This window comes from Terrabacter sp. Ter38 (assembly GCF_024519435.1).
GTDB lineage: Bacteria > Actinomycetota > Actinomycetes > Actinomycetales > Dermatophilaceae > Terrabacter.
The window spans coordinates 113,512-170,085 of sequence record NZ_JALJRZ010000009.1; the positions used below are offsets into that span (position 1 = coordinate 113,512).

The following is a 56,574-nucleotide window of genomic DNA, read 5'->3' on the forward strand; positions in this document are numbered from 1 at the left end:
TCGAGGTCGATGGCCTGCGGTGACGTCCCGCGCACCTGCTCACCGAGCGGGGTCGGCTCCGCGGAGGCGCCGGGTCCGACGGAGCCCGATCCGCCGAGCCCCGGGAACACGTCGGGGAAGCCGGACGGGCCGGAGACAAGGCCGTTGCCACCGCTCGTGCCTCGCTGCGCCCGCGCGTTGTCGGTGAGGCGCCGCGACATCGACTCGAGCGTCGAGCCGAGGGCCCACAGGGCTGCCGAGGTGGAGCGCCAGCTCTCCTGGGCCGAGTGGGCGTCGTCGCCACCCCACGAGCGGCCGATGACCGCGAGCGCCCGGGCCCCGGTCGACCGGATGCCGTCCACCTCGGTGGCACACGCGGTGAGCTCGCGAGCGGCGCGCTCCAGGGCTTCGGGGTCAGCACCCTTGCGGTAGAGCACGGTGGCCTCCTGTCGACGGTGGCCCCACGGTAGGTGGGAGCCGCCCGACGCGGCCATGGGGAGGACTCCCCAGCGTGTTGCGTCGCCGCGGACGTGACGACACCCGGTCAGGCCCCGAAGGGCCGACCGGGTGCTCGCGTCATCGGGCGCGGAGGCCGGTGAGCATCGACTCGAAGGGCGTGACCTGCTCGAACGGGTCGACCCGATCGGCCCGCGGGGAGCCGCTGACGAGGCTCGCGAAGGCCGCACCGGCTCGCTCGATCCGTTCGCCGAGCCGCCCCGCGTCGACGCTGCCCCAGTCCTCGCTGGCCGCGAAGACCGCCACCGGCGCGACGAGCGCGCCGAGATGGGCGAAGAGCGGGCGGAGGGCGTGGTCGATCGCGAGGGAGTGGCGGGCCGTGCCACCGGTCGCGCCGAGCAGCACCGGGGTGTCACGCAGGGCGTCCTTGGGGAGCACGTCGATGAGCATCTTGAACAGCCCGCTGTACGACGCCGCATACACCGGGGTGGCGACGACGACGGCGTCCGCCTCGGTGATCGCGTCGAGACGCACGTGCAGGTCGGGCGAGGCGAAGCCGGTCAGGACGTGGTTCGTCAGGTCGTGCGCGACGTCGCGCACGTCGACGACCTCGACGACGACCTCGCTGACGTCGTGCCCGGCGAGCGCCCGGACGGTGGCCTCGGTGAGGCGGTCGGCGAGCAGGCGCGTCGACGACGGCTGCGTGATGCCCGCCGTGATGACGGCGAGACGGAAGGCGGTCACGGGATGAGCTCCTTGTCAGGGGTTGTGGCGGCGAGCTGGCTCGCGTGGGTCGGCGCGTCCGGGACGTGGGCGGGCCTGAGGGCGGCGAACTCCTTGCGCAGGACCGGCACGACCTCCTCGCCGAGGATGTCGAGCTGCTCGAGGACGGTCTTGAGCGGCAGTCCGGCGTGGTCGAGCAGCCACAGCTGTCGCTGGTAGTCGCCGGCGTACTCACGGAAGCCGAGCGTCCTCTCGATGACCTCCTGCGGGCTGCCGACGGTGAGCGGGGTCTGGCTCGTGAACTCCTCGAGCGACGGACCGTGGCCGTAGACGGGTGCGTTGTCGAAGTAGGGACGGAACTCGCGCACCGCGTCCTGGCTGTTCTTCCGCATGAAGACCTGTCCGCCGAGCCCGACGATCGCCTGGTCGGCGCTGCCGTGGCCGTAGTGCTCGAAGCGGCGGCGGTAGAGCTGGACCATCTGCTTCGTGTGGCTGGCCGGCCAGAAGATGTGGTTGGAGAAGAAGCCGTCTCCGTAGTAGGCCGCCTGCTCGGCGATCTCGGGGCTGCGGATCGAGCCGTGCCAGACGAACGGCGGTATGCCGTCGAGCGGGCGCGGCGTCGACGTGAAGCCCTGGAGCGGGGTGCGGTACGTGCCCTGCCAGTCGACGACGTCCTCGCGCCACAGCCGGTGGAGCAGCGCGTAGTTCTCGATGGCGAGCGGGATGCCGTCGCGGATGTCCTTGCCGAACCACGGGTAGACCGGGCCGGTGTTGCCGCGGCCCATCATGAGGTCCATGCGCCCGTTGCTCAGGTGCTGCAGGGTGGCGTAGTCCTCCGCGATCCGCACGGGGTCGGTCGTCGTGATGAGGGTCGTCGACGTCGACAGGATGATCCGCTCCGTCTGCGCGGCGATGTAGGCGAGCGTCGTCGTCGGGGCCGACGGGATGAAGGGCGGGTTGTGGTGCTGTCCGGTCGCGAAGACGTCGAGGCCGACCTCCTCCGCCTTCCTGGCGATGGCGACGGTGGCCTCGATCCGCTCGTGCTCGGTCGGCGTACGGCCCGTCGTGGGGTCGGTGGTCACGTCGCCGACGGTGAAGATCCCGAACTGCATGTGTCCCAGCTCCTTTTGATTGATGATTCAATCATACCGAACGTCAGTGGGTGCTCCCCCATTCCCGTGCGGTCCGGTGCGGCGCCGGCGCTGTGGGATCCTGTCGCGGTGAGCGCTGAGATCTCCCCCAAGGACCGCTTCATCACGGTCTACGGCCGCAACCCGGTCCACGAGGTGCTCCTCGACGGTGACCTCCTCGTCGACAAGGTCGTCATCGCCGACGGCGCCCGTGGCAGCGGCCTGCGCGAGATCCAGCAGGCGGCTCGCCGTCGGGGTGTCGAGGTGCAGTACGCGAGCGCCGAGCGCGTCAAGAAGCTCGCGGGCAACGGACGGCAGGACCAGGGCGTCTTCGCCGACGTCGTCGCGCCGCGGATGCGGCCTCTCGAGGCGGCGCTCGCCGAGGATGCCGGCTCGCTGCGCGCCGTGCTCGTGCTCGACGGCGTGACGACGCCTGCCAACGTCGGCATGATCCTCCGCTCGGCCACGGCGGCCGGCGTCGACGGCATCGTCGTCCCGCGCAAGGGGGTCGCCTCGCTCGACCCGCTCGTCGTCAAGGCCTCGGCCGGCGTCGCCTTCCGGGCGCCCATCCTCAAGGCGTTCACCGCAGGGGACGCGGTGACCGACCTCAAGCGGGCCGGCTTCCACGTCGTCGGGCTCGATGCCGGCGGCGACGACGACCTCTTCGCGGCCCGCCTGCCCGAGCCCGTCGCCTTCGTGCTCGGCAGCGAGACGGCGGGGCTGACGCCCGAGGTGGCCGACCTCGTCGACACGTGGGTCGCGATCCCGATGGCCGCGGGCGTCGAGTCGCTCAACGTCTCGGCCGCCGCCGCCGTCGTCTGCTTCGAGCTCGTCCGCCGCGCCCGGCTCTGAAACGCGCGCGGTCGACCGACCGCCATGGCGTATGCCGCGAGCACGGGGGCGCGGCGTCGCTCCGGTTCGTGGCGGTCCGTCGGCGCGCTCAGCCGCCCCACTTCTCGGCGAGGGCCCGGACGACGGTGATGTTGCGAGCCGTGCCGACCGCTCCCGTCAGCTTCTCGATGCGGGCGTTGGACAGCTTGGCCGCCTGCACGCCGTCCGAGAGGAAGAGCACGATGTCGTGGCCGACGACGCGGGCGCCCTCGGTGGCGGCGTCCCACTCGTGCAGCGCGGCGACGCCCTCGGGGTCGAGGTCGCCCGTCATGAACGTCACGTAGCGTTTCGCGTCCGCGCCGATCGGTGACTCGAGGGCGTCGGCCTCGTCGGCCAGCGTCCGCAGCTGCGCCGGGGTGCGCACGACGACCGGCACGTCGAAACCGAACTCGGCGCTGATGGCCCGGCGCAGGTCGGCCTCGACCTTGGCCGCGCTGCGCGTGGCCGAGCGGACCTTGAGGTTGCCGCTCTGGATGTGCGTCTCGACGTCCTCGTAGCCCTCCGCCTCGAGCAGCGTGCGCAGCGACGCCATGCGCACCTGCCGCTTGCCGACGTTGACGGCGCGGAGGAACCCGATCCAGACCGGCACGTCAGGCCCGCACCGCGCCGAGTGAGCAGGTGCCGCGGCCGACCGTCTCGACGCGTCCTCCCACGTGGACGGCGCCCTCGGCGTCGATGTCGAGCAGCAGGCGCGAGGGGCGCCCGACGGCCGTGCCCTGGCTGACGACCACCGAGACGTCGCGGGCGCCCTGGGAGACGAGCCAGCCACCGAGGTTGGCGCACGCCGACCCCGTCGCCGGGTCCTCGAGGACCGCCTGACCCTGGGTGTAGAAGAGCCTGGCCTCGATGCTCTTGGGCCCGGTCCACGCCCACACGTACACGTGCGGTGCCCGCGGCGGGGACGTCATGTGGGCGTCCATGAGGTGCGCGTCGGGGTCGCAGGCCCGCACGGCGTCGACGGAGTCGAGGCGCACGAGCAGCTGCTCGACGCCGGCGTCGACCCAGGACGCGTCGGAGCGCACGACGAGCACGCGCTCGATGCCGAGCGCCTCGGCCAGCTCGGCGCCGCTCGACGTCACCTCGCGCACCGTCGCCGGCCGGGCCGCGAGGCGCCAGCCACCGTCGACGCGCCCGACCGGGATGCGTCCGGCCGGCATGCTGAGCTGCACGCTGTCGAGCCCCCCGCCGAGCGTCGCGACGACCTCCGCGGTGCCGAGCGTGGGGTGCCCGGCGAAGGGCATCTCGTGGCCGGGGGTGAAGATGCGCACGGCCGCCTCACCCGTCGTGGCGCCCTCGCCGAGCGACGTCACGAAGGTCGACTCACTGAGGTTGAACTGTCGTGCCCACGCGAGCATCTCGTCGTCGGAGAGTGCACCCGCCTCGGGGAAGACGCAGAGGGGGTTGCCCGAGAAGGGCTCTCCCTCGATGGAGAAGACGTTGAGCAGGTGGAAGGGCAGGTCCATGCACCCGAGTGTGCCCGAGCGCCGGCCCGGACGGCAGGGTCGAAGGGTCTGCCACGCCGCTACTGTGGCCGGATGGCCTCCCCCGACGGTGTCGTCCCCGGCAACATCTACCTCTTCCGGCACGGCGAGACCGAGTGGTCGCTGAGCGGACAGCACACCGGCACGACCGACCTCCCGCTCCTACCGGAGGGCGAGGCCGCGGCACGTGAGCTCGCCGACGTACTGCGCAAGCACCGGTTCGAGCGCGTCCTCGTCTCCCCCCTCCAGCGCGCCAAGCGCACGGCCGAGCTCGCGGGCCTCGGGGACTTCGAGGTCGAGCCATTGCTGCGCGAGTGGGACTACGGCGCGTACGAGGGCATCACGACGAAGCAGATCAGCGCCGAGATCGGCCACCCGTGGGAGGTGTTCGTCGACGGAGTGCAGCCCGGCGTGACCCCCGGGGAGACGGTCGAGCAGGTGTCGGCGCGAGCCCAGCAGGTCATCGACAAGGTGTGGCCGGACCTCGAGCACGGCGACGTCGCGCTCTTCGGCCACGGCCACGCGCTGCGCGTCCTCACCGCGACCTACCTCGGGCTCGACCCCCGGTTCGGCCAGCAGCTCATCCTCGACGCGGGCTCGATGAGCGTGTTGACGCACCACCGGTCCACGCGGTGCCTCGGGATGTACAACCTCTCCCCCTGGCGCCTGCTCTCCGACTGAGCCCCGCACGAAGGGGGCGTATGCCGTGTGCCCCGGGCACACGGCATACGCGGGCTGTGCCGTGGCGCAACGGGACCCGCCGCTGCGGTCAGTTCCGGGGGAGCTCCCAGGTGTGCACGGGCTCGTTGGCCATCATGCCCTCGATGTAGTGACGCAGCATCTCGCGCAGGGCCTTGTCACGGGTCAGGCCGCGCGCCTCGAGGCGGGCCACGCACTCGGTCTGCCACGACGCTCCGTTGACGCCGGTGAGGCAGCGCTGCTCGATGATCGTCAGGAAGCGGTCCCGCACGGCTCCCGAGACGCCCCACCGCTCGAGGCCCTCGTGGGCCATCGGGAGCAGGCGGCGCAGGGCGAGCTCCGTGGAGGGCACGTCGCCCAGGCCCGGCCAGTAGGTGCGGGCGTCGATGCCGAGGCGGGCGCCCTCCTCGAAGTTCGACTCGGCGGCCGAGAAGCTCATCCTGGTCCACACCGGACGGTCCTCCTCGGCGAGGACGCGCATCGTGCCGTAGTAGAACGCGGCGTTGGCCATGACGTCGGCGATGCTCGGGCCCGCCGGCAGGACGCGGTTCTCCACGCGCAGGTGCGGGCGGCCGCTGACGATGTCGTAGATCGGGCGGTTCCAGCGGTAGACCGTGCCGTTGTGCAGGCGCAGCTCCCTCAGCTCGGGCACCTCACCCCGCTCGAAGACCTCCTCGGGCTCCTCGTCGTAGAGCTCGGGCAGCAGTGCCGGGAAGTAGCGGACGTTCTCCTCGAAGAGGTCGAAGATCGAGGTGATCCACCGTTCGCCGAACCAGACCCGGGGCCGCACGCCCTGGTTCTTCAGCTCGACCGACCGGGTGTCGGTGGCCTGGGTGAAGAACGGGATGCGCGTCTCCGCCCAGAGCCGCTGGCCGAGGAAGAACGGCGAGTTGGCGCCGAGCGCGAGCTGCGGTCCGGCGAGGACCTGGGCGGCGTTCCAGTGGTCGGCGAAGCGCTCCGGCTGGACCTGCAGGTGCAGCTGGATCGACGTGCACGCCGACTCGGGTGCGAGGCTGTCGGAGTAGCGGGCGATCCGCTCGCCCGTCGGGCCCTCGAGCTCGAGCCAGACGTCCTCGCCGCGGGCGTCGAGGACGGCGTTGTTGAGGGCGGCGTAGCGGATGTTCTCGCTGATCCAGTCGCCCTCGAAGTGCTCGGGCATGACCGTCGGCAGGATGCCGATGGCGACGATGCCCGCGTGGGCCTCGGCGGCCTTGGCAGAGGCCCGGTTGAGGGACTCGCGCAGCAGCTGCTCGAGCTCGATGGCCGAGTCACCCGGCAGCGGGCGCGGGTGGACGTTGAGCTCGATGTTGTAGCGCGCGAGCTCGGTCTGGTAGTCCTCGTCGGCGATCTGCTCGAGCACCGTCTTGTTGTCGAGCTTGGGGCCGAGGTCCTCGTTGACGAGGTTGAGCTCGATCTCGAGACCCGTCATGGGCCGGTCGAACTCGAACTCGCTCTTGCCGAGCATGCGTTCGAACACGTCGAGGTCGCGGCGCACCTTCTCCCGGTACTGCTGCCGCTGCTCGCGTGTGTACCTGGCCTGCTCGACATCGGCTCCCACGTGCCGAGACAACCACACTCGGCGTCCCGGCGCGAGAGGCACGCACGGACTGGTCACCACCGGACCGGTCCTCGGCCCGGTGGTGACCGGTGTCGTGAAGGGCCGTCAGCCCTCGAAGGCCTCCGGCGGCGGACACGAGCAGACGAGGTTGCGGTCGCCGTATGCGCCGTCGATGCGGCTGACCGGCGGCCAGTACTTGTCGGCGGCGTTGATGCCGACGGGGAAGGCGGCCTCGGTCCGCTCGTAGGGGTGGTCCCACTCCCCCGCGACGTTGAGAGCCGTGTGCGGCGCGTGGCGCAGCATGCTGTCGCCGACGGCGACCTCACCGGCTCGGATCGCCTCGATCTCACCGCGGATCGCGATCATCGCGTCGCAGAAGCGGTCGAGCTCGTAGAGGTTCTCGGACTCGGTGGGCTCGACCATGAGCGTGCCTGCGACGGGGAAGCTCATCGTCGGCGCGTGGAAGCCGTAGTCGACGAGGCGCTTGGCGATGTCGTCGACCGTGACGCCCGTCTCGGACGTGATCTGGCGGACGTCGAGGATGCACTCGTGCGCGACGAGGTCGTCGTGACCGGAGTACAGCACCGGGTAGTGCTCGCGCAGCCGGGCGGCGATGTAGTTGGCGCCGAGGACCGCCATCTGGGTGGCGTGCCGCAGGCCCTCGCCGCCCATGAGCCGGACGTAGGCCCACGAGATCGGCAGGATGCTCGCCGAGCCGTAGGGGGCGGCGGAGACGGGACCGACCCCGGACTCGGGACCGGCCTCGGGCGCGAGGGGGTGGTTGGGCAGGTGCGGGGCGAGGTGCGCGCGCACCGCCACGGGGCCGACTCCGGGGCCGCCGCCACCGTGCGGGATGCAGAAGGTCTTGTGCAGGTTGAGGTGGCTGACGTCGGCGCCGAACGCGCCGGGCTGGGCGAGGCCCACGAGGGCGTTGAGGTTGGCGCCGTCGACGTAGACCTGGCCGCCGGCCTCGTGGACCAGCTCGCACAGCTCGGTGATGGTGTCCTCGTAGACACCGTGCGTCGACGGGTAGGTCACCATGATCGCGGCGAGGTCGTCGCGGTGCGCCTCGACCTTGGCGCGCAGGTCGTCCATGTCGACGGTGCCGCCTGCAGCGGTCTTGACGACGACGACCTTGAGGCCCGCCATGACGGCCGACGCCGCGTTGGTGCCGTGCGCGCTGGCCGGGATGAGGCAGACGCGGCGGTGTCCCTCCCCCCTGGCCTGGTGGTACGCGTGGATCGCGAGCAGCCCCGCGAACTCGCCCTGCGAGCCGGCGTTGGGCTGGAGCGACACCGCGTCGTAGCCGGTGATCTCGCACAGCCACGACGACAGGTCGTCGATGAGGGCGCGGATGCCGACCGTCTGCTCGGCCGGGGCGAAGGGGTGCAGGTTGGCGAACTCCGGCCAGGTCACCGCCTCCATCTCGGTGGTGGCGTTGAGCTTCATCGTGCACGACCCGAGCGGGATCATGCCTCGGTCGAGGGCGAAGTCGCGGTCGGACAGGCGGCGCAGGTAGCGCAGCATCGCCGTCTCGGAGTGGTGCGCGTGGAAGACCGGGTGAGTCAGGAACTCGGACGTGCGCCTCAGCGCCTCGGGTATGCCGTGCGCCCCGATCGCGCTCACGCCGGCGGTGACGTCGTCCGACGGCGTCACACCGAATGCCTCGAGGACCGCGAGCACCGTTGCGGGCGTGGACGTCTCGTCGAGGCTCAGCGACACGCGGTCGGCGTCGACACGCCAGACGTTGATGCCCCGGTCGGCGAAGGCCGTCGTGACCTCGGCGGCTCGACCAGGCAGCACGACCGTCAGCGTGTCGAAGAACGCCGCCGTCTCGACGTCGAGGCCGCCGTCGACGAGGGCGCCACGCAGCGCGGCCGTGAGACCGCCGACGCGCTGCGCGATGGCAAGGAGGCCCGCGGGACCGTGCCACACGGCATACATGCTCGCCATGACGGCGAGGAGCACCTGGGCGGTGCAGATGTTGGACGTCGCCTTCTCGCGACGGATGTGCTGCTCGCGCGTCTGGAGGGCGAGGCGGTAGGCCTGGTGCCCCTCGGCGTCGACGGAGACGCCGACGAGTCGGCCGGGGATCTGGCGCTCGAGACCGCGGTGGACGGCCATGTAGCCGGCGTGCGGGCCGCCGAAGCCCATCGGGACGCCGAAGCGCTGGGCACTGCCGACGGCGATGTCGGCGCCCCACTCCCCCGGCGCGCTGGCCAGGGTCAGGGCCAGCAGGTCGGCGCAGGCGGTGACGAGGCCCTTGGACGCGTGGACGGCGGAGGTCAGCGGTGCCCAGTCGACGAGCTCGCCGGTCGCGTCGGGGTACTGCACCATCGCCCCCACGACGGCGCGACCGCCCGCTGCTGCGGAGAGGGAGTCGCCGTCCGTGACGGCCCGGAGGTCGGCCACGGCGAGGGGCAGCCCGAGCGCCTCGGCGCGGGTGCGCATCACGGCGATGGTCTGCGGGAAGAGCCGCTCGTCGACGAGCACGACGGCGTCGGCGGGAGCCTTGCTCGCCCGACGCATGAGCGACATCGCCTCGGCGGCGGCGGTCGACTCGTCGAGGAGCGAGGACCCCGCCACGTCGAGGCCGGTCAGGTCGGTGACGACCGTCTGGAAGTTGAGCAAGGCCTCGAGCCGGCCCTGGGAGATCTCGGGCTGGTACGGCGTGTACGCGGTGTACCAGGCAGGGTTCTCGAGCACGTTGCGGCGCACGACCGGCGGGGTCACGGTGCCGTAGTAGCCCAGGCCGATGAGCGAGGTGAGGACGGTGTTGCGAGAGGCGAACCCGCGCAGCTCCTCGATGACGGCGCTCTCACTGGCGGCCGCTTGGATGCGCAGGGGCGACTCGGACCGGATGGCCCCGGGGATGGCTCGATCGCACATCGCGTCGAGGCTCGGCTGGCCGACGACCTCGAGCATGTGGCGCACGTCGTCGCCGGCTGGGCCGACGTGACGGCTGACGAAGTCGGCCATCACCGTCTCGGTGGACGTTCCGGTGGTGACGGGCACGAGCTGGTCGATCGACATGCGGGCTCCTGACGGGTTCGAGCGGACGACACACGCTCCCCGTCTGTCGAGCACCGTGGAGTGCCTCCAGAGTTGCCTCGCCCGCGTGGTCCTGGCGCCTGAGAGGTTCCGGGGATGTTGCCCCTTCGGCGCCTCGCAGGTGCTGCGCACCCCGAGGACTCTCCCACGCAGGGTCGATCGGCACCCCCGAATCTACCAGCAGGCGGCCGTGGTCCCGGCACGGACAGGACCCGGCCGGAGAGTCCGGTCGGGCCGTGTCGAAGGGTCGTGCTTGAGGGGTGTGGTGAGCTGGTCGGTCAGGCCAGTCGGCGGGCCTGACGGCGCGCGTTGAGCTCGTCGTCGGGGTGGTCGGCCGGCACGTCCTCGTCGGCACGCTCGCTCGGCAGCAGCGCGAGCTCGCCCTCGACCTCGCGCCACACCCGACCCACGGCGATCCCGAAGACGCCCTGACCACCCTGCACGAGGTCGATGACCTCGTCGGCGGACGTGCACTCGTAGACGGAGGCGCCGTCGCTCATCAAGGTGATCTGCGCGAGGTCCTCGACGCCACGCTCGCGCAGGTGGCTGATGGCGACGCGGATCTGCTGGAGGGAGACGCCGGTGTCGAGCAGGCGCTTGACCACCTTGAGCACGAGGATGTCGCGGAAGCCGTAGAGGCGCTGCGTGCCCGAACCGGTCGCGCTGCGGACGGACGGCTCGACGAGGCCCGTGCGCGCCCAGTAGTCGAGCTGTCGGTAGGTGATGCCGGCGGCCTTGCACGCGGTCGGACCGCGGTAGCCGGTGTCCTCGGACAGCTCGGGCAGGTCGTCGGTGAACAGCAGGCCCTGGGACCCGGCGGGCATGACCCGACCGGCGTCGTGCGCGTCCTCGATGGCGGCCATGCCGTCCTCCTCCTGCTCAGGCTGCGGGCCGCGGGGGTGCGTGCGCGCAGACGACATCCGGATAACTACAGTCACGTCGTTCTCCTGACGGTAGGCCGCGACCCCCGTTCGGTCAATGACCACGGGCCCGAGCCGACGGCGTGTCGAGATGCCGGACGAACCTTCAGGTAATACGTGAAGGTGAAGGTCTGGAGTGTTCGGTGAAGGCCGATCCGGTCGCGACGGTCGGTCAGGTCGGTCAGGTCGGTTGGGTCAGTCAGGTCAGTCAGGTCAGTCCGGACGGTCGGGCACGTCGGGACGGTCACCCGGTTCGGCCTCGGGCGCGGGGCCCTCGAAGTCCTCGGCGGAGACGTGGTCGAGGAACTCCTTGAAGCGTTCGACCTCGTCGTCCTCCTCGGAGGAGACGACGATGGCCGCCTCGTCGAGGATGCCCGGTTCGACGAGCACCTTGGCGCCGGTGCGCAGGGCGAGGGCGATGGCGTCGCTCGCTCGCGAGCTGACCTCGGCCTTGCCGTCGATGATGAGCGCCGCGTGGAAGACGGAGTCCTTGAGGGCCACGATCCGGACCTCGGTCAGCTCGTGACCGAGCACCGAGAGGACGTCGCGCATGAGGTCGTGGGTCAGCGGTCGCGGCGGCACGACGCCCTGCTGGGCGTAGGTGATCGCAGCGGCCTCGGCCGCACCGATCCAGATCGGCAGGTAGCGCCCACCGTCCCGCTCACGCAGCAGGACGATCGGCTGGTTCGTGGGCATCTCGACGCGAACGCCCAGGACATCGACCTCTCTCACTCCTCCACCGTACCCCCGCGCGTGGACGGTGGGGACGGGCCTCAGCGGGACAGGCCGGAGCGGACCAGCGCGACGTGCAACGCGATGCAGGCAGAGGCGATCTCGGCCGCCCGTTGCTCCCGCGTGCCGCTGCCGGAACGCGTCGCCAGAACCTGGTCGACGAGCCCGATCTCGCGGTCGGCGGCGGTGCGGAACGGACGCAGGTGACGCGCCTCGAGGCCGTGTCCGGCGAGGGTCCGGGCGGCGGCGGCGATCGCCAGCGCGTCGTGGCCGAAGTGGCCCTTCTCGTCAGGCTGGAGCAGACCGTACGTCTCGAGGGCGAGCATCGTGTCGCGGTCGATGCCGGTCGCCTCACGCAGCTCCGGGCCGGTGAGCGACACGTCACGTCGGGCTGCGAGGTCGTGCGGGGTCGGGACCTCGGGGTCGGCCGAGGGCGCCGGCGGCCGGGGCCGACCAGCCGACTCAACTCCGGGATCCGACAGACCACGGTCGAGCGCGTCGAGCGCTTCCCGGATGACCTTGAGCGGCCAGTAGCGGTCCCGCTGCGCGGTCAGGACGTAGTGCAGCCGACTCACGTCGTCGTCGGTGTAGGTGCGGTAGCCGGAGGCTGTGCGGTGCGGTGTCACCAGACCCTCGGCCTCGAGGAAGCGGATCTTCGACGCGCTGACGTCGGGAAAGTCCTCGGAGAGGGCCGACAGCACCTTGCCGATCGTCAGACGGTGGGGTGCCGGCACTCCCCCGTCACCGGCCACCGTGGCTGCGGTCATGCGGGTGGTTGCTGGGGCGCTCCGGACGAGTAGTAGACGAGGCGGAACTTGCCGATCTGGACCTCGTCACCTTGGTGCAGGGGCGCCTCGTCGATCCGCTCGCGGTTGACGTAGGTGCCGTTGAGCGAGCCCGCGTCGCGCACGACGTAGCCGCCACCCTGGGCGACGAACGCCGCGTGCTTGCGCGACACGGTGACGTCGTCGAGGAAGATGTCGGAGTCGGGGTGTCGGCCGGCGGCCACCTCCTGGTCGTCGAGCAGGAAGCGGGCCCCCGTGTTGGGACCGCGGAGCACGACGAGCAGGGCGGTCCCGGGTCGCAGCGCCTCGATGGTGGCCTGGTCCTCGGCCGTGAGGCCCCGGGCGTCGAGCGTGTCGACGTGGTCGCTGTCGAGCGACGGCACGCCTTGGAACCGCATGGTGCGGGGTTCGGCGTTCATGTCGTCGGGGTCGGGCAGGTCGCTCGACATGCGGTCCTCCTCTGTGTTGCGGGCGGATTCGGGTCCATCCACTCTAGTTGACCCGGGCGGGTCGGGGCCTGCCCGGCAACCCGGTGGACAGGGTGGCGTCGGGCGTCAGGACAGCGACGCGGTGTAGGTCGCGGCGTCCATGAGGCCCTCGACGGCAGACGCGTCGGCCAGGCGCAGCTCGAACATCCAGCCCTCACCGTAGGGGTCGGAGTTGATCAGCTCGGGCGAGGCGTCCAGGGCGGCGTTGGTGGCCGTCACCTCTCCCTCGAGGGGGGCGTAGACGTCGCTGACCGACTTCGTCGACTCGACCTCGCCGCACGAGTCTCCGGGCGTCACGGTGTCGCCGACGGCTGGGAGGGAGACGTAGACGACGTCGCCCAGCGCGTCCTGGGCGAAGGACGTGATGCCGATGCGGACCACTCCGTCGTCGCCGACGCGGACCCACTCATGGTCGCTGGTGTAGCGCAGGTCGGAGGGGTAGTCCAGGTCGCTCATGTCGCTCCTTCGTCAGTGGACGACCCCGGTCGGGGTCGTGGTGGATGCGCGTGCTGCTGGGCGCTGGTGTCGCCGGCGATGCGGTGGCACCTGAGAGGATGCCATGCCCGCGCGACGAGCGCAGGAAGTGGGCCCCACTGAGTGCCGCACCGGTTGGTCACGAGCCGCCGCCGGCACACCGTTGCCGTCACTCGACCGGCTTCGCGTGGGTCATCTGGGTCGGTCGGTGCAGCGAGGTGATCTCGACGAGGTTCGACTCGGTGACGCTGGCCTCGGCGCCCTTCTGCCGCACGGACTCGACGATGCCGCCGGGGATCGTCATCGCCGACGAGAGGGTCTTCGAGTCGCCGATCACCTTGATGACGAGAGGCCGGGTCACCTGGACCCCGTCGACGAGGATCTCACCGTCCCGGTCGCCGACGAACGACGAGGCGACGACGCGGACACCGCCGACGTCGATCGACTCGGCCCCTGCGTCACGGAGCTCCTGGATGATGTCGAGGACGATCGGTCCCGTCACGGCATTGGTCGGGTCGTTGATGCGCAGGGTGATGCCGGGGCCCTTGGCCGCGAGGGTGCCGGCGAGGATGCCGAGGGTGTCGACGCGCTTCTGAGCCTGCTCGAGGGCCTCGGCCGCGGTGCCCGTGCCGTTCTTGAGCCGGTCGCGGGTGGACTCGAGCTCGCGCACCTGCTGGTCGAGGCGGGACGAGCGCAGCGAGATGTCGTCGAGCACCCGGACGAGATCGGGCTGGCTCAGCTCGTCGAGCCCGCGCTGGTTGGTCAGCTGCACCTGGGCCGCGATGCCGGCGCCGAGGAGCACGGCGAGCAGGGCCGCCAGCAGGTTGGCCCGGGTGGCGCGCGGTCGGCTCATCTTGAGCAGGCGCGTCCAGGCGGCTTGACCCTCGACCGGCACCCGGCTCGTCCCGGTCTCGGGCGCGGCGGACGCTCTGATCTCGGGCGCCGGCGCCCCGGCCGACGGTGCGTCGGCCGACGGTGACTCGCCGGCACCGGTGTCGGGCACGGGGGCCATGGCTGGCTGCGCCGACGGCTCCAGCGACGGGTCCACGGCTTCGCCGGACGACTCGATCGGGGTCTCGGTCGATGTCTCGGTCGATGTCTCGGTCGATGTCTCGGTCGATGTCTCGGTCGACGTCTGGGGAATCGGCTCAGGAGTCGGCTCGGTCGGCGTCCCTGGAGTCGACTCAGGAGTCGACTCAGGAGTCGACTCAGGAGTCGACTCAGGAACCGCCTCCGGCGACGTCTCCGGTGCCGTCTCCGGTGCCGTCTCGGTGTGGGGGGCCTCCCCCTCGGCTGCGTCGACGGGCGCCTCCGGTCGGTCGACGGGAGCGGGTGCGGGACGACCCTTCTTGCGCTTGCCCATGCTCAGGCCTTGAACAGGTGCCGGCGGATCGAGGCCACGTTGGAGAAGATCCGCACGCCGAGGACGACGACGACACCGGTCGAGAGCTGCGAGCCGACGCCGAGCTGGTCGCCGAGGAAGACGATGAACGCGGCGACGACGACGTTGGACAGGAAGGAGACGACGAAGACCTTGTCGTTGAAGATGCCGTCGAGGATCGCGCGGAGGGCGCCGAAGACCGCGTCGAGAGCGGCGATGACCGCGATCGGGAGGTAGGGCTGGAGCCACACGGGCACCGAGGGATCGAGGAAGAGCCCCACCGCGAGTCCGGCCAGAAGGCCGAGAACTGGGATCACGAAGGGTTCTCCTCACTGGTCCGTGACGCCGGGCTACCGGTGCCGGAGTCGGTGGTGCCGCTCGGGGTGTCCGAGGGCGAGCGCGCCGTCGACGTGCTCGTGCCGGTCGGGGCCACACCCGCACCCGCGCTCCGCTTCGGGGTGGTCGTGCCCTGCTGCAGCGTCGTGGTGCCCGGCCCGGTCGAGCCTACGGGCGGACCGACGGGTTCCGCGACCTCGAGCCGCACGGCCGAGTCCCCGGGGACGCTCAGGGAGTCGCTCCCGGCCATGATCGACCGGATCTTGTACTGGTCGGTCAGCTGCGAGAGGTAGAGCCCCGCGAACGAGGGCTCGAAGAGCTGCTGCATGCCTTGGGAGTCGCCGAGGGCGGTGATCACGTAGGGACGTGACAACGGTCGGAAGTCGACGATGATCGCCTGCCCCGCGAACCGGATGGCGGCGGTGGAGCTGAGCCGGTGCCCGTTGATGGAGATGGCCTCGGCTCCGGCCCCCCAGAGGCCGTTGACGATGATCTGCAGGTCGCCGGAGGTCACCCGGCCCTCCTCGAACCCGCTGCTCGGGCGGCTCCCTGCGTCGGCGCCGGCGTCGGTCGAGGCGGCGTCGTCGAGGGTCAACGTCAGCCCGGGCCCGGTGAGGGGCACGGCGCCGGCCTGGACCTCGAGGTCCTTGATGGTGCTCGTGAGGTCGGTGCCGCCCGACTGCTGTAGGGCGAGGGCCTCGTAGTCACGCACCTGCTTGCCGAGGGCCGCCACCTTCGCCTCCTGGTCGGTCCCGTGCTTCTGCAGCGCCTCGATGCGGGTGACGAGCTCCTTCTTCACGGCGGCGGCAGCGGTCGGCTTCGGCCGGAGCGACTGCGCCGCCACGGCGAAGAGGAAGCCGGTGAGGATGGCCAGGACGACGACGAGGACGGTGCGCGTGGAGGTGGCTCCGGGCAGCCCGGCCGCGACCCGTCGGTCGGCGGCCTCCTGGTAGCCCGCGTCGAGCGGCCGCTCCATCATCGTGGTCAGCAGCGTCATCGACTCGTCCGGACGCCGCTCGGGGCTCATGGGGTCACCACCCGAGGACGCTGCGCCAGCACGAGGCGCGCGTGGATGGCGTACAGCACGGCGGCGAGCCAGTAGAGGGCGACGCCCCACCACGCGAAGCCCCAGCCGATGGGGCGGACGAGGTCACCGAGCCAGTCGTCCCGGTGCGCGAGGAGCAGCAGGGGGAAGGCGTAGAGCAGATTGAAGGTCGCGGCCTTGCCGACGAAGTGAACGGGCAGGCCGAGCTGTCCCTTGCTGCGCAGGTAGAGCAGCATCAGGGCCATGACGGCCTCGCGGGCGAGGAGCACGACGACGAGCCAGACCGGGATGATCTGGCGCCACAGGAGCCCGACGAGGGTCGTGAGGATGTAGAGCCGGTCGGCGACGGGGTCGAGGAACTGGCCCAGGCGGCTCTCCATGTTGAACCGGCGAGCGATCTTGCCGTCGAGGTAGTCGGTGACGCCCGAGAACAGCAGCAGCAGGAAGGCGAGCCCGTCGCGCTCCGAGACGATCGCCCAGAGGAAGACGGGCACGCCGAGAAGCCGAAGCACCGACAGCACGTTGGGGATCGTCAGCAGGCGCTCCGTCACGACGTGCTCGCGCTCCCCCGCTTTCTCGACCTCCACGGCGGCAAGCCTAACGGGCGTCCGCAGTGGTCGAGTGCGTCCATGGCATCGATCAGGACACGACCCCTCGTCGAGCGACCGCTGAGTCCGAGGGGTGCACGCCGAGCGCGGTGCCGCAGTCCGTGCTCGCCGGTCTGCTCTGGCACACTCGGCCCCATGCCCGGCGGACACTCGCACAGCCATGCCCACGCAGCCCGTGCAGCGTCCGGCACCGTCGCCGTCAGCACGCTGGCACGGCTCGGCCTCACCCTCCTGATCGCGCTCGCCGCCGCGGCCACGATCTTCGGTCTCGTGCGCTACTGGCCCGAGGAGTCGCAGGCGGCCGACCGGGTCGGCACGTCCGACTTCGCGGCTCCCGGGGTGACCTTCCCCGTTGCGGTCCAGCGGGTCCTCCCGGTCTGCGAGGGCGCCGAGGCCGGCACCGGGGCCGCCCCCGCCGCCGGCCAGAGTGGTGACGTCGTCGGCGGGAGCCCGACCTGCGGCGCGATCACGGTGCAGCTCACGCAACCCACCGCGACGTCCGGCGACGTGCGTCCGGTCGTGTCCGTCTCCGTGCCTCCCGCCGTTTCGACGTCGGGCCTGCGCGAGGGCGACACCGTCATGCTGTTGCGGACCCCGCCCCAGCACACCCAGCGCGAGACGTACTCCTTCCTGCAGGTGCAGCGCGGCGCTCCCCTGTCGCTCATGCTCGCGCTCTTCCTCCTCGTCGTGGCGGTCGTCGCCCGATGGCGCGGGATCCTGGCCCTGGTTGGCCTCGTCTTCGGCGGCTTCGTCGTCGTCAGGTTCATGCTGCCGGCCCTCCTCGAGGGCCAGTCCGGGCTGCTCGTGGCCCTCATCGGCTCCTCGGCGATCATGTTCGTCGTCCTCTACCTCGCCCACGGGCTCTCGGTGCGCACGAGCACGGCTCTCGCCGGCACGCTCTTCGGCGTCGCGATCACGGCGGGTCTGGGTCTGCTCGCCGTCGACCTGGCACGCCTGAGCGGGGTCGCCAACGACGAGGGTGCCACCCTGGCCTCCTTCGTCACGACGATGAACCCGCGCGAGCTGCTGACGTGCGCGATCATCGTGGCCGGTCTGGGCGTCCTCAACGACGTGACGATCACACAGTCCTCGGCGGTGTGGGAGCTGCGTGCGGCTGCCCCCTCGATGGGGAGACGGGCGCTCTTCCAGTCGGGCATGCGCATCGGTCGCGACCACATCGCCTCGACGATCTACACGATCGTCTTCGCGTATGCCGGTGCCGCGCTCCCGGTGCTCCTCCTCCTCTTCCTCTACGAGCGTCCGGTGCTCGAGATGCTCCAGACGGAGTCGCTGTCGGAGGAGATCCTGCGCACGCTCGCCAGCGCGATCGGTCTCGTGCTCGCCGTACCCGTCACGACGGCGGTCGCGGCCCTCACCGTCGGCGCGGCGCGGACGCCGGCACCGGTGGACGGCGACGGACGCAGCCCTGGTCAGGCGCTCACGGTCGACGAGCCGGAGCGGCAGGGCCCCACCGCTGCTGACCTCGTCCGGGCTGCGAGCGGGCCGCCGCCGCCCTCGACGCGGGCCGAGGCGCGCGCGAGGATGTCCTACTTCTGAGCGGTTCGTGCCGTCACAGAATGGACCGGCACCGCCCGCGACGGGCATCTGCGCAGGTCACCTCGCGCATCGTGTCAGCGGGCACTCGTGGGGCTTTCAACCAGTTCTCAGCAACCACTAGGCTCGCCGCCATGAACCGTGTGACGACCCTCGAGGCGTACGAAGACGACCGGGGGAACCGCATCGAGTTCAGCGGGACCGTCGAGAAGAACATCCGTGTGAAGTTCAAGGGACGCAACAACGTCCTGCGTGTCGCGACGCAGCACAACATCGCCCAGCTCTTCGTCGACTTCGACTGCGACGACGGCCTCGTGGAGATCGGCAGCAGCCACGGCGTGCCGGGACTTCGCGCAGCGATCCGCGTCGGGGACGGCTGCCAGGTGCGCATCGGCAAGAACGTGTCGTCGACGACGACGGTGGCCATGTCGACGGCGGAGGGCACGTCGATCACGATCGGTGACGACGTCATGATCGCGTCCGACACCCAGATCCGCGCCGACGACGGCCACCCCATCTTCGACGTCCGCACCGGCAAGCGCGTCAACGCAGCCCGGTCGATCGTCATCGGCAACCACGTGTGGCTCGGTCTCGGCGCCTGCGTCCTCGGGGGCGTCACCATCGGCGACGGCACCGTCGTCGGCATGCGCTCGGTCGTGACGCGGTCCTTGCCCAACAACGTCGTCGGAGCGGGCTCGCCGGCGAAGGTCGTCAAGCGGAACGTGGCCTGGGAACGCCCGCACCTCACCCTCGACCCGCCCTACCGGAAGCCGACCGCGGCCTCGGTCAAGAAGTCCACTGCCTACTGGACGCTGACCGTCGACCCCGGCAGGCCGTCACGAAGCCGGGGGATCTACGCCGGCGCGCGCCGACGCACGCGCCGAAGGCTCAGGGCCGTCCGGGCCATGGCCGACGGGCTGACTCGACGCACCTGATCCCTCCGGCGACACCGGCGGTCAGGAGACCGTCAGCACCGCGGTCCACGTCGACCCACCGGACTCCGTGAACGTCACGGTTACCGACGCCGCGTTCGAGCCGGTCTTCGTCGCGGAGACCGGGGTGGTCGAGGTCGTGGCGCTCGGGGCCACCGTGACCTTCCCCGTGGCCGCGTTCTTGCCGGTCGAGGACCAGTTGATGGTCTCCGTCGAGCCGCTGTAGGAGACCGCCGCCTGCGTGCTGCTGCCGAAGCCGACGTTGGCCGCGATGACGGCGTTGTTGCCACCGGCGACCGTGCACGTGAAGGTGGTGCCGACGGTTCCGGAGCAGCTCGGCGTCGCCGGGTTCCCGTTGACGGTGACGTTCGAGAAGACGAGCCCTGCCGCCTGGCCGGCGACGACGCCCTGGCTGAGCGAAGCGGACGTGGACGCCGAGTGGTTCGCCGTGCCGGCATACGCCGCCGTGACCGACCGGGTGCCGGCGGTCGCGAAGGCCGTCGTGCAGGTGGCGACACCGGATGCGCTGAGGGTCTGGGTGCCGGACGTGCAGCCGATCACGGTCGTGCCGTCCTTGAAGGTGACGACGCCGGTGGGCACTCCCCCGCCGGGAGCCGTGGAGGCCACCGTCGCGGTGTAGGTGACGCTCTGGCCGGTCCGGACCGTCGGCGCCGAGGTCGTCAGGGTGGACGTCGTGGCCGCGGCCCCCACGACCTGGCTGACGGTGGGCGAGGTGGACATGAGGTGGTCGGCCGAGCCGGAGTAGACGGCGGTGATGGCGCGTGTGGCGGCGGAGGCCTGGCTCACGAGACAGGTCGTCGACCCGGAGCTGAGCGTCGGAATGCCCCCTGCGCAGGTCAGGGTCGTCGCGCCGTCCTTGAAGGTGACCGTCCCGCCGGGGGTGCCGCCGCCGGGAGCCGACGCCGACACCGTGGCGGTGTAGGTCACGGACTCGCCCACCACCGACGGGTTCGTCGACGACGTGACGGTCGTCGTCGTGGCCGCGGCGTTCACGACCTGCGACACGGCGGCCGAGGACGATCCCGAGTAGGGCGCCGACCCGGCATACGCCGCCGTGATCGACCTGGTGCCCGCTGAAGGAGCGGCGACGGTGCACGTCGCGGTGCCCGCACTGAGCGTCTGGGAGCCGCCCGCGCACGTCAGGGCGGACCCGCCGTCACGGAAGGTGACCGACCCGGCCGGCGTGCCGGAGGCCGCGCTGACCGTCGCGGTGTAGGTCACGGACTGCCCGACCACCGACGGGTTGGTGGACGAGCTCACCGACGTGCTGGTGACGACCGATGCCTGGACGGTGACGGGACCACTCGAGGGGCCCGTCGTGGTCCACCCGGAGCGCACCGCGACGACGGTGTAGCGGTAGGTCCCGTCCGGGACGGACGGGTCGCTGCAGGACGTGGTGGTCAGGAGTGTCGATGGCGACGTGCCACAGGCGGCGACCGTGGCGGACGTCGTGACGTTGGTGCGGTCGACGCGGTACCCCGTGGGGGCCACGCCCGCCGACGGCGGGGTCCACGCGACAGAGACGGTCGTGGCGCCGACGGCGGCCGTTGCCGTGACGGACGACGGGGTCGAGATCGTGGCGGTCGGCGCGGTGCCGGTGCCGCGCCCGCTGACGGTCCAGTACGCCCACGCGGTGCTGGACACCGTCATCAGCACCGCCATGAGGACGGTGACACGGAGGGCGCGCACGCCGCGGCGCGGGGCTGCACGGCGTGCGCGCGTCTTTGGGGGCGTCGGGGCGGGCATCAGTTGCTCGCCGTCCCGGCCCACGTGAGCGCGAAGCTCTTGTTCTTGCAGACGTCCTGGTTGACGGTCGGCAGGTTGCGCAGGCGGATCTCGGCGGTCGCCATTCCCTGGGCGGGAAGGGTGACCGAGCCGCGGGACGGGACGAGGAGCGCGGAGCTCGTCGTGACAGAGGGCTGGCGCAGGTCGAGGTTCGCCGCCGAGGTGCAGCCGGGCGGGGTGCTGTCGGTTGCGACGGCGACGGTGAGCGCCGACACCCTGATGGCGACGGAGTTGGGGTTCGAGACCGTCACGGTCAGGGGTCGCCAGACACCCGGGACGAGATCACCGACGCTGCCGGAGACGGTGAAGGGCAGGTCGGTCTCGGGGCGGCCCTTCTGGTAGCTGAACGCGTAGGCGGTGGTGGCGGAGACGTTGCCCGCTGCGTCCACGGCCCGCACCGCGAGCTGGTGCCGGCCGTTGTTCGAGGTGTCGATGACCCACGTCAACGGCGTCGTGCACACCGTCCACGGGCCGTTCTCGAGGGAGCACCGGAACGTCACGCCCGCCTCGGCGGAGGTCCAGCTCGCGGTGTTCGTCGCCGTCGACGTGGGGTCGGCCGGGGTCGACGTCAGCACGGGCGCCGGCGGGGGCACCGTGTCGACGACCCACGCGTATGCCGTCGGGGTGCTCGCCGTACCCGCGACGACCGCCGTGACGCTGAAGGTGTGTCTGCCTTGCGACAGGCCGGAGTAGGTGACCGGGCTCGCGCACGCCGCGAAGGCGACGCCGTCCCGCGCGCACCGGAATGCACTACCCGACAGGGCGGAGAAGGTGAACGTCGCGGTCACGCTGGACGACGGGTCGGCCGGGCGCGAGGTGATGACGGGGCTCAGGACCGACGTGCCTGAGGCCGCACGGGGCATGCCGTGGACCGTGACGAGGAGCGCGACGAAGACGCCGAGCAGCACCAGGGCGGTGGGCCTGGCGTTCTTCGGCGTCTTCATGGGGCTCCCCGGTCGTGGTCGGTGCGGGCCAGCACCTCGTACGGTCGTGCGACGGACGCGGAAGGGGCGGGGCGCCGGGGTCGATGCGGCGTCCCGCCCCCTTCCGGGTCTCAGCTGGCGACGTAGTTGATCGTCACCGTGGCGCCCTGGCAGGCGTCCTGGTTCGTCGTCTTGTTGTTGAACTGCAGGGTGTAGTCGACGGTGGTCGTCGCGGCGGGGGCGAGGTCGACCCCAGTGATGCCGAGCGAGGCAGCCGTGGCCTCGGAGACCGGCGCGACCGCGCCGTTCAGCTTGTAGTCGCTGCCGTCGCAGTTCGTCTTGTTCGTCGTGACGTAGGCCTTGACCGCCTGGATCTTGTAGGTCTCGGTGCCGGTGTTCTTGACCGTGGCGGTGATCGTCTGCGCCGAGTCGCCGGGGTACATCGCGGTGGCGCTGCCGCCGGTGACGAGGAAGACGTTGCTCGCTCCGGCCCGCGTGGTGGCCGTGCCGGTGCCGCCGCCGAGGCTCGTCCAGTACGCGTACGCCCCGCCGGCGGTCGCGAGACCGATGACACCGGCCGCGAGGAGAGCTGCGGACTTCTTCTTCTTGGAGCTGGACTTCTTCTGAGTGCGCATGGTGTCCCCCATGACCTTTCCCTCGAGTGCCTTCAACGGTTCCTGGTGTGCTGCTGAAGGAACAGTGACACGCGTTTCCGACGATTCCGGGACACTTCGGGCAACGTTGCGCATACCTTGCGGGTTGCTTGTGGCCGCGACGGAGACCTTGCAGTTGTGACCGGGACACCTTGCACAACAAGCGGATTCAGACCGCCTCGTCGCAGACGACCAGTCTCGGCGGCGGGACGACGAAGGGCCGCCCTCTCCGTGGAGAAGGCGGCCCTTCGTCGTTCGGTCGGGCTGACAGGATTTGAACCTGCGACCCCTTGACCCCCAGTCAAGTGCGCTACCAAGCTGCGCCACAGCCCGAATGCCCCTCGGGGCGAAAGGAACATTAGCGCACCGGGTGCCGCTGGTCCCAATCGGCCCCCGTGAGTGGCGAGGTGCCCCTTTCGGGACAGGGGCAGGTCAGCGTCGGCGCTTCTCGCGGACGCGGACCGAGACCTCGATCGGCGTGCCCTCGAAGCCGAACTGCTCACGCAGGCGACGCTCGATGAAGCGGCGGTAGCCGGCCTCGATGAAGCCCGACGCGAAGATGACGAAGCGCGGCGGACGCGTCGAGGCCTGCGTCGCGAAGAGGATGCGGGGCTGCTTGCCACCACGCAGCGGGTGCGGGTGCGCGGCCACGATCTCGCCCAGGAAGGCGTTGAGCCGGCCAGTGGGGACGCGGGTGTCCCACGACTCGAGGGCGGTCTCGATGGCGGGCACGAGGCGGTCCATGTGGCGTCCGGTGCGCGCGGAGATGTTGGCCCGTGGCGCCCACGGCACCTGGACGAGCTCCTTCTCGATCTCGCGCTCGAGGTAGTAGCGGCGCTCCTCGTCGAGGGTGTCCCACTTGTTGTACGCGATGACGAGCGCGCGTCCCGAGTCGATGACCTGCTGCACGACACGGATGTCCTGCTCGGCGATCGGCTCCTCGGCGTCGATGAGCACGACGGCCACCTCGGCCTTCTCGAGGGCCGTCTGGGTGCGCAGGGACGCGTAGAAGTCGGCGCCGCGGCTCTGGTGGACGCGGCGTCGGATGCCGGCCGTGTCGACGAAGCGCCACGTGGTGCCGCCGAGCTCGATGAGCTCGTCGACCGGGTCCCGGGTGGTGCCGGCCACGTTGTCGACGACGACACGCTCGGAGCCGGCGAGGCGGTTGAGCAGGCTCGACTTGCCGACGTTGGGACGACCGACGAGGGCGACCCGTCGCGGGCCACCCTGGGCGTACGCGCCGTGGGCCGACACGTCGGGCAGCACCTCGAGCACGGCGTCGAGGGCGTCGCCGCTCCCGCGGCCGTGGACGGCCGAGACCGGGTAGGGCTGGCCGAGTCCGAGGCTCCACAGCATGGCCGCGTCGGCCTCGCCGCGCTGGTCGTCGACCTTGTTGGCCACGAGCACGACCGGCTTGCCCGAGCGGCGCAGCAGCTTGACGACCGCCTCGTCGTCGTCCGTGGCGCCGACGGTGGCGTCGACGACGAACATGACGACGTCGGCGAGGTCGATCGCGATCTCGGCCTGTTCGGCGACACGCAGGTGGATGCCCGTGGCGTCCGCCTCCCAGCCGCCGGTGTCGACGATCGTGAAGCGGCGCCCGCCCCACTCTGCCTCGTAGGAGACGCGGTCACGCGTCACACCCGGCACGTCCTCGACGACGGCCTCGCGGCGCCGCAGGATGCGGTTGACGAGGCTCGACTTGCCGACGTTGGGTCGGCCGACCACGGCCACGACGGGCAGCGGCCCCTGTGCCGCGCCTCCGTCGGAGACCGGCCCCTGGGCGTCGAGCAGAGCCTGGTCCTCAGGGCTGAGCTCGAAGTCGTCGAGCCCGGCGCGCAGGGCGCGCTCCACGGCAGCGTCGTCGACGGAGGGGTCGGGGGTCGAGATCGGAACGCCCTCGTCGATGGGGCGGGCGGTCTCGTCAGTCACGGTGTCCTCGAATCAGTGAACGTCTGTTGAGGGACCATTCTCCACCCGCGAGCGGCGTACATGTGACGCGAGGGCGTCTCGCAGGTGGTCACTGGCCAGTCGAAGGCGGTCGCGGCCGGGTGCAGACCGGTCGACGGTGAGCCGGACCGGCTCCCCGAAGTCGACGAGCAGACGCGAGCGGAAGGACGGCCAGTCGTCCTTCGTCGCACCCGTGGGACGCGTCCCGCTGACGGCGACCGGCACGATCTGCGCGTCGGTGCGCAGCGCAATCCAGGCGGCGCCGTGGTTGACCTGGTGGACCTCGCCGTCACCGCGGTTGCCCTCGGGGAAGATCCCGACCGCTCCCCCGCCCTCGAGGACGGCACTCGCTGATGCCAGCGCCGCGCGGTCGCCGACCGAGCGGTCGATGGGGATCTGGCCGACGTTGCGGATCGTCCAGCCCCAGAAGCCCGAGAACGCCTCCTGCTTGACGAGGAAGCTCACGGGACGGGGCGCCAGACCGAAGACGAGGGGACCGTCGAGGAACGCCGCATGGTTGGCGACGAGGATGACGGGCCCCGTGAGTGGCACCCGCTCGGGGTGCAGGGCGACGCCGCGGTAGAGGGTGCTGAAGATGACCTTGCCGATCGGGCGGCCGATCCGAGCCCGGTTCGGCTGGGGAGCGACCGCCTCGCTCATGCCCGGGCTGCCCGGACCACCTGGAGCACCGCGTCGACCGAGCCCTCGAAGTCGAGGTGCGAGGTGTCGATCGTCGTGACGCCGTCAGCGGCGACCGTGAACTCCGACACGGCGGAGTCCGCCTTGTCGCGATCGACGATCTGCGAGCGGGTCGCAGCGACGGCGTCGGCGTCCGCGGCTCCGTGCAGCTCGGTCGAGCGTCGCGCGAGCCGGGCCTCCTCGGAGGCGGTGAGCAGGATGCGCACCGGCGCATCGGGTGCGACGACGGTCGTGATGTCGCGTCCCTCGGCCACGACACCGCCGGTGGCCGAGGCGGTCTCGGAGATGAGACGGCGCTGGAGGACCCGCAGGATCTCGCGGACGGGGACGACGGCGGCGACCGCGGACACGTTCGTCGAGATGCCGGTCTCGCGGATGGCCGCGGCGACGTCGGTGCCGCCGACCTTCACCGTCGGTGCGTCGGGATCAGTGCCGATGGTCAGCGGAAAGCGTTGCGCCGCAGCGATGATCGCGTCGGCATCGGCGAGGTCGACACCTTCGTGGAGGCACCACCAGGTGAGGGCGCGGTACATCGCCCCGGTATCGAGGAAGCCGTAGCCGAGGGTCCGGGCCACCTGCTTGCTGACGCTCGACTTGCCGGACCCGGAGGGACCGTCCACGGCGATGACGAAACCGGACAGGGTGTCCTCGGGGGTCTGCGGCATGCGGACGAGGATAGTGCCTCGACCGACACGCCCCGGGGCCCGCCCGAGAACCGGAGCCTCAGTCGTGCACGCGCCAGCCGAGGCGGGCCAGCTCGGCTCGCAGCGGCTCGACGGATGCGGGTACCACCGAGATCTCGGCGACACCGACGGCCTGCCCGAGCCCGTGCTCGAGGTGGAGGTCCTCGAGGTTGATGCCGGCGTGGCCGACGTCCGTGAGCAGCCGGGCCAGTGAGCCGGGCGCGTCCGGGACGACGACCGAGACGACCTCGTACGCCGCTGGGGCCGCGCCGTGCTTGCCGGGGATCCGTGCGTGGCCGAGGTTGCCGGCCTCGAGGACCCGGCTCAACGTGCCGAGCGAGCCGGAGCCGTCCGCGTCGACGAGGGCGTCGAGGGCCATGACGACGTCGTCGACCTGGTCGCGGACGTGGCGCAGGACGTCACGGACGGCGGGCGCGTTGCCGGCCAGGATCTGGGTCCAGAGCCGCGGGTCGCTCGCCGCGATCCGGGTCACGTCGCGCAGCCCCTGCCCGGCGAGGCCGACCGCGGACTCGGGCAGCTCGCGCAGACACGCGGCCACGATGCTCGCGGCGAGCTGGGGCACGTGCGAGACCGCCGCCACGGCCTCGTCGTGCTCGTGCGCCGGCATGACGCGGACGGCGGAGCCGACGGCGAGGGCGAGCTCCTTGACGCGTCGAACGGCTGCGTCGGTCGAGGCCTCGTGCGGCACGACGACCCACGCCCGGCCGTCGAAGAGGTCGCCCCGGGCGGCTGCGGTGCCCGAGCGCTCCCGACCGGCCATCGGATGCGACCCGACGTATCGGCTCGCGTCGGCGCCTGAGTCGAGGACGACGCGCAGCACTGACTCCTTGACGGAGGCGACGTCGGTCACCACCGCGTCGGGCCACCGGTCCAGTGCGTCGACGACGACGCGAGCGGCGACGTCGGGCGGCGCCGCGACGACGACGACGTCTGGAGCGCCCGTCACGTCATCCGGCGTCTGGCCCGCCCGCAGGTCGCGCGCCAGCCTCACGGCTGTGGGTGAAGGGTCGTCCAGTGATACTCGAAATCCATTGTTGGACAACGCGATCCCGAGACTGGTCCCGATCAGCCCTGCGCCGACGATGCGGACGTGCGTGCTCACCCTGTCAGCGTAGCGAGCCGGTCGTCCCGGGTCCGGGGCGTCCGGATCACAGACCGGCGGCCTTGTAGAGAGCTCCGATCTCGGCCTTGTTGAGCCGACGGGTGCGCCCGGACTTGAGGTCGGCGAGACGGATCGGGCCGACCTCGGTGCGGACGAGCTCGAGGACCGGGTGCCCGACGGCCTCGAGCATCCGGCGCACGACGTGCTTGCGGCCCTCGTGGAGCACCACCTCGACCATGGCCTTGCCCGGCTGGTGGTCGACGATCCGGAAGGAGTCGACGCTGACGGGACCGTCCTCGAGCTCGACGCCCTCGCGCAGGCGCTTGCCGACGTCTCGCTGCACCGGGCCGCGGATCGTCGCGACGTACGTCTTGAGGACGCCGTAGGCCGGGTGCTGCAGCCGGTGGGCGAGGTCGCCGTCGTTGGTGAGCAGGAGCAGGCCCTCGGTGTCGGCATCGAGCCGCCCGACGTGGAAGAGGCGCTGCTCGCGGTTGCCGACGTAGTCCTCGAGCGAGATGCGGCCGAGCTCGTCGTGCATCGTCGTCACGACGCCCTTGGGCTTGTTGAAAGCGAGGTAGACGCGGTCCTCGTCGAGGTTGACGCGCACGCCGTCGACGTGGACGACCTGCGTCTGCGGGTTGATGCGCACGCCGAACTCGGTGACGATCTGGCCGTCGACCTCGACGCGACCTTGCTCGATGAGGTTCTCGCAGACACGCCGTGAGCCGACGCCGCCGGCAGCCATGAGCTTCTGCAGGCGCACGCCGTCGGGGTCGTGGACGTCGATCTCGGGTGCGGGCTTGCGGTCGGGCAGCCGGGTGGGCTGGCTGGCCTTCGTCGAGCCAGCGAAGCGCGGCCCGGAGCCCTTGCTGCCGCTCTTGCCGCCGGCGCTCTTGCCACCCGCCACGGGTCGGCCGCCGCGACGGGCGCCGCCGACGCTTCCGGGGCCGCCGGTGGGCCCGGACCCCTTCTTGCGCGGCTGGCGGGGGGACCTGGAGTACTCGCTCATGCGTGTCCTTCCTCGATGAGCTCGTCGATGACGTCGGCGTCCGGGAGGTAGGGCGCCAACGCCGGGAGGTCGTCGAGCGACGACAGTCCCATCCGCTGGAGGAAGTAGGGGGTCGTGCGGAAGAGCATGGCACCGCTCTCGCCCACGTCCTCGACCTCCTCGATGAGGCCGCGCGAGGTCAGCGTGCGGACGACCCCGTCGACGTTGACCCCGCGGACGGCACTGACTCGGGCGCGGGACACCGGCTGGCGGTAGGCGATGACGGCGAGCGTCTCGAGCGAGGCCTGGGTCAGCTTGGCCTGCTGACCGTCGAGGACGAACTTCTCGACCACGGGGGCGAAGTCGGACCGGCTGTAGACACGCCATCCGCCCGCGACGCTGCGCAGGGTGAACCCGCGCTGCGCGGCGGCATACTCCTCCTCGAGGGCGTGCAGGTGGCCCCGCACGTCGTCGACGGGCAGCTCGAGCGCCGACGCGAGGGCGACCTCGGTCACCGGCTCGTCGACGACCATGAGCACGGCCTCGAGCGCCGAGCGGGCGCCGCCCGGGAAGTCGTTGATGTCGAAGGCGATCTGCTCGTCGGCACCCTCGCGGTCATCGAGCACCTCGGGCTCGACGGTCGCGTCGGGCCCCTGCGCCGACTGGTCACTCATCGTCTGCTCCTCTTCGTGAGGTGGCGTCGCCACCCGTCTCCTCGGTGTCCGGCGTCGGCGCGTCGCTCGAGTCCCCTTCGGCGCCCGGGTCGTCGCCCTCGTCCTCGTCGTCCTCGTCCTCGTCGTCCTCGTCGTCCTCGTCGAACTCGTCGTCGATGGCGATGTCGCCGACGTCGGTGCCCGTCCAGCGGATGTCGAGCTCGCCGAGCGCCTCGGCCTGCTCGAAGGCGATCGCCGCCTCCTTGAACAGCTCGAGCAGGGCGAGGAAGCGCGCCACGATGACGAGGGTGCTGTCGGCGTCGGCCACGAGACTGCGGAACGAGACCTGTCCGCGGTGGCGCAGGCGCTCGACGATGATCGCCGCCTGCTCCCGGACGCTCACCTGGGGAGCGTGCAGGTGCTCGAGCCCGACGGTCGGCGCCACCTTCGGCGTCATGGCCCGTGCCGCGATCAGCGCGAACTGCTCGGGCGTGATGGCGATGACGAGCTCGGGCAGCAGCGCCGCGAACTCCGGCTCGAGGCCGGCCTGCCGCGGGGTGATGCGCCCGGCCGTGGCCATCCGCTCACGGAAGGTGGCTGCGATGTCCTTGTAGGCGCGGTACTGCAGGAGCCGGGCGAAGAGCAGGTCACGCGCCTCGATGAGCGCGAGGTCCTCGTCGTCCTGCGGGCCCGACTGCGGGAGCAGGCGCGAGGCCTTGAGGTCGAGCAGGGTCGCCGCGATGAGGAGGAACTCCGAGGCCTGGCCGAGGTCCCAGTCGCTGTTGGCTGCCTGGGCGGTCTTGATGTGTGCCACGAACTCGTCGGTGACCTTGGCGAGGGCGACCTCGGTGATGTCGAGCTTGTGCTTGCTGATGAGGCCGAGCAGCAGGTCGAAGGGCCCGGAGAAGACGTCGAGGTGCACCTCGAAGGGAGCGGACGACCGTCGCGTGATGACACCGCCGGGTGTCAGCTCCTGCGCGGATGCGACCTCGACGATCGCGTCCGGGGGCACGGCAGCGTCGTCGGTGTCGACCGCGGGGCGGTCGACGGTGTCCTGCTCGGTCATCAGATCACTGCGGATCAGGCCGCGCCGCCGCGCGCGATGAGCTCACGGGCGAGCTGGCGGTAGGCGTTGGCACCGGAGTGCTCGGACGAGTAGGACGTGATCGGCTCGGCGGCCAGGGTCGCGTCGGGGAACTTCACGGTGCGACTGATCACGGTGTGGAAGACCTGCTCGCCGAAGTGGTCGACGACCGAGCGCACGACCTCACGGCTGTGCAGGGTGCGGCTGTCGTACATCGTGGCGAGGATGCCGTCGACCTGCAGGCGCGGGTTGAGCCGGTCGGTGATCTTGTCGATGGTGTCGATGAGCAGCGCGACACCACGCATCGCGAAGAACTCGCACTCGAGCGGGATGATGACGCCGTGCGCGGCCGTCAGCGCGTTGACCGTGAGCAGGCCCAGCGAGGGCTGGCAGTCGATGAGGACGAGGTCGTACTCGTCGACGACGGGGCGCAGGACGCGAGCGAGGATCTGCTCGCGGGCGACCTCGCCGACGAGCTGGACCTCGGCCGCGGACAGGTCGATGTTGGCCGGCACGAGGTCGAGGTTGGGCGTGCGCGTGTGCTGGATGACGTCGTGGATCTCGTGGCCGCGCTCGACGAGGAGGTTGTAGATCGTCGTGTCGAGCTCCTGCGCGTTGACGCCGAGACCGACGGAGAGCGCACCCTGCGGGTCGAAGTCGATGACGAGGACCTTGCGGCCGAGCTCGGCCAGCGCGGCACCGAGGTTGATCGTCGTCGTCGTCTTGCCGACGCCGCCCTTCTGGTTGCACATGGCGATGATGCGCGCGGGTCCGTGGCTCGAGAGCGGCACGGGGTTCGGGAAGTCCGGCAGCGGACGGCCGGTCGGGCCCATGGCCCCGGAGCCGGCGGACTCCGTGCCGGGCAGGTGCGCGACCCGCGGGGCGGCACTGACCGGGCTCTGTCGGGGCTGGTCGAGGTCCTCGGACGGCACGGACTGCATGGTGTCGTGTGACTCCTCGTTCACCGGGTGTTCCACTCCGCTCGGCCTTGCCCTGGGATGCTGCGGTCAGCCTCGCGCTGATCACGTGTGACCTTATCAGCGGGCGCGGGGGTGGGCGCCCGCATAGACCTCGCGGAGTCGGTGCACCGACACCATCGTGTAGATCTGGGTCGTCGTGACGGAGGCGTGCCCGAGCAGCTCCTGGACGACGCGGACGTCCGCACCGCCGTCGAGCAGGTGGGTGGCGAAGGAGTGGCGCAGGGTGTGGGGAGACACGTGTTCGCTGAGGTCGGCCCGCTCGGCGGCGCGCCGGATGATGGCCCAGGCGGACTGCCGTGAGAGGCGCGCCCCGCGCTGGTTGAGGAAGAGGGCCGGGCCCCCCTTGCCGTGCGTGGCGAGGGCCGGACGGCCGCGGACGAGGTATGCCGTCACGGCCTCGACCGCGTAGCGACCGACCGGGACGACGCGCTCCTTGCCCCCCTTGCCGTGCAGCCGGACGGACGCCACTCCCCCGCCGTTCGGGGCGGCCCCGGAGCCGTCTGCGTGTCCGACGGTCTCGATGTCGTCGACGTCGAGGTCGACGGCCTCACTGATGCGCGCGCCGACGCCGTAGAGGACCTCGAGGAGTGCTCGGTCGCGCAGCGACTCGGGCGTGTCGCCGACCGATGCCGCTGCGAGCAGCCGCTCCACGGCCTCGATGGGGATCGCCTTGGGCAGCCGGGCGGGTGGCTTGGGCGGCGCGACGTTGGCTGCCGGGTCACCGGCCACCTCACCCTCGAGTGCGAGGAAACGGTGGAAGCCGCGCACGGCGACGAGGGTGCGGGCCGCGGACGAGGCCGCGAGGCCGCGCTCGCGCAGGGACGCGAGGAAGTCGGTGACGTCAGCCTCCGTGACCCGGCTCGCGTCGTCGATCCCCTTGGCCGCCAGGAAGGCTGCGTAGGAGCGCAGGTCGCGGGCGTAGGACGTGAGGGTGTTGTCCGACGCGCCCTTCTCGACGCGGACGTGGTCGAGCCACCCGCGGACGTCGCGCTCGAGGCGCGAGGGCCGTGCCGCAGGTGGCTCGGTGACGACCTGCTCGGTCAGGACAGGGCCTCGTCGAGACCGACTGACGTCATGCCGTGGGCCTCGGCGACGCCGGCGTACGTGACGTGCCCGTCGTGCGTGTTGAGACCGAGGCCGAGCGCGTGGTCCGCGCGCAACGCGTCGCGCCACCCCTGGTTGGCGAGCTTGACGGCATACGGCAGCGTCGAGTTCGTCAGGGCGTACGTGGACGTGTTGGGCACGGCGCCTGGCATGTTCGCGACGCAGTAGAAGACCGAGTTGTGCACCGTGTAGGTGGGGTCGGCATGCGTCGTCGCATGGCTGTCCTCGAAGCACCCGCCCTGGTCGATGGCGATGTCGACGAGCACGGAGCCCGGCTTCATCTGGGACACGAGCTCGTTGGAGACGAGCTTGGGAGCGGCCGCACCGGGGATGAGCACGGCGCCGATGACCATGTCGGCCTCCTGGACCTGCTGCTGCACCGTGAGGCGGTTGGACGCGAGCCCGTGGACCTGGTTCTCGTAGCGCCAGAAGGACATCCGCAGCTTGTCGAGGTCGGTGTCGAGCAGCGTGACGTCGGCACCCATGCCGAGTGCGATGTTGGCGGCGTTCTGGCCCGACACGCCGGCACCGAGGATGACGACCTTGGCGTTGGCCACGCCACCGACGCCGCCCATGAGCACGCCGCGGCCGCCCTGGGCGCGCATCAGCGCGTGGGCGCCCACCTGCGGGGCGAGGCAGCCAGCCACCTCGGACATCGGGTAGAGCAGCGGCAGTGCGCCGGACGGCAGCTGCACGGTCTCGTAGGCGATGCCGGTGACCTTGCGCTTGACGAGCTCCTCGGTGAGCGGCTTGTCGGCAGCGAGGTGCAGGTAGGTGAAGAGGGTCAGGCCCTCGCGCATCCGGTGGTACTCCTCGGCCACGGGCTCCTTGACCTTGAGCACCATGTCGGCCTCGCCCCACACGTCGTCGGCCGAACCGAGGATGCGCGCGCCGGCCGCGACGTAGTCGTCGTCGCTGATCTGCGAGCCGACCCCGGCGTCCTTCTCGACGATGACGTCGTGACCGTTCTCGGTGAGCTCGTGGACTCCCGAGGGCGTGATGGCCACGCGGTACTCATGGTTCTTGACCTCGCGGGGGATGCCGACCTTCATGGTGGTGCACTTCCTTCCGGACTGACTCGGCCGCGGCGCCGTTGCCGTGGCGAGAAGGGCCCGCAGGGGCCGCGAAGCCACTGTATCCGTGGGCGTCACGGCCCGGTCACGACCTCGCACAACTGCCCTCGGTCGGACTCGCGCCCTGCCACGCGGCTCGGGCACGCCCCGGCGCGGCTCCCTCGCGCGCTCCGCGGTCGCCGGACCGTGCCCGTCGCAGGCCTCCGCGTGTTCTTTCCCGTCAACTTCGCCACCATGGGCCCGTGAAGCTCTACTCAGACGCCCCCACCCGACGCACCCGACAGCTGCTGTCCGACGTGCTCATGCTCCTGTGGATCGGCCTCTGGGTGTATGCCGGTCGCCAGGTCCATGACACGGTCGAGCAGCTGCGTGCCCCTGCGGACTCGATCACGTCGGCCGGGCACTCGGTCAACGGGGCCCTCACCGGAGCAGGTGACCAGGCGGGGCAGCTGCCGCTCGTGGGTGACCAGCTGAAGACGTGGCTGACCCAGGCCGCCGGCTCCGGCACGACGCTGCAGCAGGCCGGGACGTCGATGGCCCACACGGTCGACACGCTCGCGCTGGGGGTCGGGATCGCCACGGCGCTCGTGCCGGTCCTGCTCGTCCTCGCGGTCTGGCTCTACGTCCGAGTTCGGTTCGTGCGCAGCGCGACCCAGTCGCAGAGATTCATCGACGCCGGCGAGGACCTCGACCTCTTCGCGCTCCGGGCGATGGCGACACAGCCGATGCGCGCGCTGGCCCGCGTGAGCGACGACCCGGCCGGTGCCTGGCGGCGCCAGGACCGGGCCGTCATCCGGGAGCTGGCCCTGCTCGAGCTGCGCGACCAGGGTCTGCGCCCGCCGCCCGGTACCTGATCACCCCGGCGGCAGCGCAGGAGCGGTCGGTCAGTCGGCGCGGGTGACCTGGGGGACGCGGTCGTCGTCCGGCGGGGTCCACGCGTCGGCCGTGGCAGGGACCTGTTCGCCGCTGCGGATGTCCTTGACCTCGTCGCCCGCCTCGCCCGCCCCCGGGAACCACACGTAGGGGATGCCGCGACGCTCGGCGTAGCGGATCTGCTTGCCGAAGCGGGCTGCCGACGGTGCGACCTCGCAGGCGATCCCACGGCGGCGCAGGGCCGTGGCCACCGCGACGGCGCCCTCGCGCGACTCGTCGTCGGTCAGCGCGACGAGCACGGCGGCGGGCGTCGAGCGTGATGCGGTGACGAGCCCGCGGCCGATGAGAAGGCCGAGGATGCGGGTCACGCCGATGGAGATGCCGACGCCGGGATAGGTGTTCCTGCCGTCGCTGGCGAGGGCGTCGTAGCGGCCACCGGAGCAGAACGATCCCCAGGACTCGTGCCCGACGAACTGGGTCTCGTAGACCGTGCCGGTGTAGTAGTCGAGGCCGCGCGCGATGCGCAGGTCGGCGACGACCTTGCCGGGTGCGTGGGCCATACCGGTGCGGATGACGTCGGCGAGCGAGTCGAGCCCCGCGTCGAGGAGCGGGTGCTCGACGCCGAGGGCGCGGACCTGGTCGACGAAGGCGAGGTCGTCCGAGCGGATCGCCGCGAGCGCGAGGCACTGGTCGGCCTGCTCGTCGGTCGTGCCCGACTCGACGAGGAGCGCCTTGACCTTCTCCGGACCGATCTTGTCGAGCTTGTCGACGATGCGCAGGGTCCCGATCACGTCGGTGATGCCGATGCCCTGGTAGAAGCCGTTGGGGATCTTGCGGTCGTTGACCTGGATGACGAAGTCGCCCACCGGGAACCGGCTGAAGACGTCGGCGATGACGAGCGGCATCTCCGCCTCGAAGTGCGGAGAGAGCTCACCGACGTCGACGACGTCGATGTCGGCCTGGGTGAACTCGCGGTAGCGCCCCTCCTGGGGGCGCTCCCCGCGCCACGCCTTCTGGATCTGGTAGCGCCGGAAGGGAAAGGCGAGCTTGCCGGCATTCTCCAGGACGTAGCGCGCGAACGGCACGGTCATGTCGAAGTGCAGACCCCAGCGGGCGTCGTCGTCGGTGCCGCCCGCGAGGCGCGACACGGCGTAGATCTCCTTGTCGGCGTCCTCGCCCTGCGCACTGAGGCGCTCGATGGGCTCGATGGACCGGGTCTCGACGGACGAGAAACCGTGCAGCTCGAAGGTCTCCCGGATGACGTCGAGGAATCGCTGCTCGACGATGCGCTCGGACGGGAGGTACTCGGGGAAGCCGCTGATCGGGGTGACCTTGCCGGCGGACTTCGAGGCGGGACGCGTGCTCACGCGGGCAAGTCTCTCAGGTAGGGGTTGGTGGCGCGCTCGTGGGCCATGGTCGTCGCCTGGTAGTGGCCGGGCAGCACGAGCGTCGTGTCGGGCAGCGGCAGGACGACGTCGCGCAGGCTGCGCTGCATCGCGGCGGGGTCGCCGCCCGGCAGGTCGGTGCGGCCCACCGAGCCGGCGAAGAGCACGTCTCCGGTCACCATCGTCCGGTCGACGTCGACCTGGTCGCGGATGCCGTCGGGCACCCGGTCGATGGCGAACATGACCGAGCCCTCGGTGTGCCCGGGCGCGTGGAGCACGTCGAACTCCAGGCCCGCGAGCGTCAGCCGGGTGCCGTCGGTGATCTCGACGACGTTCGTCGGCTCGGTCCACGTCGCCGCGGCACCGAACTGCTGCTCGAACATCGCGAGGAGTCCGGGGTTGCTGCGTCCGAGCAGGTCGTGCAGGCGGTAGCGGTCGTCCGCGTGGATGTAGGCAGCCGTGTCGGCACCGCAGACGGGGGTCACCGAGTAGACGTGGTCGACGTGCCCGTGCGTGAGCAGCACCGCGGCCGGCCGAAGCCGGTGCTCCGTCAGCACCTCGCGCAGCGTCTCCTCCACGCCGATCCCGGGATCGACGATGACGCACTCCTCCCCCGGGTCGGCGGCGAGCACATAGCAGTTGGTGTCGAACGCCCGGGCGGGGAAGGCAATGGTGAGCACGCTGGGAGCCTAGCGACGACGCCTTCCCGGGCAGGCGGCATACGCCCTGGGGAATCGGCGACACGTTGGGTATGCCGTCCGGGGGGGCTTCCGGGCGCAAATCCGCGCGTCGGAGGGGAGATGTCACGGACTCGTGACCCGTCCCGCTGCGTGCGCACCGCAGTCGTTCCATAAAATGACCGAACGCCCGGGGACAGCCCATGTGGCCCGTACGAGGAGAGGTTCGTGACCAAAGAGCAGGAACGCGCACGTGCGCGCCGCCGCCATGAGGAACAGCAGAAGACCGCCAAGCCGCCGGTGAGCGACTCGACGCGCGACAAGCAGGTCTTCGGTGTGATCCTCGCGGTCATCCTCGTCATCGCCGCGGTCATCGTCGTGCCCAAGCTCGTCGGCAGCTCCGACACCGCCACCCCCGCGGCCGGGTCGACGACCTCCGTGAGCACCCCGACGAGCTCGGGCGGGCTCGCTGCGGGCCAGAAGCTCGCGGCCGGGTGCACGGCGCCCCCGGCGAACCAGACCACCCCGAAGCAGCAGAAGCAGGTGCCGGCCAAGGCCACGGCTGCCGGCAAGACCTTCGTCGCAACGGTCAAGACCACGTGTGGCGACCTCACCTTCGAGCTCGACGGGACGAAGGCGCCGCAGACCGTCGCCTCGTTCATCAACCTGGCCAAGACCGGCTTCTGGGCCCCGAGCCCGTGCCACCGCGTCACGACCGAGGGCATCTACGTCCTCCAGTGCGGTGACCCCACCGGCACGGGTCAGGGCGGCCCGGGCTACACCTTCGGCATCGAGAACGCGCCCAAGGACGGGAAGTACGCCACCGGCGTGCTCGCCATGGCGCGCACCTCCGACCCGAACAGCAACGGAGGCCAGTTCTTCATCACCTACAAGGAAACCCAGTTGCCCACCGACGGCGGTGGCTACACGATCTTCGGGAAGGTGACCAAGGGCCTCGACATCGTCGACAAGATCGCCGCGAACAAGGCCTTGCCCCCGAGCCCGACGGACGGAATCCCCGTCTCCCCGATCAGCATCCTCAGCGTCAGCGTGACGGAGAAGAAGGCATGACCGACATCAAGCAGCCCGAGCCGGACGACACCACCGCCACCGCGACGGAGGAGCAGCCCCGCGAGGCCGCGGTCGAACCGGCGGCCGAGACCGCCGACACCGTCGAGACGGTCGACGACGCCGCTCCCGCCGACACGGCCGAGGCCCCCACCCCGTCCGAGCCGTCGGCGACGACTGAGACGGCCGAGGCGGTCGCCTCGGTGGAGGCCACCGAGTCCGGCGACACGACCGAGAATGACGAGGCCGCTCCCGCGGTCGTCGCCTCGGCGCAGGACACCGAGTCCGGCGAGACGCCCGGGACCGCCGAGGCCGCTCCCGCGGCCGTCGAGCCTGGCGAGCCGGTCGGCGCCTCGGCGCAGGCCACCGAGTCCGGCGAGACGCCGGAGATCGCCGAGGCCGCTCCCGCCGCCGTCGAGCCTGGCGAGCCGGTCGTCGAGACCCAGCTGGTCGCGGTGACGCAGCCCGAGAGCGCCGAGCCGGTCGCGGTGACGCAGCCCGAGAGCGCCGAGCCGGCCGGCACGACCCCCGAGGCCGAGACCGAGGCGCCCGTCGCCACGCCCGAGGCCGGCCACCCCGCCGCGGTGACGGGAGACGAGCCGGCGGCAGCCGCGGTCGAGACCGCAGACGCCGTGGCGTCGGTCAGCAGCACCGAGTCCGGTGACGCCACCGAGACCGCGGCGCCTGCAGAGGCCGCTGAAGCCACGACGCCCGCTGCGCCCTCCCCGGGAAGCATCCCCAAGCCGTCGTCGATCCCGACGCCGGCGGCACTCGCCAAGGCCGTCCCGCACCCGACGGTCACGCCCGCCGCGCCGGCGCCGATCACGACCGACCACTCGGTCTCGGCGGCGTTCGGACGGGTCGACGAGAACGGCACGGTCTACGTCCGCACCAAGGACGGCGGGGAGCAGGAGGTCGGCTCCTACCCCGGCGCGAGCGACCAGGAGGCACTGACCTATTTCGCGCGCAAGTACGACGAGCTCTTCGCGTCAGCGGTGCTGCTCGAGCAGCGCCTGTCTCAGCCCGAGGTCCCGTCGAAGGACGTCGGTGAGGGCCTGAAGACCCTCGCGGCTCAGGTCAAGGACGCGACCGTCGTCGGCGACCTCGACGCCCTCGCCACCAAGCTCGACGAGATCCAGTCCGGCCTCGCGGCCAAGCGCAACGTCGAGCAGCAGCACCGCGCCGAGGCGCGGGCGGCCGCGACGGCCGAGCGAGAGAAGATCGTGGCCGAGGCCGAGGCGATCGCCGGCCAGCCGGAGAACCGGATCCAGTGGAAGACGAGCGGCGCCCGCATGCGTGAGCTGCTCGACGAGTGGAAGGCGCACCAGCGCTCCGCCACCCGCCTCGACCGCGAGACGGAGTCGAACCTGTGGCAGCGCTTCAGCAGCGCCCGCAACGGCTTCGACAAGGCACGACGCAGCCACTTCGCCGGGCTGGACGCGCAGCACGCCGACGCCAAGGGTGCCAAGGAGCGGCTCGTGGCCGAGGCCGAGAAGCTTGCGACAAGCACCGACTGGGCTGCCACCGCCGGGGCGTTCAAGCGCCTCATGGACGAGTGGCGCCGCGCCGGTCGGGCCAGCAGGTCCGACGACGACAAGTTGTGGGCACGCTTCAAGGCGGCGCAGGACACCTTCTTCACGGCCAAGGACGAGGTCGTGGCGGCTGAGGAGGAGCAGTACCGCGGCAACCTCACCGTCAAGGAGGCCCTGCTCGTGGAGGCCGAGGCGATCCTGCCCGTGACCGACCTCGAGAAGGCCAAGGGCCAGCTGCGGGTCATCCAGGACAAGTGGGATGCCGCGGGCAAGGTCCCGCGGTCCGACATGGAGCGGGTCGAGAAGGCCATGCGCCGTGTCGAGCAGACGGTGCGCGACGCGGAGGACCGCAGGTGGAAGTCGAGCAACCCGGAGGTCGCGGCCCGTGCCCGGGCCATGGTCGACCAGCTGGAGCGTGCCGTCGCGGACCTGCAGGACGACCTTGCCAAGGCCGAGGCGTCCGGCAGCGCGAGCAGGATCAAGAAGGCCCGCGAGGCGCTCGATGCGCGTCAGGTTTGGCTCGACCAGGCCCGCGCCGGCGTCGCCGAGTTCGGCGGCTGACCCCAGCCTCACCCGAAAGGGCCCACCCGACAAGCGATCTCGTCGGATGGGCCCTTTCGCGTGCACCGTGGCACAGCGTCCAGACGCCGACGGCTACATCGTCGACTTGCCGCCGTTGACGCGATAGACGTCGAAGACGCCGTCGATCTTGCGGACCGCCTGCATGACGTGGTCGAGGTGCGCCGGGTCGCCCATCTCGAAGGTGAACCGGGAGATGGCCACCCGGTCGCGTGAGGTCTGAACGGACGCCGACAGGATGTTGACGTGCTGGTCCGACAGGACACGGGTCACGTCGCTGAGGAGGCGGTTGCGGTCGAGCGCCTCGACCTGCAGCTGCACGAGGAAGACGCTGGCGGAGCTCGGCGCCCACTCGACGTCGATGAGGCGCTCCGGGTTGGCCGTCAGCTGGTCGGCGTTGGTGCAGTCGACGCGGTGCACCGAGACACCGTTGCCGCGCGTCACGAAGCCGATGATCGGGTCGCCCGGCACGGGGGTGCAGCACTTGGCGAGCTTGACCCACACGTCCGCCGTCCCGACGACGACGACACCTGGGTCGCCCGGCTTGCGCCGGCTCGCGGAGCGCGTCGGGACCGTGGCCTCGGCGAGGTCCTCCGTGGCACCGTCGACGCCACCCATGGACGCCACGACCTTGCCGACGACGTGCTGCGCGGAGACGTGCCCCTCGCCCACGGCGGCGTACAGCGCCTCGATGTCCTGGTAGCGCAGGTCGGTCGCGACGGCGGTCATCGACTCGTGGCTCATGAGCCGCTGGAGCGGGAGGTTCTGCTTGCGCAGAGCCTTGGCGATCGAGTCCTTGCCGGCCTCGATGGCCTCCTCGCGGCGCTCCTTGGAGAACCACTGCTTGATCTTGTTGCGAGCCCGCGGACTCTTGACGAACTGGAGCCAGTCGCGCGACGGGCCGGCGCCGTCGGCCTTGGAGGTGAGCACCTCGACGACGTCGCCGTTCTCGAGCGTCGACTCGAGGGGCACGAGGCGCCCGTTGACCCGCGCACCGATGCAGTGGTGCCCGACCTCGGTGTGCACGGCATACGCGAAGTCGACGGGCGTGCCGCCCATCGGGAGCGCGACGACCGAGCCCTTCGGGGTGAAGACGTAGACCTCGCTGCTGCCCATCTCGAAGCGCAGCGAGTCGAGGAACTCGCCCGGGTCCTCGGTCTCTCGCTGCCAGTCGAGCAGCTGGCGCAGCCAGGCCATGTCGTTCTGCGGCGTGATCTCGCCGGGACGCGCGGGGCCGCCGCCGTTGCTCTGGTCCTTGTACTTCCAGTGCGCGGCGACGCCGTACTCGGCGCGACGGTGCATCGTGTGCGTGCGGATCTGGATCTCGACCGGCTTGCCCTGGGGTCCGATGACCGTCGTGTGCAGCGACTGGTACATGTTGAACTTCGGCATCGCGATGTAGTCCTTGAACCGGCCCGGGACCGGGTTCCACCGCGAGTGAAGGGCGCCCAGCGCCGCGTAGCAGTCGCGGACCGTGTCGACGAGGACCCGGACGGCGACGAGGTCGTAGATCTCCTCGAAGTCGCGGCCCCGCACGATCATCTTCTGGTACACGGAGTAGTAGTGCTTGGGCCGCCCCGTGACGACGGCCTTGATCTTGGCGGCCGTGAGGTCTTCGGTGACCTGGGTGCGCACCCCGGCGAGATACTCCTCCCGGGCTGGGGCGCGCTCGGCGACGAGGCGCACGATCTCGTCGTAGACCTTCGGGTAGAGCGTCGCGAACGAGAGGTCCTCGAGCTCCCACTTGATGGTGTTCATGCCGAGGCGGTGCGCGAGCGGAGCATAGATCTCGAGCGTCTCGTTGGCCTTGCGCTTGGCCGACTCGGGGCTGACGTAGCGCCACGTGCGCGCGTTGTGCAACCGGTCCGCGAGCTTGATGACGAGGACGCGGATGTCGCGCGCCATCGCGATGACCATCTTGCGCACGGTCTCGGCCTGGGCCGCCTCGCCGTAGGTGACCTTGTCGAGCTTGGTGACGCCGTCGACGAGCATCGCGATCTCGTCACCGAAGTCGTGGCGCAGCTCGTCGAGGCCGTATGCCGTGTCCTCGACGGTGTCGTGCAGCAGCGCCGCCGCCAGGGTGGGGGGCGTCATACCGAGCTCGGCGAGGATCGTCGTCACGGCGAGGGGGTGCGTGATGTAGGCATCGCCGCTCTTGCGCATCTGCCCCTCGTGGGCGCTCTCGGCCACGGCATACGCGCGCTCGATGACCGAGAGGTCGGCCTTCGGGTGGTTCTGGCGCACCGCCGTCATGAGCGGCTCGAGCACGGGGTTGCCCGCCGGCCGGGCGGCCCCGAACCGGGCGAAACGGGCGCGCACCCGCGACGGGGTGGACAGCTCGTTGCGGACGTCCTCGCTCATGAAGAGAGTCTAGGCGGTCCCTCCGGGATCAGACGGTGAGGATGGCGTTGACCGGCCGGTCCACGAGACGCTTCCGGCCCTCGAGGAAGGCCAGCTCGAGGACGACCTCGATCGCCGTGACCGTGGCGCCGGCCCGCTCGACGAGCTGGGCGCACGCCTCGGCGGTGCCTCCGGTGGCGAGGACGTCGTCGAGGACGAGCACGCGCTGGCCAGGCTCGAAGGCGTCGGTGTGCACCTCGATCTCGGCCGTGCCGTACTCGAGCGCGTAGGACTCCTTGAGGGTCTCCCCCGGCAGCTTGCCGGCCTTGCGCACGGGCACCATGCCGAGGCCGAGCTCGTAGGCCACGGCCGCGCCGAGGATGAAGCCGCGGGCCTCGATGCCGACGACGACGTCGACCCGGCCGGCATACCGCTGCGCGATGTCGCGGACGAGCTCGCCGAGGGCGGCGCCGTCGGCGATGAGCGGGGTGAAGTCCTTGAAGAGGACCCCGGGCTTGGGGAAGTCCGGGATGTCACGCAGCTTGCTCGCGACGAGATCACTGATCTGGCTCACGCCGTCTCCTGAGGTGGTCGAACGTGCGGTGCGCACCGCGGGCGGAAGCGGGGCCGCGGAGGCGGCCCCGCCGTCAGCGCCGCGACTTCGGCGCGCGCTTGGGCTGGTTGCGCGGTCCGGCCTGGGCGTACTTGTGCACGGGGCGCGGTGCGCCGTCGACCGCGGAGTCGGCGCCGCCGTCTGCGGCAGCACCGGTGGCGTCCGCGCCCACGTAGGCCGGCTCGGCCACACCGGATGCTGCGGCGGCCCCCCGCTGGGCACCATGGCGCGCGACGTACTTGTCGAGCTCACGCACGGCGGGCTCGTTGCGACGCAGGTCGACGAGCAGCGGCGTCGCGATGAAGATCGACGAGTAGGCGCCGACCGCGATGCCGATGAAGAGGGCGAGCGACAGGTCGAGCAGCGTGCCCGGGCCGAGCAGCGTGAAGCCGACGAAGAGGACGGCCGCGATCGGCAGCAGCGCGACGACGGTCGTGTTGATCGAGCGGACGAGCGTCTGGTTGACCGCGAGGTTGGCCGCCGCGGAATACGTCATGCGCTTGGTCCGGAACGCGTCCGCGGTGTTCTCGCGCACCTTGTCGAAGACGACGACGGTGTCGTAGAGCGAGTACCCGAGGATCGTGAGGAACCCGATCATCGACGACGGTGTGATCTCGAAACCGAAGAGCGCGTAGATGCCGACGGTGATGACGAGGTCGTGCAGCAGGGCCACGAGACCGGACACGGCCATCTTCCACGTGCGGAAGTAGAGCGCCATGACCCCCGTCACGATGACGAGGAAGACGATGAGTCCCCGGATCGCCTGCTGGCTGACCGACTGCCCCCAGCTCGGACCGATGAGGGACGCGCTGACCGCGCCCTTGTCGACGCCGAACTGCTGGGCGAGTGCGGTGCTGGCCTCGTCGGTACGGTCGGCCGCAGCCTCGGACTGCACGCGGACGGTGTCCTGGCCGACGATCGTCGTGACGACGTTGCCCTCGATGCCGGCGCTGGCGATGGCGCTCTGGGCCTTCTCCTCGTAGCCCTGGCTGTTGGACACGCCCTGGACGCGGAACTCCGAGCCACCGCTGAACTCGATGCCGAAGTTCAGGCCCTTGACGAAGATGCCGACGAGAGCGAGGACGATGAGCACCGCCGAGATGGCGTACCACGTCTTCTGGCGCTTGATGAACTCGATCGAGCGCTTGCCGGTGTAGAGGTCGTTGCCGACCTGGGCGAAGTTGATCATGCCTGGGCCTTCCCATCGGCGACGCGGGCCGAGCCCACGGTGGCGGGCGGGCGCTGGACGCCGGGTGCCCCGAACTGGCCGCGGCCGCGGTAGCGGACCGCCTCCTTGGCGCCGAGGCGCTCCGGGTCGAGACCCGACCACTTGTGGCCGCCGCCGAAGAACTTCGTGCGGGCCAGCAGCTGCACCGTGGGGTGCGTGAAGAGGATGACGACGAGCAGGTCGATGAGCGTCGTCAGTCCGAGCGTGAACGCGAAGCCTCGGACGTTGCTCGAGGCGAGGAAGTAGAGCACCCCGGCCGCGATGAAGTTGACGCCGTCGGCCGCGATGATCGTGCGGCGGGCACGCTTCCACCCGGTCTCGACGGCAGCCACGAGCGGGCGACCGTCACGCACCTCGTCGCGGATGCGCTCGAAGTAGACGATGAAGCTGTCGGCCGTGACACCGATGGCCACGATGAGACCTGTCACCCCGGCCATCGTCAGGCGGAAGCCGTGCGTCGTACCGAGGACCGTCACCGCGAGGTAGGTGATGACGGAGGCCACGACGAGCGAGGCGACCGTGACGAGGCCGAGCGCGCGGTACTGGAGCAGCGAGTAGATGACGACGAGCAGCAGGCCGATGAAGCCGGCCAGCAGGCCGATGCGCAGCTGCTCCTCACCGAGCTGGGGCGTGATGTTGTCCTGCGTCTGCAGGGCGAAGGAGATCGGGAGGGCACCGAACTTCAGCTGCTCGGCGAGCTGCTTGGCCGAGTCGATGGTGAACGAGCCGGTGATCGAGGCCCGACCGTCCGTGATGACGGCGCGGGCCTGCGGCGCCGTGATGACGGCCTTGTCGAGCACGACTGCGAACTGGTCGAGCGGCGGCTGGGACTGCAGGCCGTAGAGGCGCTTGGTCACGGCCGCGAACTTGGCCTTGCCGGCGTCCTTGAAGGACAGTGCGACCTCGACGATGGAGGTCGGCTGGCCGTTCGGGCCGGGCTGGTAGCCGCTCGTGGCGTCGGCGATCTCGCTACCGTCGATCTCGCTCGGGCCGAGGACGTACTTGGTGACACGGTCCTCGCCGCACGTGGCGATGGGCTGGGTCGGGTCGTCCTGGATCTTGTCGACCGCCCCGGGAGCCGAGCAGTCGAGCGCGGTGTACTCCTTGGCGACCTTCGTCGCAGCTGCGTCGGCCTTGGCCTTGTCCCAGCCGAGCCCGACGAGGCCGGTGCTCACCTGCGTCTTGATCGCGGCCTCGGTCTGCGCGGCCGTCGGCGCGGGGGCCCCGGTGGCGGCAGACGCCGGTGTCGTCGCCGTGCCCGAGGGCGTGGCCGACGGCGTCGGGGTCACCGGGGTCGTGGCGGCGCGCAACGCGTCCGGGACGACGCCGTTCTGGGCGGTCGCGGACGTCGAGGGCGTCGCAGTGCTCGTGGTCTTCGGCGTGCTCGTGGCCTTCGGCGTGCCCGTGCCGGTCGCGGTGCCGGAAGGAGTCGCCGTGCCGGTGGACGTCCCGGTCGGCGTGCCGCTCGGGTTGGCCTGGCTGGCATTGGGGTCGAGCGCCTGCACGTAGACGGCGCGGAAGCGCAGCTGAGAGGGCTTCTTCAGCGCGTCGAGCTGCTCGGCCGTCGGCTGGCCGGGGATCGCCACGACGATGCTGCGGCCGCCCTGCGTCGTGATCTCGGCCTCGGAGACGCCGTTGGCGTCGATGCGCTGGCGGATGATGTCGACCGCGCGGTTGACCTGGCCCTCGCTGATGGTCTCGGTGCCGTTGAGCTGGGGCTGGAGCACGAGTTCCGTGCCGCCCTCGAGGTCGAGCCCGAGGCGAGGGTTCATCGACCCGTCTGCCCACTTCGTCAGGCCGGCGGCGAGACCGCCGAGGGCGAGGATGACGACGACGAGCGCCAGGAGGCTCCGTCTCGCCGACTTCTTGGTGGAGCTGCGTGCCACGAAACCCTCACTGACCGTTCTGGTGGGAACCCGGGTTCGCACCCGGCGCGTCGTCGACGGGGGCGTCGTGGGCGGGCGAACCAGCGGCTGCCGCGTCGGCGGCAGCCACGTCGCCCTGCTTCATCGCCAGGGCTCGCCGGTCGAACCGGACGGTCGTGCCCTCGGCGATCTCGAGCCACGCGCTGCTGTCGTCGAGGTGCTTGATCGTGCCGTAGATGCCCGACGAGGTGACGACCGCGTCTCCGACCTCGAGCGACGAGCTGAAGTTGCGCATCTGCTTCATCCGCTTGTTCTGGGAAAAGAACAGCCAGCCCAGCAGCAGCAGGGGCAGGGCGAAAATCAGCAACGAGAGGGCCCCGTTGTTGTTCATGTCAGCTCAGTCCTTCGTGTCTTCGTCCGGTCAGCGCGCAGGCGCGCCACGACCCGTTGATCGGGTCGGCTGTCGCGTCAACGACCGGGAGCACCGGATGGTGCCGCGGCAGCGGCGATGGTGCCCGCAGGAGTCTACGTGCGCCGGTGCAGTTTGTCAGACCAAGACGGAACGGTCCCGCAGCGTGCGCGGGTCACGTTTTGGTCGCGCTCGGTGCCGGTCGCGCGACCACGCCGGGCCCGGCCTCAGGCGTCGAATCGCGCGCCGCCGGCCTCGTCGATGGGCAAGGTGGCGGTCCAGAGGGCCTGCGAGTCGCGCGGTGGGGTCAGGCCCAGGTGCTCCCAGGCGAGGCTCGAGGCGGCCCGGCCACGGGGGGTGCGGACCATGAAGCCCTCGCGCACGAGGTAGGGCTCGGCGACCGTCTCGACGGTGTCGGGCTCCTCGCCCACGGCGACGGCGAGGGTCGAGAGGCCTACGGGCCCGCCGTTGAAGCGCCGGCAGAGCGCCTCCAGCACGGCTCGGTCGAGGCGGTCCAAACCGCGCTCGTCGACGTCGAAGAGCTCGAGCGCCTGACGCGACGCGGAGTGAGTGACGCGGTCCTCGCCGTGCACCTGGGCCCAGTCGCGGACCCGGCGCAGCAGGCGGTTGGCGATGCGCGGCGTGCCACGCGACCGCAGGGCGATCTCGCGGATGCCGTCCTCGTCGGCGTCGAGGCCGAGCAGGCGTGCCGACCGGTGCAGGATCGTCACGAGGTCGGCCGCGGCGTAGTAGTCGAGGTGACCCGTGAAGCCGAAGCGGTCGCGCAGCGGCGCGGGCAGCAGCCCGGCACGCGTCGTCGCACCGACGACGGTGAAGGGCGGCAGCTCGAGCGGGATGGCCGTCGCGCCGGGACCCTTGCCGATGATGACGTCGACCCGGAAGTCCTCCATCGCGAGGTAGAGCATCTCCTCGGCCGAGCGGGACATCCGGTGGATCTCGTCGAGGAAGAGCACCTCCCCCTCGGCGAGCGACGAGAGCACCGACGCGAGGTCGCCGGCGTGCTGGATCGCGGGCCCGGACGTGATCCGGATGGGCTGCTCGAGCTCTCCGGCGACGATCATCGCCAAGGTGGTCTTGCCGAGCCCGGGCGGCCCGGAGAGCAGCACGTGGTCAGGCGGCGTGCCACGTCGCTTGGCAGCCTTGAGGACGAGCCCCAGCTGGTCGCGGACCCGGGTCTGTCCGGGGAAGTCATCGAGGCGCTTGGGACGCAGCGCGGCCTCGACCTGTCGCTCGTCCGTGTCGCCGACCGCGTCGACGATGCGGGCCGTCGCGTCGAAGGAGCCGTCGTCCCAGACGTCCGGCTCGGCCCCGGTGTCGAGCTCCCAGGAGCGGTCGATGCTCATCGCCCGAGCTCCTGCAGGGCGGCCCGCAGGAGCGCCGACACCCCGGCGCCGTCGGCCGCGAGCGGTGCGATCTTGTCGAGCGCGTCGTCGGCCTGGCGCAGGGTCCAGCCGAGTCCGACGAGCGCCTCGCGGACCTGCTCGCGCCACGCCTCGCCGGTGTCGAGGTGGATCGGGTCGCTGTGGCCGGCCGAACCTGGCAGGGCGCCGAGCTTGTCCTTGAGCTCGAGAACCATCCGCTCCGCGCCCTTCTTGCCGATGCCCGGGACCTTGGTCAGCGCGACGAGGTCGCCCGTGCCCAACGCGACCCGGACGGCGTCGGGCGAGTGGACGGCGAGCACGGCCAGGGCGAGGCGGGGCCCGACCCCCGAGACCGTCTGGACGGTCTCGAAGACGTGCTTCTCGTCGTCGGTGGCGAAGCCGTAGAGGGTCAGCGAGTCCTCGCGGACGACGAGACTGGTGGCCAGCTCGGTGGGCTGCCCCAGGCGCACGGACGTCGCCGTGGCCGGGGTGGTGTGGACGAGCATGCCGACACCACCGACGCCGACCACGACGGAGTCGAGGCCGACCTTGAGGACGGTGCCGGAGAGCGAGGCGATCATCGGGGCTGGGCTCCAGGGTGGGGTCGGGCGGTCTGGCCGGTGCGGGCGGGCTGGGTGGTCGCGGCGCGCAAGCGCTGCACGGGCGGGACGGCTCCCGGTGGGACCCGACGGGGTATGCCGCTCCCCCGGCTGCCCGTGCGCGCCAGCACCTCGAGCCGCGCCTCCTCGAGTCGGCTCTGCGTGCCGCCACGCCAGACGTGGCAGATCGCCAGGGCGAGCGCGTCGGCGGCGTCGGCGGGCTTGGGCGGGGTGTCGAGCCCGAGGAGCCGGGTCACCATCGTCGTCACCTGCGCCTTGTCGGCGCGTCCGTTGCCGCTGACCGCGGCCTTGACCTCGGTGGGTGTGTGGAGGGTGACGGGCAGGCCGAGCCGCTCGGCCATGATCATGACGATGCCGGTCACCTGGGCGGTGCCCATCACGGTAGAGACGTTGGTGTCGGCGAAGACGCGCTCGATGGCCACGGCCTCGGGACGGTGCCGCGAGAACCACTGGCGCATCTCGTCCTCGACGGCGACGAGGCGCTTCGGGGTCGGGTCCCCGGACGGGGTGCGGATGACCCCGACCTCGACGAGCGAGAGCTTGCGCCCCGGGACTCCGTCGACGACGCCGACACCGCAGCGGGTGAGCCCGGGGTCGACCGCGAGGACGCGCACGGCATACCTCCCTGGGGCGTGGGGCTCTGGACGATCCGAACAGGTGTTCGGGACCACGCTAACGGGCCTCCCCCGAAAGGGCGGGAGGCACGCCGGTCCCGGCGTGCCTCCTCGTCGAACCTCGGGCGCAGGACCCCTCGGCGCGGTCAGTCCTCCTCGTCGTCGAGCTGCGCGAGGACGTCGTCGGGGATGTCGCCGTTGGCGAAGACGTTCTGCACGTCGTCGCTGTCCTCGAGGGCCTCGATGACGCGGATCATCTTCTTCGCCCCGTCGAGGTCGAGCGGGACCTGGAGGTTGGGGACGAACGACGCCTCGGCCGACTCGTAGTCGATCCCGGCGTCCTGGATCGCCTTGCGGACCGCGACGAAGTCGGTGGCCTCGGAGATGATCTCCCACGTGTCACCGTTGTCGTTGACCTCCTCGGCACCCGCCTCGAGCACGACCTCGAGGATGTCGTCCTCGGACCCGGCGTCCTTGAGGACGGTCACGACGCCCTTGCGGTTGAAGACGTAGGACACCGAGCCCGGGTCGGCGAGCTGGCCGCCGTTGCGGGTCAGCGCCGTACGCACCTCGGCGGCAGCCCGGTTGCGGTTGTCGGTGAGGCACTCGATGAGCACCGCGACGCCGTTGGGGGCGTAGCCCTCGTACATGATCGTCTGCCAGTCGGCAGCGCCCGCCTCGGCACCCGAGGCGCGCTTGACGGCGCGGTCGATGTTGTCGTTGGGCACCGACGTCTTCTTGGCCTTCTGGATGGCGTCGTAGAGCGTCGGGTTGCCGGCGGGGTCGGCGCCGCCCTGGCGGGCCGCGACCTCGATGTTCTTGATGAGCTTGGCGAAGAGCTTGCCGCGCTTGGCGTCCTTGGCCGCCTTTTGGTGCTTCGTGGTGGCCCATTTGGAGTGGCCGCTCATGCAGTGTCCTCGCGTTCCGGTGACTGGCGTGCACCCGACTGCTGGAGTCGGTGCGCTCTGACGATCGAGACGAACTCGGCGTGGATCCGGCGGTCGGCCCCCACCTCGGGGTGGAAGGACGTGGCCATGAGGTTGCCCTGCCGGACCGCGACGATCCTACCGGCGGCCGGGCCCTCGCTCACGCGCGCGAGCACCTCCACCCCCGGGCCCGCCTGCTCCACCCACGGCGCGCGGATGAAGACGGCGTGCACCGTGCCCGTCGTCCCCGGGAGCGCCGCGTCGCTCCAGGCGTAGTCGAGGTCCTGCTCGAAGGAGTCGACCTGACGTCCGAATGCATTGCGGCGCACCGTGATGTCGAGACCCCCGAGCGTCTGCTGGTCGGGGCGGGCGTCGGCGATGCGGTCGGCCAGCATGATCATCCCGGCGCACGAGCCGTAGGCCGGCATGCCCTCGGCGATGCGCCGCAGCAGGGGCTCGCGAAGGTCGAAGGCGCGGACGAGCTTGTCCATGACCGTCGACTCGCCGCCGGGGATGACGAGGCCGTCGATGGCCTCGACCTCGGCCGGACGCCGGACCGTGACGCCCTCGGCGCCGAGCGCGGTGAGGGCGGCGAGGTGCTCCCGGACGTCGCCCTGGACCGCGAGGACGCCGATGCGCGGCACGCCGACGGCGTCGGCGCGACGATCGGCGGAACTGTCGCCAGAGTGGTCGCCAGAGTGGTCGCCAGAGGGGTCGGCGGTCGTGCCGGTGATGGTGCTGATGGTGCTCACCGGGTCAGCGTAGAGCGCTCGCCGTGACCGTCGCGCCACGGGTCGGGGCCCTGAGAACCGTCTCGGATACCAGACGTCCGCGGAGGCGGCCCTGACGTCGACACGTTGCCACCGGATACGTTTCGGCCATGACGACGGTGCACACCCACGACGACCTGACCGCCCGCGCCGAGCAGGCCGATGCCACCTCCCCCCTCCGGAGCACCCGCGGCCTCTTCACACTCCCCGACGACGTCATCTACCTCGACGGCAACTCGCTCGGGGCCCTGCCGAGCGCCGTGCCGGCCGTCGTCGACGACGTGATGCACCGCCAGTGGGGTGAGCGCCTGATCCGCTCGTGGAACGAGGCCGACTGGTGGGGCGCCCAGACCCGCGTCGGCGACCTCGTCGGCCGACTCGTCGGTGCCGCTCCCGGGCAGGTGGTCGTGACCGATTCGACGTCGGTCAACCTGTTCAAGGCGGTCATCGGCGCCGGACGCCTGCGACCCGGACGCACCGTCGTGCTCACCGACCCCGACTCGTTCCCGACCGACCTCTACATGACCGAGTCCGCGGCCGAGCTGGCCGGCCTGGAGGTGCGCCGGGTCCACCCGCGTGACGCCGTGGGCGCCATCGCCGAGGTCGGTGACAGCCTCGCGCTCGCCTCCTACTCGAGCGTCGACTACCGCACGGGCGAGCTCTGGGACCTGCGCGCGATCACCGCGGCTGCCCACGCCGTGGGCGCCCTGGCCTGCTGGGACCTCTGCCACTCCGCCGGAGTCGTCGACGTCGACCTCGACGAAGGTCGTGCGGACCTCGCCGTCGGGTGCGGCTACAAGTACCTGAACGGGGGCCCGGGTGCACCCGCCTTCCTCTACGTGGCGACCCGCCACCAGGACGACTTCGAGCAGCCCCTCACCGGCTGGCAGGGGCACGCCCACCCCTTCGAGATGCGTCCGGACTACGAGCCTGCGCCCGGCATCACCCGGGCCAGGGTCGGGACCCCGCCCCTGCTGTCGGTGCTCGCGCTCGAGGCCGCGCTCACGGCATACGACGGCCTCTCCCCCGCCGACGTCCGGGCGGCGTCGCTCTCGGTGACTGGTACGTTCATCGACGCTCTCGACGCGCTCGGGGTCGACCTCCCGCTGGCGACGCCGCGCGAGCCGGAGCGCCGGGGGTCGCAGGTCTCGCTGCGCCACCCGCAGGCCTTCGCCGTCGTGCAGGCGCTCATCGCCCGCGGCGTCATCGGTGACTTCCGCGAGCCGGACATCATCCGTCTCGGCTTCGCGCCCCTCTACGTCACCCACGTGGACGCGGTGCGGGCCGCGGTGCACGTCAAGGAGGTCCTCGACGGGCGCGAGTTCGAGCGCCCTGAGTTCGCGGAGCGCGGCGCCGTCACCTGAGTCGTCCCCTCCCGCAACACACCGAGATGGTTCCGGCTCACCGGGATCGGGAGCCGGTGGGCTGTGACCTGCTCGGTGTGTTGCCAGGGTGTGCAGGTCACGGTGACGGCCGGCGGCGACCGGACCTGGTGAGGACGTCGACGTTGTCGCTCCACTGCTCGGCCGAGCCCACGCCTCGCGGCAGCGCCCGCACGGCCGGGTCCTCGACGCTCTTCTCCAGCACGACGATCACGGCCTCGCGCACACCGCGGTAGGGCCGGTCCCAGAACGGCTCGACGGGGTCGTCGACGGTCGGCAGCCCCGCGCCCTCCTGCATCCGGTTCAGTGCCCGGAGCCCTGCGACCAGACCCGCCTCGCGCTCTCGCCAACCGTCGGCCGCCACCGCGGCGTGCAGCGCCTCCGCCGCCGCACCTGAGCGGGGCAGGCGGGTCAAGCTCGTGCCGAGCCACTTGGCGTAGGGCGGCCACCGGCGCTCGAGCAGGTGGCCGAGGTGCATCGCGATCCCGGCCAGCCGCGCCGCGACCACACGCGAGCCGAGGTCGTCGCCGCGCTCCGCCGTCCGCCCGACGAACGGCAGCTCCTGCGCGAGCCGGGCCCAGTCGGTCGCGACGACGTGCCGCCAGACGTCGTGGGGATACCACTGGAGCCGACGGCGTATGCCGTCCAGCTCGCCCCACGTCGTCGACGAACACCTCTCCGCCGGTGACCTCGAGGACGGCCTGGCCCGTCAGGGACAGCCAGTCGTCCACCGTCAGGTCGTGGGTGGGGTCGATGCCGAGGCGCGAGACGGCGAGGTCGCGGGCCGTCTCGACCTGCACCCGATGGCGCACGGCCGGGTCCCACGTCGTGGCGAACCGGGTGGGGTGGCCGGCGAACGACTCGGGCAGCCGCTCGGCGAGGTGGTCGTCGACGTCGGCGACGAGACCGTCCGGGACGAGGAGGTTGAGCCGCAGGCCCCAGTCGTGGTCGCGCGACATCGCGTCGTCGAGCCCGAGGACGTCGGACCCGCTCCCGAGACGCGCTGCGGCACAAGGCATCCCGGGCCAGTGGTCACGCACGAGGGGCTCGACGACCTCCTCGAAGTAGTTCCGCGACAGCTCCGCTCCGGTGGCGCTCACGCACCCGATCGTGCCAGCCCGGGCACCCGGACGGAGGCGCCGTGTGCAGTGCTTGGTGCCATGGTCCCGACGATCGCACACGGCGCGAGTCGCCGGCCACGGACGCGTATGCCGCCGCGCCCGGTGGGGCACGGCGGCACACGTCAGCGTGGAGCTGGGAGTGCGGAGGTCACCAACCGCGCTCGGAGAGACGGTGCGGCTGGGCCAGCTCGTCGACGTTGATGCCGACCATCGCCTCGCCGAGTCCGCGCGAGACCTTGGCGATGACGTCGGGGTCGTCGTGGAAGGTGGTCGCCTTGACGATGGCCTCGGCGCGCTGGGCCGGGTTGCCGGACTTGAAGATGCCCGAGCCCACGAAGACACCCTCGGCGCCGAGCTGCATCATCATCGCGGCGTCGGCGGGGGTGGCGATGCCTCCGGCCGTGAAGAGCACGACGGGGAGCTTGCCGGCCTCGGCGACCTCCTTGACGAGCTCGTAGGGAGCCTGGAGCTCCTTCGCCGCGACGTAGAGCTCGTCGGGGCTCATCGAGTGGAGGCGGTTGATCTCGGCGCGCAGGGTGCGCATGTGGGTCGTCGCGTTGGAGACGTCACCGGTGCCGGCCTCACCCTTGGAGCGGATCATCGCCGCACCCTCGGTGATGCGCCGCAGGGCCTCGCCGAGGTTGGTCGCGCCACAGACGAACGGCACGGTGAACTGCCACTTGTCGATGTGGTTGGCGTAGTCGGCCGGGGTCAGCACCTCGGACTCGTCGATGTAGTCGACGCCGAGGCTCTGGAGCACCTGCGCCTCGACGAAGTGGCCGATGCGGGCCTTGGCCATGACGGGGATCGAGACGGCCTCGATGATGCCGTCGATCATGTCGGGATCGCTCATGCGCGACACGCCGCCCTGGGCGCGGATGTCGGCGGGGACCCGCTCGAGGGCCATGACGGCGACGGCGCCGGCGTCCTCGGCGATCTTGGCCTGCTCGGCCGTGACGACGTCCATGATGACGCCGCCCTTGAGCATCTCGGCCATGCCGCGCTTCACGCGCGTCGTGCCGGTGTGGCTCGTGCCGCTCTGCTGGTCAGCCGCGGGCGTGCTGCCCGAGGTCGGGGTGGTGCTCACGATGTCCTGCTTTCCCGTGATCTGGGTTCGGTGTGCCTCAAAGCGTAGGCCCCCGCGAGGGGTGCGGACGACGCGGTCCGCGGTGCTGCGCGTGGGGCCGGTCACACGAGGGCGAGGTGCTCCGGCGAGTCGTCGTTGAACTCGACGGTGTGCGGCATCGGGGTGTAGCCCGCGAGGTGGAACAGGCGGATGGTCCACGTGCGCCGCACCCGGCGGACGTCGGTGACGGCGTCGTTGTGGAAGCGCCGCGCCAGCTGCACGCGCGTGCAGGCCGAGGCGAGCCGGGCGAGGACGTCCTGCCCCAGCGCCGTCGAACGCAGCGTGCTGACGGCCTGCGGCGTGAGGGCGAGCTCGAGGGCCTCGGTGAGGTCGTTCTCGGCGAGCTCGCGAGCGTCGCCGTGCTCCGAGGGCGCCTCGAGGGACTCTGCTGCAGCGTTGGCCAGGATGAGCGCCGTCGCACCGTCGAGGAGCCCGCTGTTGGCCAGCTCGACGGCCGCCTCGGCCCGGCGCACGAGCCGCGCGTCGAGGGCGGCGAGGGTGCCGCTGAGGCGGACGTGGAGCCGGTCGAGACGGGCCGCTTTGTAGGAGAGGTACCACGCGATGACGACGAGGACGAAGAGGATCGCGAAGACCCACGAGAGGACCTCACTCACCGGGCACCCCCGCGGAGGAAGCGGTTCCAGCGTCCCTGCGGCTCGAGGTGCGCGGCCGCGACGCCCTCGATGACGGTCTCGTAGACGGCGAGGATGTCGTCGGCGACGACCGACCAGTCGAAGAGCCGGGCGCGGTGCCGGCCCGCGGCGGCGAGCTCCGCGCGGCGCTCGGGTCGTCGGAGCAGGTCGACGAGCGTGCGCGCGAGGGCGTCGGGCTGCTCGTTGGCGAACATCGCGCCCGCCGTGCCCCCGTCGAGCACGCGCGAGAACGCCGAGAGGTCGCTGGCGAGCACGCAGGCGCCGGCGCTCATCGCCTCGATGAGGATGATGCCGAAGCTCTCTCCCCCGGTGTTGGGCGCGACGTAGACGTCGACCGACGCGAGCAACGACGCCTTGTCGTCGTCGGAGACGGAGCCGAGGAACTCGCACGCGGCGACGACCTCGGGGGGCCAGTCCTCGGTGACCTCCTCGGGGTCACCGGGTCCGGCGACGAGGACGCGCAGTCCCGGGACGGAGCGAAGGATCTCGGGCAGGGCGGCCGCGAGCACCGGGAGTCCCTTGCGCGGCTCGCCCATGCGGCCGAGGAAGGCGATCGTCGGCGACGCGGGCGTGCCCATCCACGCGGAGCGCCGCGGAGCGCCCGCGAACCGGTCGACGTAGACGCCGTTGGGGATGACGACCGCGTCGCCGCCGACGTGGGTCGTGACCGTCCGACGGGCGTCCTCGCTCACGGCGATGCGGCCGGCGATCTTCTCCAGGCTGGGTCGGATGATCGGGTACGCCGTCTGCATCGTGCGTGACCGCAGCATCGAGGTGTGGAAGGTCGCGACGATGGGGCCCTCGGCCGCCATGAGCGCGAGCACGCTGACGCTGGGCGTGACCGGTTCGTGGAGGTGGAGCACGTCGAACTGGCCGGCGTCGAGCCACTTGCCGACCTTGGACGCCGTGACGGGGCCGAAGTTGAGACGCGCGACGGAGCCGTTGTAGCGCACGGCAGTGGCCCTGCCTGCCGACGTGACGTAGCCGGGCAGCTCGGTCTCACTGTCTGCCGGCGCGAGCACGGACACGTCGTGGCCCTGGCCGATGAGGTGCTCGGCGAGGTCGCGCACGTGGAACTGCACCCCGCCCGGGACGTCGAACGAGTACGGGCAGACGATGCCGATCCTCACGTCGTACGTCCCGTCGTCGGCGGTGCCGGCTGCGCGGAGGGCTGCGCAACGGCGGCGGCCGGGAGCGCCGCCGGTGCGTCGAGGTCGTCGACGAAGACCCGCTGGAGCATGTGCCAGCTCGACGTGTGCTCGCGGATCGCGACAGCGAGGTGGTCGGCGCACTGCTGGATGAGGTCGGCCGCCTTGACCGCAGTCGTGCCCTCCACCCGGGGCACGAGGCGGTTGCTGAACTCGATGACCGTGCGGTGTCCGCCGAGACCGGTGCCCGCGGGAGCGGGTTCGTACCAGATCCGGGCTGCGAAGAGCGGTGCACCGGTCATGAGCGACAGGACGGCAGGCCCCTTGGCCATCCGCGCGCGGTGGCCGAGGAGGTCGACCTCGACACCGCCGTTGGTGAGGTCGCGGTCGGCCGCCAGCGCGATGAGCCTCCCCCCGCTCCGCGTCGCGTCGAGCAGCCCGTGGAACGGGTCGTCCCCGCCGGTGAGCGGGATGATGTCCATGTCGATGCTGCGCCGGAACGCCACGAACTCCTGGAAGACCTCTTCGGGCTTGAGCCGCTCGGCGACGGTCGTCACCGGCATGAGGTTGCCGGCGGACCAGGCGGCGCCGAGGTCGAAGTTGCCGAGGTGGCCGACGAACACGACCCCCGCGTCGCCGCGCGCGCAGAGCTCACGGATCTCGGCGTCCCCCCGCACGACGACCGCCCCGTCGATCTGGGCCCGGGTCAGCGAGGGGAGCCGGAACGCCTCGCAGTAGTAGCGCATGTAGGAGCGCATCCCCTGGCGCACCAGGGAGTCGAGGTCGGCGTCGGACAGCTCCGGCCGGACCCGACGGTAGTTCGACCGCAGTCGGTCGATGCCCTTTCCACCGCGCCGGACGGAGATGGCGGCCACCCGGTCGAAGAGGGCGTATGCCGCCCGCTCCGGGAGGGCGCGTACGACGGACCACCCCAGCTTGAAGCCGAGCACGCTGACGGTGTCGGTCGCGCGGCGTGCGAGGTCGGTCACGCGCCCACCTCGCCGGAGGCGAGAGCCTGGCGACGCACCGTCAGCATCCGCTGGAGGACGGTGACGAGGCTCGCGACCGCGAGCAGGCCCAGGACGACGCCGAGCAGGATCGTCGAGTTGAAGAGGTCGGCGAAGAAGGCCGCGGTGAGAACGGCGACGAGCCGGTCGGCGCGTTCGGCGATCCCGACGTTGGCCGTGTAGCCGAGGCCCTCGGCCCGCGCCTTGGCGTAGGAGACGACGCTGCCGAGGATGAGGCAGCTGAGCGCGAGGCCGGCCATCAGCTGGTTGTTGCCCTTGCCGGCGTAGAAGAGCACGAGGCCGCCGAAGATCGC

The 56,574-nt window shown here is 71.3% G+C and carries 55 protein-coding genes, 1 tRNA gene and 1 riboswitch (2 of these 57 cut by a window edge); of the genes, 8 read left to right on the forward strand and 48 right to left on the reverse strand.

The window, feature by feature from the left end; all coding sequences use genetic code 11:
• The 3 genes from NR112_RS17470 to NR112_RS17480 form a co-directional block, all read right to left on the reverse strand.
• Positions 1-416, reverse strand: partial view of an Mbeg1-like protein gene (locus NR112_RS17470; RefSeq protein WP_256795570.1) — the 5' portion only. The gene continues 769 nt to the left of window position 1, outside the view; 416 of the gene's 1,185 nt are visible here — the first part of the coding sequence; it begins with the start codon at positions 414-416; its stop codon lies beyond the left edge, outside the window.
• Between the two features lie 139 nt (positions 417-555).
• Positions 556-1,179 (reverse strand): CE1759 family FMN reductase, encoded by a 624-nt coding sequence (locus NR112_RS17475; RefSeq protein ID WP_256795571.1) that lies wholly within the window; start codon positions 1,177-1,179, stop codon positions 556-558.
• Entirely contained in the window at positions 1,176-2,270 is a 1,095-nt protein-coding gene (locus NR112_RS17480; protein WP_256795572.1) for an LLM class flavin-dependent oxidoreductase, read from the reverse strand. The genes NR112_RS17475 and NR112_RS17480 overlap by 4 nt, the downstream gene beginning before the upstream one ends.
• Before the next feature lie 108 nt (positions 2,271-2,378).
• On the opposite strand from NR112_RS17480, the gene NR112_RS17485 reads away from it, so the two are divergent.
• Complete coding sequence (locus NR112_RS17485; RefSeq protein WP_256795573.1) at positions 2,379-3,140, forward strand: RNA methyltransferase; 762 nt, start codon at positions 2,379-2,381, stop codon at positions 3,138-3,140.
• An 88-nt stretch (positions 3,141-3,228) separates the two neighbouring features.
• On the opposite strand, the gene NR112_RS17490 is transcribed toward NR112_RS17485, so the two are convergent.
• Together NR112_RS17490 and NR112_RS17495 are read right to left on the reverse strand one after the other, a co-directional pair.
• Positions 3,229-3,768 (reverse strand): DUF1697 domain-containing protein, encoded by a 540-nt coding sequence (locus NR112_RS17490; protein WP_256795574.1) that lies wholly within the window; start codon positions 3,766-3,768, stop codon positions 3,229-3,231.
• 1 nt (position 3,769) lies between these two features.
• A complete protein-coding gene (locus tag NR112_RS17495; protein ID WP_256795575.1) occupies positions 3,770-4,642 on the reverse strand; it encodes a PhzF family phenazine biosynthesis protein in 873 nt (290 codons plus the stop codon).
• A 72-nt stretch (positions 4,643-4,714) separates the two neighbouring features.
• Between NR112_RS17495 and NR112_RS17500 the strand changes: the two genes are divergently transcribed.
• Positions 4,715-5,341 carry a histidine phosphatase family protein gene (locus NR112_RS17500; RefSeq protein ID WP_056777132.1) on the forward strand — a complete coding sequence of 209 codons (627 nt, stop codon included), beginning with the start codon at positions 4,715-4,717 and terminating at the stop codon, positions 5,339-5,341.
• A gap of 88 nt (positions 5,342-5,429) precedes the next feature.
• On the opposite strand, the gene NR112_RS17505 is transcribed toward NR112_RS17500, so the two are convergent.
• The 11 genes from NR112_RS17505 to NR112_RS17555 form a co-directional block, all read right to left on the reverse strand.
• Entirely contained in the window at positions 5,430-6,917 is a 1,488-nt protein-coding gene (locus NR112_RS17505) for a glutamate--cysteine ligase (RefSeq protein ID WP_256795576.1), read from the reverse strand.
• Positions 6,918-7,022: 105 nt separating this feature from the next.
• Positions 7,023-9,950 carry an aminomethyl-transferring glycine dehydrogenase gene (gcvP, locus tag NR112_RS17510; protein WP_256795577.1) on the reverse strand — a complete coding sequence of 976 codons (2,928 nt, stop codon included), beginning with the start codon at positions 9,948-9,950 and terminating at the stop codon, positions 7,023-7,025.
• A 76-nt stretch (positions 9,951-10,026) separates the two neighbouring features.
• A riboswitch (glycine riboswitch) is annotated at positions 10,027-10,126 on the reverse strand.
• 120 nt (positions 10,127-10,246) lie between these two features.
• Positions 10,247-10,831 carry a MerR family transcriptional regulator gene (locus tag NR112_RS17515; RefSeq protein ID WP_256795659.1) on the reverse strand — a complete coding sequence of 195 codons (585 nt, stop codon included), beginning with the start codon at positions 10,829-10,831 and terminating at the stop codon, positions 10,247-10,249.
• A 270-nt stretch (positions 10,832-11,101) separates the two neighbouring features.
• Positions 11,102-11,620 carry a bifunctional nuclease family protein gene (locus tag NR112_RS17520; RefSeq protein WP_056756718.1) on the reverse strand — a complete coding sequence of 173 codons (519 nt, stop codon included), beginning with the start codon at positions 11,618-11,620 and terminating at the stop codon, positions 11,102-11,104.
• A 41-nt stretch (positions 11,621-11,661) separates the two neighbouring features.
• Entirely contained in the window at positions 11,662-12,387 is a 726-nt protein-coding gene (locus tag NR112_RS17525) for a MerR family transcriptional regulator (RefSeq protein WP_256795578.1), read from the reverse strand.
• Positions 12,384-12,854: an FHA domain-containing protein gene (locus tag NR112_RS17530; RefSeq protein ID WP_256795579.1), complete on the reverse strand. Its 471-nt coding sequence runs from the start codon at positions 12,852-12,854 to the stop codon at positions 12,384-12,386. The genes NR112_RS17525 and NR112_RS17530 overlap by 4 nt, the downstream gene beginning before the upstream one ends.
• Positions 12,855-12,959: 105 nt before the next feature.
• Positions 12,960-13,349, reverse strand: a complete 390-nt coding sequence (gcvH, locus tag NR112_RS17535; protein ID WP_020144276.1) for a glycine cleavage system protein GcvH — start codon at positions 13,347-13,349, stop codon at positions 12,960-12,962.
• 187 nt (positions 13,350-13,536) lie between these two features.
• Entirely contained in the window at positions 13,537-14,379 is an 843-nt protein-coding gene (locus NR112_RS17540) for a DUF881 domain-containing protein (protein ID WP_256795580.1), read from the reverse strand.
• Positions 14,380-14,732: 353 nt separating this feature from the next.
• Positions 14,733-15,065 carry a small basic family protein gene (locus NR112_RS17545; RefSeq protein ID WP_256795581.1) on the reverse strand — a complete coding sequence of 111 codons (333 nt, stop codon included), beginning with the start codon at positions 15,063-15,065 and terminating at the stop codon, positions 14,733-14,735.
• Entirely contained in the window at positions 15,062-16,111 is a 1,050-nt protein-coding gene (locus NR112_RS17550; protein ID WP_256795582.1) for a DUF881 domain-containing protein, read from the reverse strand. Before NR112_RS17550 ends, NR112_RS17545 begins: the two co-directional genes overlap by 4 nt.
• On the reverse strand, positions 16,108-16,716 hold the full coding sequence (locus tag NR112_RS17555) for a CDP-alcohol phosphatidyltransferase family protein (protein WP_256795583.1): 609 nt from the start codon (positions 16,714-16,716) through the stop codon (positions 16,108-16,110). The genes NR112_RS17550 and NR112_RS17555 overlap by 4 nt, the downstream gene beginning before the upstream one ends.
• A 156-nt stretch (positions 16,717-16,872) precedes the next feature.
• Between NR112_RS17555 and NR112_RS17560 the strand changes: the two genes are divergently transcribed.
• Together NR112_RS17560 and NR112_RS17565 are read left to right on the forward strand one after the other, a co-directional pair.
• Positions 16,873-18,294, forward strand: a complete 1,422-nt coding sequence (locus NR112_RS17560; RefSeq protein WP_256795584.1) for a YibE/F family protein — start codon at positions 16,873-16,875, stop codon at positions 18,292-18,294.
• 131 nt (positions 18,295-18,425) lie between these two features.
• Positions 18,426-19,226: an acyltransferase gene (locus tag NR112_RS17565; protein ID WP_306217366.1), complete on the forward strand. Its 801-nt coding sequence runs from the start codon at positions 18,426-18,428 to the stop codon at positions 19,224-19,226.
• 21 nt (positions 19,227-19,247) lie between these two features.
• Here NR112_RS17565 and NR112_RS17570 read toward each other — a convergent pair whose 3' ends face one another.
• The 14 genes from NR112_RS17570 to ald form a co-directional block, all read right to left on the reverse strand.
• Positions 19,248-20,894, reverse strand: a complete 1,647-nt coding sequence (locus tag NR112_RS17570) for an Ig-like domain-containing protein (protein WP_256795585.1) — start codon at positions 20,892-20,894, stop codon at positions 19,248-19,250.
• 95 nt (positions 20,895-20,989) lie between these two features.
• Positions 20,990-21,973: a hypothetical protein gene (locus NR112_RS17575; RefSeq protein WP_256795586.1), complete on the reverse strand. Its 984-nt coding sequence runs from the start codon at positions 21,971-21,973 to the stop codon at positions 20,990-20,992.
• 110 nt (positions 21,974-22,083) lie between these two features.
• A complete protein-coding gene (locus NR112_RS17580; protein WP_256795587.1) occupies positions 22,084-22,587 on the reverse strand; it encodes a hypothetical protein in 504 nt (167 codons plus the stop codon).
• 277 nt (positions 22,588-22,864) lie between these two features.
• Positions 22,865-22,938 (reverse strand) — tRNA-Pro (locus tag NR112_RS17585).
• A gap of 99 nt (positions 22,939-23,037) precedes the next feature.
• Positions 23,038-24,537 carry a ribosome biogenesis GTPase Der gene (gene der, locus NR112_RS17590; RefSeq protein ID WP_020144286.1) on the reverse strand — a complete coding sequence of 500 codons (1,500 nt, stop codon included), beginning with the start codon at positions 24,535-24,537 and terminating at the stop codon, positions 23,038-23,040.
• A gap of 12 nt (positions 24,538-24,549) precedes the next feature.
• On the reverse strand, positions 24,550-25,215 hold the full coding sequence (locus NR112_RS17595; protein WP_256795588.1) for a 1-acyl-sn-glycerol-3-phosphate acyltransferase: 666 nt from the start codon (positions 25,213-25,215) through the stop codon (positions 24,550-24,552).
• The gene (gene cmk, locus NR112_RS17600) at positions 25,212-25,919 is read right to left on the reverse strand and encodes a (d)CMP kinase (protein ID WP_256795589.1); all 708 of its coding nucleotides are present in this window, start codon (positions 25,917-25,919) and stop codon (positions 25,212-25,214) included. Before cmk ends, NR112_RS17595 begins: the two co-directional genes overlap by 4 nt.
• Positions 25,920-25,977: 58 nt before the next feature.
• Positions 25,978-27,060, reverse strand: a complete 1,083-nt coding sequence (locus NR112_RS17605; protein WP_256795590.1) for a prephenate dehydrogenase — start codon at positions 27,058-27,060, stop codon at positions 25,978-25,980.
• Positions 27,061-27,106: 46 nt separating this feature from the next.
• The gene (locus NR112_RS17610) at positions 27,107-28,069 is read right to left on the reverse strand and encodes a pseudouridine synthase (protein ID WP_256795591.1); all 963 of its coding nucleotides are present in this window, start codon (positions 28,067-28,069) and stop codon (positions 27,107-27,109) included.
• Complete coding sequence (gene scpB / locus NR112_RS17615; protein ID WP_256795592.1) at positions 28,066-28,722, reverse strand: SMC-Scp complex subunit ScpB; 657 nt, start codon at positions 28,720-28,722, stop codon at positions 28,066-28,068. Before scpB ends, NR112_RS17610 begins: the two co-directional genes overlap by 4 nt.
• Positions 28,715-29,767 carry a ScpA family protein gene (locus tag NR112_RS17620; RefSeq protein ID WP_256795593.1) on the reverse strand — a complete coding sequence of 351 codons (1,053 nt, stop codon included), beginning with the start codon at positions 29,765-29,767 and terminating at the stop codon, positions 28,715-28,717. The genes scpB and NR112_RS17620 overlap by 8 nt, the downstream gene beginning before the upstream one ends.
• A gap of 14 nt (positions 29,768-29,781) precedes the next feature.
• Positions 29,782-30,618: a ParA family protein gene (locus tag NR112_RS17625; RefSeq protein ID WP_156023224.1), complete on the reverse strand. Its 837-nt coding sequence runs from the start codon at positions 30,616-30,618 to the stop codon at positions 29,782-29,784.
• A gap of 204 nt (positions 30,619-30,822) precedes the next feature.
• The gene (gene xerD, locus NR112_RS17630) at positions 30,823-31,809 is read right to left on the reverse strand and encodes a site-specific tyrosine recombinase XerD (protein WP_256795661.1); all 987 of its coding nucleotides are present in this window, start codon (positions 31,807-31,809) and stop codon (positions 30,823-30,825) included.
• Positions 31,806-32,921, reverse strand: a complete 1,116-nt coding sequence (gene ald, locus NR112_RS17635; RefSeq protein WP_020144295.1) for an alanine dehydrogenase — start codon at positions 32,919-32,921, stop codon at positions 31,806-31,808. Before ald ends, xerD begins: the two co-directional genes overlap by 4 nt.
• 263 nt (positions 32,922-33,184) lie before the next feature.
• On the opposite strand from ald, the gene NR112_RS17640 reads away from it, so the two are divergent.
• Positions 33,185-33,796, forward strand: a complete 612-nt coding sequence (locus tag NR112_RS17640) for a hypothetical protein (protein ID WP_256795594.1) — start codon at positions 33,185-33,187, stop codon at positions 33,794-33,796.
• A 30-nt stretch (positions 33,797-33,826) separates the two neighbouring features.
• Here the strand turns inward: NR112_RS17640 and hisS are convergent, their stop codons facing one another.
• Both hisS and NR112_RS17650 read right to left on the reverse strand, forming a co-directional pair.
• Entirely contained in the window at positions 33,827-35,182 is a 1,356-nt protein-coding gene (hisS, locus tag NR112_RS17645; RefSeq protein ID WP_256795595.1) for a histidine--tRNA ligase, read from the reverse strand.
• On the reverse strand, positions 35,179-35,880 hold the full coding sequence (locus NR112_RS17650; RefSeq protein WP_256795596.1) for an MBL fold metallo-hydrolase: 702 nt from the start codon (positions 35,878-35,880) through the stop codon (positions 35,179-35,181). Before NR112_RS17650 ends, hisS begins: the two co-directional genes overlap by 4 nt.
• 225 nt (positions 35,881-36,105) lie before the next feature.
• Here NR112_RS17650 and NR112_RS23020 point away from each other — a divergent pair, with 225 nt between their 5' ends.
• Both NR112_RS23020 and NR112_RS17660 read left to right on the forward strand, forming a co-directional pair.
• The gene (locus tag NR112_RS23020) at positions 36,106-36,948 is read left to right on the forward strand and encodes a peptidylprolyl isomerase (protein ID WP_256795597.1); all 843 of its coding nucleotides are present in this window, start codon (positions 36,106-36,108) and stop codon (positions 36,946-36,948) included.
• On the forward strand, positions 36,945-39,038 hold the full coding sequence (locus NR112_RS17660) for a DUF349 domain-containing protein (RefSeq protein ID WP_256795598.1): 2,094 nt from the start codon (positions 36,945-36,947) through the stop codon (positions 39,036-39,038). Before NR112_RS23020 ends, NR112_RS17660 begins: the two co-directional genes overlap by 4 nt.
• A 93-nt stretch (positions 39,039-39,131) precedes the next feature.
• On the opposite strand, the gene NR112_RS17665 is transcribed toward NR112_RS17660, so the two are convergent.
• The 10 genes from NR112_RS17665 to pdxT form a co-directional block, all read right to left on the reverse strand.
• Positions 39,132-41,417, reverse strand: coding sequence for a bifunctional (p)ppGpp synthetase/guanosine-3',5'-bis(diphosphate) 3'-pyrophosphohydrolase (locus tag NR112_RS17665; protein WP_256795599.1), 2,286 nt, complete (start codon positions 41,415-41,417; stop codon positions 39,132-39,134).
• Between the two features lie 28 nt (positions 41,418-41,445).
• Complete coding sequence (locus NR112_RS17670; protein WP_256795600.1) at positions 41,446-41,970, reverse strand: adenine phosphoribosyltransferase; 525 nt, start codon at positions 41,968-41,970, stop codon at positions 41,446-41,448.
• Between the two features lie 73 nt (positions 41,971-42,043).
• A complete protein-coding gene (secF, locus tag NR112_RS17675) occupies positions 42,044-43,198 on the reverse strand; it encodes a protein translocase subunit SecF (RefSeq protein WP_256795601.1) in 1,155 nt (384 codons plus the stop codon).
• Positions 43,195-45,123, reverse strand: a complete 1,929-nt coding sequence (gene secD / locus NR112_RS17680) for a protein translocase subunit SecD (protein ID WP_256795602.1) — start codon at positions 45,121-45,123, stop codon at positions 43,195-43,197. The genes secF and secD overlap by 4 nt, the downstream gene beginning before the upstream one ends.
• A 7-nt stretch (positions 45,124-45,130) precedes the next feature.
• A complete protein-coding gene (gene yajC / locus NR112_RS17685) occupies positions 45,131-45,493 on the reverse strand; it encodes a preprotein translocase subunit YajC (RefSeq protein WP_256795603.1) in 363 nt (120 codons plus the stop codon).
• A 245-nt stretch (positions 45,494-45,738) separates the two neighbouring features.
• Positions 45,739-46,875, reverse strand: a complete 1,137-nt coding sequence (ruvB, locus tag NR112_RS17690; RefSeq protein WP_256795604.1) for a Holliday junction branch migration DNA helicase RuvB — start codon at positions 46,873-46,875, stop codon at positions 45,739-45,741.
• Positions 46,872-47,474, reverse strand: coding sequence for a Holliday junction branch migration protein RuvA (gene ruvA, locus NR112_RS17695; RefSeq protein ID WP_256795605.1), 603 nt, complete (start codon positions 47,472-47,474; stop codon positions 46,872-46,874). The genes ruvB and ruvA overlap by 4 nt, the downstream gene beginning before the upstream one ends.
• Entirely contained in the window at positions 47,471-48,127 is a 657-nt protein-coding gene (gene ruvC / locus NR112_RS17700) for a crossover junction endodeoxyribonuclease RuvC (protein ID WP_256795606.1), read from the reverse strand. Before ruvC ends, ruvA begins: the two co-directional genes overlap by 4 nt.
• Before the next feature lie 146 nt (positions 48,128-48,273).
• Complete coding sequence (locus tag NR112_RS17705) at positions 48,274-49,035, reverse strand: YebC/PmpR family DNA-binding transcriptional regulator (RefSeq protein ID WP_256795607.1); 762 nt, start codon at positions 49,033-49,035, stop codon at positions 48,274-48,276.
• Positions 49,032-49,805, reverse strand: a complete 774-nt coding sequence (gene pdxT, locus NR112_RS17710) for a pyridoxal 5'-phosphate synthase glutaminase subunit PdxT (protein WP_256795608.1) — start codon at positions 49,803-49,805, stop codon at positions 49,032-49,034. Before pdxT ends, NR112_RS17705 begins: the two co-directional genes overlap by 4 nt.
• Positions 49,806-49,933: 128 nt before the next feature.
• Here pdxT and kynU point away from each other — a divergent pair, with 128 nt between their 5' ends.
• Entirely contained in the window at positions 49,934-51,187 is a 1,254-nt protein-coding gene (gene kynU, locus NR112_RS17715) for a kynureninase (RefSeq protein ID WP_256795609.1), read from the forward strand.
• 97 nt (positions 51,188-51,284) lie between these two features.
• On the opposite strand, the gene NR112_RS17720 is transcribed toward kynU, so the two are convergent.
• The 6 genes from NR112_RS17720 to pgsA all read right to left on the reverse strand — a co-directional run.
• A complete protein-coding gene (locus tag NR112_RS17720; protein ID WP_306217398.1) occupies positions 51,285-51,854 on the reverse strand; it encodes a DUF4037 domain-containing protein in 570 nt (189 codons plus the stop codon).
• Positions 51,855-52,474: 620 nt separating this feature from the next.
• A complete protein-coding gene (pdxS, locus tag NR112_RS17725) occupies positions 52,475-53,413 on the reverse strand; it encodes a pyridoxal 5'-phosphate synthase lyase subunit PdxS (protein WP_256795610.1) in 939 nt (312 codons plus the stop codon).
• A 101-nt stretch (positions 53,414-53,514) separates the two neighbouring features.
• Positions 53,515-54,066, reverse strand: a complete 552-nt coding sequence (locus tag NR112_RS17730; RefSeq protein ID WP_256795611.1) for a hypothetical protein — start codon at positions 54,064-54,066, stop codon at positions 53,515-53,517.
• Complete coding sequence (locus NR112_RS17735; protein WP_256795612.1) at positions 54,063-55,235, reverse strand: glycosyltransferase family 4 protein; 1,173 nt, start codon at positions 55,233-55,235, stop codon at positions 54,063-54,065. The genes NR112_RS17730 and NR112_RS17735 overlap by 4 nt, the downstream gene beginning before the upstream one ends.
• Positions 55,232-56,242 carry a phosphatidylinositol mannoside acyltransferase gene (locus tag NR112_RS17740; RefSeq protein ID WP_256795613.1) on the reverse strand — a complete coding sequence of 337 codons (1,011 nt, stop codon included), beginning with the start codon at positions 56,240-56,242 and terminating at the stop codon, positions 55,232-55,234. The genes NR112_RS17735 and NR112_RS17740 overlap by 4 nt, the downstream gene beginning before the upstream one ends.
• A protein-coding gene (gene pgsA / locus NR112_RS17745) for a phosphatidylinositol phosphate synthase (RefSeq protein ID WP_256795614.1) crosses the window boundary here: on the reverse strand, positions 56,239-56,574 show its 3' portion. It continues 288 nt past the right edge of the window; the window shows 336 of its 624 coding nt (coding positions 289-624); its start codon lies off the right edge, out of view; it ends in the stop codon at positions 56,239-56,241. The genes NR112_RS17740 and pgsA overlap by 4 nt, the downstream gene beginning before the upstream one ends.

What these genes read in the sequence shown, in the direction of transcription:
- ruvB (WP_256795604.1), bottom strand. Translation starts at nt 46,875, where the DNA reads ATGAGCATCGACCGCTCCTGGGAGCTCGACACCGGGGCCGAGCCGGAC.
- gcvH (WP_020144276.1), bottom strand. Translation starts at nt 13,349, where the DNA reads ATGAGCGACCTGGACTACCCCTCCGACCTGCGCTACACCAGCGACCAT.
- NR112_RS17620 (WP_256795593.1), bottom strand. Translation starts at nt 29,767, where the DNA reads ATGACCGAGCAGGACACCGTCGACCGCCCCGCGGTCGACACCGACGAC.
- yajC (WP_256795603.1), bottom strand. Translation starts at nt 45,493, where the DNA reads ATGAACAACAACGGGGCCCTCTCGTTGCTGATTTTCGCCCTGCCCCTG.
- NR112_RS17495 (WP_256795575.1), bottom strand. Translation starts at nt 4,642, where the DNA reads ATGGACCTGCCCTTCCACCTGCTCAACGTCTTCTCCATCGAGGGAGAG.
- NR112_RS17705 (WP_256795607.1), bottom strand. Translation starts at nt 49,035, where the DNA reads ATGAGCGGCCACTCCAAATGGGCCACCACGAAGCACCAAAAGGCGGCC.
- NR112_RS17560 (WP_256795584.1), top strand. Translation starts at nt 16,873, where the DNA reads ATGCCCGGCGGACACTCGCACAGCCATGCCCACGCAGCCCGTGCAGCG.
- NR112_RS17610 (WP_256795591.1), bottom strand. Translation starts at nt 28,069, where the DNA reads ATGAGCGAGTACTCCAGGTCCCCCCGCCAGCCGCGCAAGAAGGGGTCC.
- ald (WP_020144295.1), bottom strand. Translation starts at nt 32,921, where the DNA reads ATGAAGGTCGGCATCCCCCGCGAGGTCAAGAACCATGAGTACCGCGTG.
- NR112_RS17575 (WP_256795586.1), bottom strand. Translation starts at nt 21,973, where the DNA reads ATGAAGACGCCGAAGAACGCCAGGCCCACCGCCCTGGTGCTGCTCGGC.
- NR112_RS17525 (WP_256795578.1), bottom strand. Translation starts at nt 12,387, where the DNA reads ATGACCGCAGCCACGGTGGCCGGTGACGGGGGAGTGCCGGCACCCCAC.
- NR112_RS17480 (WP_256795572.1), bottom strand. Translation starts at nt 2,270, where the DNA reads ATGCAGTTCGGGATCTTCACCGTCGGCGACGTGACCACCGACCCCACG.
- gcvP (WP_256795577.1), bottom strand. Translation starts at nt 9,950, where the DNA reads ATGTCGATCGACCAGCTCGTGCCCGTCACCACCGGAACGTCCACCGAG.
- NR112_RS17625 (WP_156023224.1), bottom strand. Translation starts at nt 30,618, where the DNA reads ATGGGCCCGACCGGCCGTCCGCTGCCGGACTTCCCGAACCCCGTGCCG.
- NR112_RS17565 (WP_306217366.1), top strand. Translation starts at nt 18,426, where the DNA reads ATGAACCGTGTGACGACCCTCGAGGCGTACGAAGACGACCGGGGGAAC.
- NR112_RS17530 (WP_256795579.1), bottom strand. Translation starts at nt 12,854, where the DNA reads ATGTCGAGCGACCTGCCCGACCCCGACGACATGAACGCCGAACCCCGC.
- secF (WP_256795601.1), bottom strand. Translation starts at nt 43,198, where the DNA reads ATGATCAACTTCGCCCAGGTCGGCAACGACCTCTACACCGGCAAGCGC.
- NR112_RS17595 (WP_256795588.1), bottom strand. Translation starts at nt 25,215, where the DNA reads ATGAGCGAGGCGGTCGCTCCCCAGCCGAACCGGGCTCGGATCGGCCGC.
- cmk (WP_256795589.1), bottom strand. Translation starts at nt 25,919, where the DNA reads ATGCCGCAGACCCCCGAGGACACCCTGTCCGGTTTCGTCATCGCCGTG.
- NR112_RS17665 (WP_256795599.1), bottom strand. Translation starts at nt 41,417, where the DNA reads ATGAGCGAGGACGTCCGCAACGAGCTGTCCACCCCGTCGCGGGTGCGC.
- NR112_RS17540 (WP_256795580.1), bottom strand. Translation starts at nt 14,379, where the DNA reads ATGGCCCCCGTGCCCGACACCGGTGCCGGCGAGTCACCGTCGGCCGAC.
- NR112_RS17660 (WP_256795598.1), top strand. Translation starts at nt 36,945, where the DNA reads ATGACCGACATCAAGCAGCCCGAGCCGGACGACACCACCGCCACCGCG.
- NR112_RS17570 (WP_256795585.1), bottom strand. Translation starts at nt 20,894, where the DNA reads ATGACGGTGTCCAGCACCGCGTGGGCGTACTGGACCGTCAGCGGGCGC.
- ruvA (WP_256795605.1), bottom strand. Translation starts at nt 47,474, where the DNA reads ATGATCGCCTCGCTCTCCGGCACCGTCCTCAAGGTCGGCCTCGACTCC.
- kynU (WP_256795609.1), top strand. Translation starts at nt 49,934, where the DNA reads ATGACGACGGTGCACACCCACGACGACCTGACCGCCCGCGCCGAGCAG.
- scpB (WP_256795592.1), bottom strand. Translation starts at nt 28,722, where the DNA reads ATGAGTGACCAGTCGGCGCAGGGGCCCGACGCGACCGTCGAGCCCGAG.
- NR112_RS17515 (WP_256795659.1), bottom strand. Translation starts at nt 10,831, where the DNA reads ATGGCCGCCATCGAGGACGCGCACGACGCCGGTCGGGTCATGCCCGCC.
- NR112_RS17500 (WP_056777132.1), top strand. Translation starts at nt 4,715, where the DNA reads ATGGCCTCCCCCGACGGTGTCGTCCCCGGCAACATCTACCTCTTCCGG.
- NR112_RS17580 (WP_256795587.1), bottom strand. Translation starts at nt 22,587, where the DNA reads ATGCGCACTCAGAAGAAGTCCAGCTCCAAGAAGAAGAAGTCCGCAGCT.
- NR112_RS17550 (WP_256795582.1), bottom strand. Translation starts at nt 16,111, where the DNA reads ATGAGCCCCGAGCGGCGTCCGGACGAGTCGATGACGCTGCTGACCACG.